Annotated in this window: 64 protein-coding genes (1 of these 64 running past the window's edge); 12 read left to right on the plus strand and 52 right to left on the minus strand. The window is 63.7% G+C overall.

What is annotated here, in order from left to right; translation table 11 throughout:
* Nucleotides 1-173, minus strand: partial view of a DNA polymerase III subunit alpha gene (gene dnaE, locus ACXJ16_RS08340; RefSeq protein ID WP_132469065.1) — the beginning only. Its footprint begins 3,427 nt before the window's first position; 173 of the gene's 3,600 nt are visible here — the first part of the coding sequence; it begins with the start codon at nt 171-173; the stop codon falls past the left edge of the window.
* A 743-nt stretch (nt 174-916) separates the two neighbouring features.
* Here dnaE and ACXJ16_RS08345 point away from each other — a divergent pair.
* Complete coding sequence (locus tag ACXJ16_RS08345; protein WP_463920387.1) at nt 917-1,150, plus strand: RcnB family protein; 234 nt, start codon at nt 917-919, stop codon at nt 1,148-1,150.
* 24 nt (nt 1,151-1,174) lie between these two features.
* On the opposite strand, the gene ACXJ16_RS08350 is transcribed toward ACXJ16_RS08345, so the two are convergent.
* The 4 genes from ACXJ16_RS08350 to ACXJ16_RS08365 all read right to left on the minus strand — a co-directional run bounded on the left by ACXJ16_RS08350 (nt 1,175) and on the right by ACXJ16_RS08365 (nt 3,925).
* Nucleotides 1,175-1,672, minus strand: a complete 498-nt coding sequence (locus ACXJ16_RS08350) for a glutathione peroxidase (RefSeq protein ID WP_463921776.1) — start codon at nt 1,670-1,672, stop codon at nt 1,175-1,177.
* Entirely contained in the window at nt 1,656-1,940 is a 285-nt protein-coding gene (locus ACXJ16_RS08355) for a hypothetical protein (protein ID WP_185997811.1), read from the minus strand. Before ACXJ16_RS08355 ends, ACXJ16_RS08350 begins: the two co-directional genes overlap by 17 nt.
* A gap of 76 nt (nt 1,941-2,016) precedes the next feature.
* A complete protein-coding gene (locus ACXJ16_RS08360; RefSeq protein ID WP_132469064.1) occupies nt 2,017-2,691 on the minus strand; it encodes an ABC transporter ATP-binding protein in 675 nt (224 codons plus the stop codon).
* Complete coding sequence (locus ACXJ16_RS08365; protein WP_463920390.1) at nt 2,684-3,925, minus strand: lipoprotein-releasing ABC transporter permease subunit; 1,242 nt, start codon at nt 3,923-3,925, stop codon at nt 2,684-2,686. Before ACXJ16_RS08365 ends, ACXJ16_RS08360 begins: the two co-directional genes overlap by 8 nt.
* A 283-nt stretch (nt 3,926-4,208) precedes the next feature.
* Here ACXJ16_RS08365 and purF point away from each other — a divergent pair, with 283 nt between their 5' ends.
* From purF to ACXJ16_RS08380, 3 genes are all read left to right on the plus strand, one after another.
* Entirely contained in the window at nt 4,209-5,657 is a 1,449-nt protein-coding gene (gene purF / locus ACXJ16_RS08370; RefSeq protein WP_054439850.1) for an amidophosphoribosyltransferase, read from the plus strand.
* Nucleotides 5,654-6,385, plus strand: a complete 732-nt coding sequence (locus tag ACXJ16_RS08375) for an SDR family NAD(P)-dependent oxidoreductase (RefSeq protein ID WP_132469063.1) — start codon at nt 5,654-5,656, stop codon at nt 6,383-6,385. Before purF ends, ACXJ16_RS08375 begins: the two co-directional genes overlap by 4 nt.
* A gap of 80 nt (nt 6,386-6,465) precedes the next feature.
* Nucleotides 6,466-6,804: a PilZ domain-containing protein gene (locus ACXJ16_RS08380; RefSeq protein ID WP_054439852.1), complete on the plus strand. Its 339-nt coding sequence runs from the start codon at nt 6,466-6,468 to the stop codon at nt 6,802-6,804.
* Nucleotides 6,805-6,962: 158 nt separating this feature from the next.
* Here ACXJ16_RS08380 and ACXJ16_RS08385 read toward each other — a convergent pair whose 3' ends face one another.
* The 3 genes from ACXJ16_RS08385 to ACXJ16_RS08395 form a co-directional block, all read right to left on the minus strand.
* Complete coding sequence (locus ACXJ16_RS08385) at nt 6,963-7,355, minus strand: hypothetical protein (protein WP_324697813.1); 393 nt, start codon at nt 7,353-7,355, stop codon at nt 6,963-6,965.
* A gap of 143 nt (nt 7,356-7,498) precedes the next feature.
* A complete protein-coding gene (locus ACXJ16_RS08390) occupies nt 7,499-8,806 on the minus strand; it encodes a cyclopropane-fatty-acyl-phospholipid synthase family protein (protein ID WP_324698651.1) in 1,308 nt (435 codons plus the stop codon).
* Nucleotides 8,807-8,858: 52 nt separating this feature from the next.
* Nucleotides 8,859-10,235, minus strand: a complete 1,377-nt coding sequence (locus ACXJ16_RS08395; protein WP_463921777.1) for a cryptochrome/photolyase family protein — start codon at nt 10,233-10,235, stop codon at nt 8,859-8,861.
* 41 nt (nt 10,236-10,276) lie between these two features.
* On the opposite strand from ACXJ16_RS08395, the gene ACXJ16_RS08400 reads away from it, so the two are divergent.
* Nucleotides 10,277-11,005 carry a phosphatase PAP2 family protein gene (locus ACXJ16_RS08400; RefSeq protein ID WP_454796832.1) on the plus strand — a complete coding sequence of 243 codons (729 nt, stop codon included), beginning with the start codon at nt 10,277-10,279 and terminating at the stop codon, nt 11,003-11,005.
* On the opposite strand, the gene ACXJ16_RS08405 is transcribed toward ACXJ16_RS08400, so the two are convergent.
* The 3 genes from ACXJ16_RS08405 to ACXJ16_RS08415 are packed head-to-tail and all read right to left on the minus strand — an operon-like array spanning nt 10,974 to nt 14,974.
* A complete protein-coding gene (locus ACXJ16_RS08405; protein ID WP_463921778.1) occupies nt 10,974-11,918 on the minus strand; it encodes a metal-dependent hydrolase in 945 nt (314 codons plus the stop codon). The genes ACXJ16_RS08400 and ACXJ16_RS08405 overlap by 32 nt on opposite strands.
* 24 nt (nt 11,919-11,942) lie before the next feature.
* Entirely contained in the window at nt 11,943-12,956 is a 1,014-nt protein-coding gene (locus tag ACXJ16_RS08410; protein WP_324698648.1) for a 2-oxoacid:ferredoxin oxidoreductase subunit beta, read from the minus strand.
* 23 nt (nt 12,957-12,979) lie between these two features.
* Nucleotides 12,980-14,974, minus strand: a complete 1,995-nt coding sequence (locus tag ACXJ16_RS08415; protein ID WP_443478148.1) for a 2-oxoacid:acceptor oxidoreductase subunit alpha — start codon at nt 14,972-14,974, stop codon at nt 12,980-12,982.
* Nucleotides 14,975-15,243: 269 nt separating this feature from the next.
* On the opposite strand from ACXJ16_RS08415, the gene ACXJ16_RS08420 reads away from it, so the two are divergent.
* Nucleotides 15,244-15,726 carry an RNA pyrophosphohydrolase gene (locus tag ACXJ16_RS08420; RefSeq protein WP_292635707.1) on the plus strand — a complete coding sequence of 161 codons (483 nt, stop codon included), beginning with the start codon at nt 15,244-15,246 and terminating at the stop codon, nt 15,724-15,726.
* Nucleotides 15,727-15,769: 43 nt separating this feature from the next.
* Here ACXJ16_RS08420 and ACXJ16_RS08425 read toward each other — a convergent pair whose 3' ends face one another.
* The 4 genes from ACXJ16_RS08425 to ACXJ16_RS08440 form a co-directional block, all read right to left on the minus strand.
* Complete coding sequence (locus tag ACXJ16_RS08425; protein ID WP_185997817.1) at nt 15,770-16,312, minus strand: tetratricopeptide repeat protein; 543 nt, start codon at nt 16,310-16,312, stop codon at nt 15,770-15,772.
* A gap of 13 nt (nt 16,313-16,325) precedes the next feature.
* Nucleotides 16,326-17,498, minus strand: a complete 1,173-nt coding sequence (locus tag ACXJ16_RS08430; protein ID WP_463920394.1) for an RsmB/NOP family class I SAM-dependent RNA methyltransferase — start codon at nt 17,496-17,498, stop codon at nt 16,326-16,328.
* 37 nt (nt 17,499-17,535) lie between these two features.
* Nucleotides 17,536-18,993 carry an IMP dehydrogenase gene (gene guaB / locus ACXJ16_RS08435; RefSeq protein WP_185997818.1) on the minus strand — a complete coding sequence of 486 codons (1,458 nt, stop codon included), beginning with the start codon at nt 18,991-18,993 and terminating at the stop codon, nt 17,536-17,538.
* Between the two features lie 76 nt (nt 18,994-19,069).
* Nucleotides 19,070-20,617 carry a M28 family peptidase gene (locus ACXJ16_RS08440; RefSeq protein WP_463920396.1) on the minus strand — a complete coding sequence of 516 codons (1,548 nt, stop codon included), beginning with the start codon at nt 20,615-20,617 and terminating at the stop codon, nt 19,070-19,072.
* Between the two features lie 186 nt (nt 20,618-20,803).
* Here ACXJ16_RS08440 and ypfJ point away from each other — a divergent pair, with 186 nt between their 5' ends.
* Nucleotides 20,804-21,667, plus strand: coding sequence for a KPN_02809 family neutral zinc metallopeptidase (gene ypfJ / locus ACXJ16_RS08445; RefSeq protein WP_185997819.1), 864 nt, complete (start codon nt 20,804-20,806; stop codon nt 21,665-21,667).
* Nucleotides 21,668-21,747: 80 nt separating this feature from the next.
* The gene (locus tag ACXJ16_RS08450; RefSeq protein WP_132469058.1) at nt 21,748-22,398 is read left to right on the plus strand and encodes a hypothetical protein; all 651 of its coding nucleotides are present in this window, start codon (nt 21,748-21,750) and stop codon (nt 22,396-22,398) included.
* A 6-nt stretch (nt 22,399-22,404) separates the two neighbouring features.
* Here the strand turns inward: ACXJ16_RS08450 and ACXJ16_RS08455 are convergent, their stop codons facing one another.
* The 6 genes from ACXJ16_RS08455 to sdhC form a co-directional block, all read right to left on the minus strand.
* Nucleotides 22,405-24,114 (minus strand): M56 family metallopeptidase, encoded by a 1,710-nt coding sequence (locus ACXJ16_RS08455; protein ID WP_463920399.1) that lies wholly within the window; start codon nt 24,112-24,114, stop codon nt 22,405-22,407.
* Complete coding sequence (locus ACXJ16_RS08460) at nt 24,111-24,521, minus strand: BlaI/MecI/CopY family transcriptional regulator (RefSeq protein WP_054440364.1); 411 nt, start codon at nt 24,519-24,521, stop codon at nt 24,111-24,113. The genes ACXJ16_RS08455 and ACXJ16_RS08460 overlap by 4 nt, the downstream gene beginning before the upstream one ends.
* A gap of 57 nt (nt 24,522-24,578) precedes the next feature.
* Complete coding sequence (locus ACXJ16_RS08465; RefSeq protein WP_054440361.1) at nt 24,579-25,175, minus strand: HdeD family acid-resistance protein; 597 nt, start codon at nt 25,173-25,175, stop codon at nt 24,579-24,581.
* Nucleotides 25,176-25,325: 150 nt separating this feature from the next.
* Nucleotides 25,326-27,146 (minus strand): succinate dehydrogenase flavoprotein subunit, encoded by a 1,821-nt coding sequence (gene sdhA, locus ACXJ16_RS08470; RefSeq protein ID WP_054440358.1) that lies wholly within the window; start codon nt 27,144-27,146, stop codon nt 25,326-25,328.
* The gene (gene sdhD / locus ACXJ16_RS08475; RefSeq protein ID WP_054440356.1) at nt 27,146-27,529 is read right to left on the minus strand and encodes a succinate dehydrogenase, hydrophobic membrane anchor protein; all 384 of its coding nucleotides are present in this window, start codon (nt 27,527-27,529) and stop codon (nt 27,146-27,148) included. The genes sdhA and sdhD overlap by 1 nt, the downstream gene beginning before the upstream one ends.
* 12 nt (nt 27,530-27,541) lie before the next feature.
* Nucleotides 27,542-27,937, minus strand: coding sequence for a succinate dehydrogenase, cytochrome b556 subunit (sdhC, locus tag ACXJ16_RS08480; protein WP_132469057.1), 396 nt, complete (start codon nt 27,935-27,937; stop codon nt 27,542-27,544).
* 235 nt (nt 27,938-28,172) lie between these two features.
* Here sdhC and bla point away from each other — a divergent pair, with 235 nt between their 5' ends.
* From bla to sciP, 3 genes are all read left to right on the plus strand, one after another.
* Nucleotides 28,173-29,102 (plus strand): subclass B3 metallo-beta-lactamase, encoded by a 930-nt coding sequence (bla, locus tag ACXJ16_RS08485; RefSeq protein WP_324698639.1) that lies wholly within the window; start codon nt 28,173-28,175, stop codon nt 29,100-29,102.
* Nucleotides 29,099-30,001 (plus strand): 50S ribosomal protein L11 methyltransferase, encoded by a 903-nt coding sequence (locus ACXJ16_RS08490; RefSeq protein ID WP_185997823.1) that lies wholly within the window; start codon nt 29,099-29,101, stop codon nt 29,999-30,001. The genes bla and ACXJ16_RS08490 overlap by 4 nt, the downstream gene beginning before the upstream one ends.
* A gap of 272 nt (nt 30,002-30,273) precedes the next feature.
* Nucleotides 30,274-30,576, plus strand: coding sequence for a CtrA inhibitor SciP (gene sciP / locus ACXJ16_RS08495; protein ID WP_082370497.1), 303 nt, complete (start codon nt 30,274-30,276; stop codon nt 30,574-30,576).
* Between the two features lie 65 nt (nt 30,577-30,641).
* Here the strand turns inward: sciP and ligA are convergent, their stop codons facing one another.
* Both ligA and ACXJ16_RS08505 read right to left on the minus strand, forming a co-directional pair.
* On the minus strand, nt 30,642-32,813 hold the full coding sequence (ligA, locus tag ACXJ16_RS08500; RefSeq protein ID WP_324698635.1) for an NAD-dependent DNA ligase LigA: 2,172 nt from the start codon (nt 32,811-32,813) through the stop codon (nt 30,642-30,644).
* 48 nt (nt 32,814-32,861) lie between these two features.
* Nucleotides 32,862-34,184, minus strand: a complete 1,323-nt coding sequence (locus tag ACXJ16_RS08505) for a cytochrome P450 (RefSeq protein WP_054440348.1) — start codon at nt 34,182-34,184, stop codon at nt 32,862-32,864.
* A gap of 138 nt (nt 34,185-34,322) precedes the next feature.
* Between ACXJ16_RS08505 and ACXJ16_RS08510 the strand changes: the two genes are divergently transcribed.
* The gene (locus ACXJ16_RS08510) at nt 34,323-34,952 is read left to right on the plus strand and encodes a trimeric intracellular cation channel family protein (protein ID WP_054440401.1); all 630 of its coding nucleotides are present in this window, start codon (nt 34,323-34,325) and stop codon (nt 34,950-34,952) included.
* Between the two features lie 6 nt (nt 34,953-34,958).
* Here ACXJ16_RS08510 and ACXJ16_RS08515 read toward each other — a convergent pair whose 3' ends face one another.
* The 29 genes from ACXJ16_RS08515 to rplC form a co-directional block, all read right to left on the minus strand.
* Nucleotides 34,959-37,118: a prolyl oligopeptidase family serine peptidase gene (locus tag ACXJ16_RS08515; protein ID WP_185997825.1), complete on the minus strand. Its 2,160-nt coding sequence runs from the start codon at nt 37,116-37,118 to the stop codon at nt 34,959-34,961.
* Between the two features lie 103 nt (nt 37,119-37,221).
* Nucleotides 37,222-37,644, minus strand: a complete 423-nt coding sequence (gene rplQ, locus ACXJ16_RS08520) for a 50S ribosomal protein L17 (RefSeq protein WP_054440398.1) — start codon at nt 37,642-37,644, stop codon at nt 37,222-37,224.
* Nucleotides 37,645-37,789: 145 nt separating this feature from the next.
* A complete protein-coding gene (locus ACXJ16_RS08525; protein WP_324698630.1) occupies nt 37,790-38,197 on the minus strand; it encodes a diacylglycerol kinase family protein in 408 nt (135 codons plus the stop codon).
* A 131-nt stretch (nt 38,198-38,328) separates the two neighbouring features.
* Nucleotides 38,329-39,396 carry a DNA-directed RNA polymerase subunit alpha gene (locus tag ACXJ16_RS08530; RefSeq protein WP_054440344.1) on the minus strand — a complete coding sequence of 356 codons (1,068 nt, stop codon included), beginning with the start codon at nt 39,394-39,396 and terminating at the stop codon, nt 38,329-38,331.
* Nucleotides 39,397-39,502: 106 nt separating this feature from the next.
* Nucleotides 39,503-39,892: a 30S ribosomal protein S11 gene (gene rpsK / locus ACXJ16_RS08535; RefSeq protein WP_007011846.1), complete on the minus strand. Its 390-nt coding sequence runs from the start codon at nt 39,890-39,892 to the stop codon at nt 39,503-39,505.
* A gap of 66 nt (nt 39,893-39,958) precedes the next feature.
* The gene (gene rpsM / locus ACXJ16_RS08540; protein WP_021233423.1) at nt 39,959-40,327 is read right to left on the minus strand and encodes a 30S ribosomal protein S13; all 369 of its coding nucleotides are present in this window, start codon (nt 40,325-40,327) and stop codon (nt 39,959-39,961) included.
* A gap of 382 nt (nt 40,328-40,709) precedes the next feature.
* The gene (locus ACXJ16_RS08545) at nt 40,710-41,357 is read right to left on the minus strand and encodes an adenylate kinase (protein ID WP_054440342.1); all 648 of its coding nucleotides are present in this window, start codon (nt 41,355-41,357) and stop codon (nt 40,710-40,712) included.
* A gap of 34 nt (nt 41,358-41,391) precedes the next feature.
* On the minus strand, nt 41,392-42,759 hold the full coding sequence (gene secY / locus ACXJ16_RS08550; RefSeq protein WP_463920404.1) for a preprotein translocase subunit SecY: 1,368 nt from the start codon (nt 42,757-42,759) through the stop codon (nt 41,392-41,394).
* A 202-nt stretch (nt 42,760-42,961) separates the two neighbouring features.
* Nucleotides 42,962-43,441 (minus strand): 50S ribosomal protein L15, encoded by a 480-nt coding sequence (gene rplO / locus ACXJ16_RS08555; RefSeq protein WP_054440338.1) that lies wholly within the window; start codon nt 43,439-43,441, stop codon nt 42,962-42,964.
* Between the two features lie 99 nt (nt 43,442-43,540).
* Entirely contained in the window at nt 43,541-44,809 is a 1,269-nt protein-coding gene (locus ACXJ16_RS08560) for an ankyrin repeat domain-containing protein (RefSeq protein ID WP_463920407.1), read from the minus strand.
* A gap of 197 nt (nt 44,810-45,006) precedes the next feature.
* On the minus strand, nt 45,007-45,183 hold the full coding sequence (rpmD, locus tag ACXJ16_RS08565) for a 50S ribosomal protein L30 (RefSeq protein ID WP_054440396.1): 177 nt from the start codon (nt 45,181-45,183) through the stop codon (nt 45,007-45,009).
* A gap of 5 nt (nt 45,184-45,188) precedes the next feature.
* Nucleotides 45,189-45,902: a 30S ribosomal protein S5 gene (rpsE, locus tag ACXJ16_RS08570; protein WP_132469054.1), complete on the minus strand. Its 714-nt coding sequence runs from the start codon at nt 45,900-45,902 to the stop codon at nt 45,189-45,191.
* Nucleotides 45,903-45,904: 2 nt separating this feature from the next.
* Nucleotides 45,905-46,243 (minus strand): 50S ribosomal protein L18, encoded by a 339-nt coding sequence (rplR, locus tag ACXJ16_RS08575; RefSeq protein ID WP_054440334.1) that lies wholly within the window; start codon nt 46,241-46,243, stop codon nt 45,905-45,907.
* Entirely contained in the window at nt 46,243-46,776 is a 534-nt protein-coding gene (gene rplF / locus ACXJ16_RS08580; protein ID WP_463920410.1) for a 50S ribosomal protein L6, read from the minus strand. The genes rplR and rplF overlap by 1 nt, the downstream gene beginning before the upstream one ends.
* The gene (gene rpsH, locus ACXJ16_RS08585) at nt 46,776-47,171 is read right to left on the minus strand and encodes a 30S ribosomal protein S8 (protein WP_054440330.1); all 396 of its coding nucleotides are present in this window, start codon (nt 47,169-47,171) and stop codon (nt 46,776-46,778) included. Before rpsH ends, rplF begins: the two co-directional genes overlap by 1 nt.
* Nucleotides 47,172-47,183: 12 nt before the next feature.
* A complete protein-coding gene (gene rpsN, locus ACXJ16_RS08590) occupies nt 47,184-47,489 on the minus strand; it encodes a 30S ribosomal protein S14 (protein ID WP_054440327.1) in 306 nt (101 codons plus the stop codon).
* Between the two features lie 29 nt (nt 47,490-47,518).
* Complete coding sequence (gene rplE / locus ACXJ16_RS08595) at nt 47,519-48,097, minus strand: 50S ribosomal protein L5 (protein WP_054440325.1); 579 nt, start codon at nt 48,095-48,097, stop codon at nt 47,519-47,521.
* Complete coding sequence (gene rplX, locus ACXJ16_RS08600) at nt 48,090-48,407, minus strand: 50S ribosomal protein L24 (protein WP_054440323.1); 318 nt, start codon at nt 48,405-48,407, stop codon at nt 48,090-48,092. Before rplX ends, rplE begins: the two co-directional genes overlap by 8 nt.
* Nucleotides 48,407-48,775, minus strand: a complete 369-nt coding sequence (gene rplN / locus ACXJ16_RS08605) for a 50S ribosomal protein L14 (RefSeq protein ID WP_054440322.1) — start codon at nt 48,773-48,775, stop codon at nt 48,407-48,409. Before rplN ends, rplX begins: the two co-directional genes overlap by 1 nt.
* 162 nt (nt 48,776-48,937) lie before the next feature.
* Nucleotides 48,938-49,207 carry a 30S ribosomal protein S17 gene (gene rpsQ / locus ACXJ16_RS08610; RefSeq protein ID WP_054440320.1) on the minus strand — a complete coding sequence of 90 codons (270 nt, stop codon included), beginning with the start codon at nt 49,205-49,207 and terminating at the stop codon, nt 48,938-48,940.
* Between the two features lie 11 nt (nt 49,208-49,218).
* A complete protein-coding gene (rpmC, locus tag ACXJ16_RS08615) occupies nt 49,219-49,419 on the minus strand; it encodes a 50S ribosomal protein L29 (RefSeq protein WP_054440318.1) in 201 nt (66 codons plus the stop codon).
* Nucleotides 49,420-49,431: 12 nt separating this feature from the next.
* A complete protein-coding gene (gene rplP / locus ACXJ16_RS08620) occupies nt 49,432-49,866 on the minus strand; it encodes a 50S ribosomal protein L16 (protein ID WP_021233439.1) in 435 nt (144 codons plus the stop codon).
* Between the two features lie 22 nt (nt 49,867-49,888).
* Nucleotides 49,889-50,584 carry a 30S ribosomal protein S3 gene (rpsC, locus tag ACXJ16_RS08625; protein ID WP_054440316.1) on the minus strand — a complete coding sequence of 232 codons (696 nt, stop codon included), beginning with the start codon at nt 50,582-50,584 and terminating at the stop codon, nt 49,889-49,891.
* 3 nt (nt 50,585-50,587) lie between these two features.
* On the minus strand, nt 50,588-50,965 hold the full coding sequence (gene rplV / locus ACXJ16_RS08630) for a 50S ribosomal protein L22 (RefSeq protein WP_054440314.1): 378 nt from the start codon (nt 50,963-50,965) through the stop codon (nt 50,588-50,590).
* Nucleotides 50,965-51,243: a 30S ribosomal protein S19 gene (gene rpsS, locus ACXJ16_RS08635; protein ID WP_054440312.1), complete on the minus strand. Its 279-nt coding sequence runs from the start codon at nt 51,241-51,243 to the stop codon at nt 50,965-50,967. The genes rplV and rpsS overlap by 1 nt, the downstream gene beginning before the upstream one ends.
* A 6-nt stretch (nt 51,244-51,249) precedes the next feature.
* Entirely contained in the window at nt 51,250-52,086 is an 837-nt protein-coding gene (gene rplB, locus ACXJ16_RS08640) for a 50S ribosomal protein L2 (protein ID WP_054440310.1), read from the minus strand.
* 4 nt (nt 52,087-52,090) lie between these two features.
* A complete protein-coding gene (locus ACXJ16_RS08645; RefSeq protein ID WP_054440308.1) occupies nt 52,091-52,402 on the minus strand; it encodes a 50S ribosomal protein L23 in 312 nt (103 codons plus the stop codon).
* Nucleotides 52,395-53,021 carry a 50S ribosomal protein L4 gene (rplD, locus tag ACXJ16_RS08650; protein ID WP_054440306.1) on the minus strand — a complete coding sequence of 209 codons (627 nt, stop codon included), beginning with the start codon at nt 53,019-53,021 and terminating at the stop codon, nt 52,395-52,397. The genes ACXJ16_RS08645 and rplD overlap by 8 nt, the downstream gene beginning before the upstream one ends.
* A 2-nt stretch (nt 53,022-53,023) precedes the next feature.
* Nucleotides 53,024-53,779 carry a 50S ribosomal protein L3 gene (gene rplC / locus ACXJ16_RS08655; protein WP_054440304.1) on the minus strand — a complete coding sequence of 252 codons (756 nt, stop codon included), beginning with the start codon at nt 53,777-53,779 and terminating at the stop codon, nt 53,024-53,026.
* Nucleotides 53,780-53,837 lie beyond the last annotated feature (58 nt).

A 53,837-nucleotide genomic window follows, 5' to 3' on the forward strand; every position in this document is an offset into this window, starting at 1 on the left:
TTGCACGCCTGCGCATAAGTCGGCGCGCCGTAGAGGCCGTTGCGATCGCAGATGGCGGCGGCAGGAAACTTGCGCTCCTTGGCGAGCTTGGCGGCTGCCTTGGGATCGATCGCACCGTCCAGCATCGTGAAACTCGAGAAGATGCGGAGCGGAACGAAAGGTGCATGAGCCATCGGCGGAATTTAGGCATTGCCCCACCCCTCAATCAAGGCGGGGCTGGGGATAAGCCGGGGGATAGGAGCAGGCGATATGCGGCCCCGCAGGCACCGACAGGGGAACCGGAGTGAACGGAAGCGCCCATGTCGCTGATCTCACACGCAGCCGAGGCGCGGGCATCGACTGGCGCCAGGCCGGATTACCTTGAAAGCAGCGGGAAATCGCGCCATGCTCGATCCGTTCCTGTCCTCACCGGCTCTTCCGCCGGTTACTGCAAGAACCCGATAATTCATGCACAACCCACGCCGATCCGGCGTAATTTGTCGTTGCCCCGTTCACGGGCGGCACTGGAGACGTGTGAATGAAATTCGCCTACCTTGCCCTCGTCCCGTTGCTGCTGGCTCCGGAAAGCCTGCTTCCCACGGAATTTGCCGCCATGGCGCAACAGAGCCGGCCCGGCGGATCTCATGGGCAGGGCGCAAAGCCGCCCGGCGGCGGTTCGCACGGCCCGGGAACAAGACCGCCCGGCGCGGGATCGAACCGCCCGACGAATCCGGGATCGGGAAGCAACAGGCCTCAGCCGCAGCCACCCCGGCCGGGCGGGAACCACGTTCAGCCCTCTCGTCCCGGCGGAGGCAACCAGACGAGGCCGCCCTCGCAACCCGGCGGTAATCGGCCAGATCGCCCCGGGAACTACCGCCCGCCGGCCATCAAGCACCCCCATAGACCGGGTGCCGGCCGCCCCAACACGTTTCGGCCCATGCATGCGCCGGGATATCGTTATCCACGCGGCTACGGCTACCGGCGGTGGTCGATCCACATGATCCTGCCGGCGATCTTCCTGTCCTCGACCTATCTGTTCCAGGATTATGCCATGATCGGCGTCGGGCCGCCGCCCCCCGGCTACTACTGGGTGCGCTACGGCCCTGACCTGTTGCTGGTGGATCGCCGGACCCGACAGGTCGTGGACGTTATCTATAGCGCATTCTATTGAGGCAAGCGGTCGAGGCGCTGCCGACTACAGCAGCGCCTCGATATCCTTTTCCAGTGATTCCGGCTTGTCGGTGGGGGAATAGCGGCGCACGACCTTGCCGTCGCGCCCGATCAGGAACTTCGTGAAGTTCCATTTCACCGACTTGCTGCCGAGCAGCCCCGGCGCCTCGGCCTTGAGCCATTTCCAAAGCGGCGAGGCATCATCACCATTGACGGCCACCTTGCCCATAAGGGGAAATGAGAGGCCAAAGTTGATATCGCAGAATTCCGCGATTTCTTCAGCCGAGCCCGGCTCCTGAGAGCCGAACTGGTTGCAGGGAAATGCGATCACCTCGAACCCGCTCTCGCGGTACTTTTTCCAGAGCGTTTCAAGGCCCGCATACTGCGGCGTGAACCCGCACTTGCTGGCCGTGTTTACGACGAGCAGCACCTTGCCGAACTTTTCAGCAAGACTGACCGCCTCGCCATTCGGCAATATCGCTTCAAAATCCGCGATCGTTCGAGGATCAGCCGGTGATGCCATGTGGGAAGTCCGTCCTTCGATAGAGACGGCGAATGTCCCCGATTTCCAATAGCCTGTCACCATCCTTCTGGACGGCATAGCCAGCCTGATCCGCTTCAGGCAGATGCATGACATAACGGATCAGGTTTGCCACCGTATCCCGGCGGATACCCTTGAATACGTTGAACAAACCGCCACCGTCGGCCGTCTTGTGCAATTCGGCACCGTCGTTCCAGCCCGGGCTCTCGCCGGCAGGAATGCCTTGGATGGTAGTAGGAAAGTCGCTCATACAACGCTCCTTTCGCGCGCTTTTTGCCTCTGGTGGTAAAACGCGCCGAAAGCCTGCGATGTTCCCTGTCAGAATGTCAGGTCAGCACGCCTTCGTGAAGTCTTACCACGCGGTCCATCGCCGCCGCGAGACGCTCGTTGTGAGTAGCCACAAGCGCCGCACTGCCCTGCCCGCGCACCAGTTCCAGGAACTGCGCAAAGACCTTGTCCGCCGTTTTCTCGTCAAGATTGCCGGTCGGCTCGTCGGCCAGCACCAGCCGCGGGCGGTTGGCAAGCGCACGGGCAACGGCCACGCGCTGCTGCTCCCCGCCCGAAAGCTTGCTTGGCCGGTGTTCGAGCCGCTGGCCCAGCCCAAGCGCGGCAAGCAGTTCGGTGGCCCGCTGCTCGCACTCTTCCCGCGATTTTCCGGTAATGAGCTGCGGCAGCACCACATTCTCGATCGCATTGAAATCGGGCAGCAGGTGGTGGAACTGGTAGACGAACCCGATATGGTCCCGCCGCACGGCCGCGCGGCGGTCCTTGCCGAGCTTGGACGCGTCGATCCCCGCAATCTCGATGCGGCCGCCGAAACCGCCCTCGAGAAGGCCGATGGCCTGAAGCATGGTCGACTTGCCCGAACCCGAAGGGCCGAGCAGCGCCACGATCTCGCCGGGCTGAACGGTCAGGTCGACACCGCGCAGCACGTCGATGCGGACGCCGCCTTGCTCGAAACTGCGGGTCAGGTTGTCGAGACGGACTACGGGATCATTCATAACGCAGCACCTGCACGGGATCGGTGCTCGCCGCCTTGAAGGCCGGATAGAGCGTGGCAAGGAAGCTGAAGATCAGCGCCATCACACAGATCACCACGATTTCGAAAGGATCGGGACGCGAAGGCAGTTCGGTGAGGAACCGGATCGACGGATCCCAGAGGTTCTGTCCGGTCAATATCTCGACCAGATGGACGATGGGCTGGCGAAAATACAGGAACACGAAGCCCACCAGCACGCCCGCCACGGTTCCCAGCGCCCCGATGCAGAAGCCGGTCGTCACGAAGACTTTCAGCAACGAGCGCCGTGTCGCGCCCATGGTGCGCAGGATCGCGATGTCGCGGGTCTTGGCGCGCACCAGCATGATGAGCGACGACAGGATATTGAACACTGCCACCAGCACGATGATGGAAAGCACCACGAACATCGCCACCCGCTCCACGGCAAGCGCCTCGAAGAGCGATGCGTTGATCGTCTTCCAGTCCGTGACGATGGCGCGGCCCGCCAGCTTCCGGCTCAGCGGGGCGAGGATTTCGCCGACCTTGTCGGGGTTGGTGGTCGTCACCTCGATCATGCCGATGGTGTCGCCGGTGAGCATGAGCGTCTGCGCGTCCTGCATCGGCATGACCACATAGGCTTTATCATAGTCATAGACGCCGATCTCGAAGATCGCCGCCACACGATATGCGATTTGCCGCGGAACCGTGCCGAACGGCGTCGAGCGCCCGAGCGGGTTGATGATCGTGATCGTATCGCCGATCTGCGCGCCAAGGTTCTGCGCCAGTTGCGAGCCGATGGCGACATTGTCGCTCCCGGTCTTCAACTCGGAGAGATTGCCGGACTGCACCTTGTCCCGCAGCCGGCCGAGATCCTCGTTCGTATTGCCGCGCACGAGGATACCCTCGACCCGGCCGTTGAACGTCGTCATCAGCGGCTGTTCGATCAGCGGCGAGGCCTGAACGACACCTGGAGTGGCCCTAACGTCCCTGAGAACGCCCTGCCAGTCATCCAGACGGCTGCCATAGGCCTGAATGATCGCATGACCGTTGAGGCCGACGATCTTGTCGAAAAGCTCGGCGCGAAAGCCGTTCATCACGCTCATGACGATGACCAGCGCGGCCACGCCGAGCATGACTGCTGCCAGGCTGATGCCGGCGACCAGAGCAATGAAGCGCTCGCCCTTGCCGGGCAGCATGTAGCGCTTGGCGATGGTCCATTCGAAAGGGGATAGGATCAAGCGACGGTCCGTCTGTGATCGGGCAGATGGCCCGGCATTAAGCATATGTCTGAAAGCTGGCAAGCTGATCGGCGAATGCCGGTGACGCTGCGATGAACGGATCCGGCATTCCGGCAGAAACGAACGCTGGCCGATTCGGCTCCCTGCCCGCCGTCATTATGCAGTCACGAAAAGCGCGCAACGCCGCCACCTTGGCCATATCCTGTCGAGGGCCTTGCATTTGAAGCCAACACGCTCCAAATGCGCGGGCGATTTTGGCGCGCCAGCAGCCCGGACGACATCCATGAACATGACACATCCCTTTCGAGACGCCGATGGGGACAAGCTGCGCGAAGAGTGCGGCGTTTTCGGCGTAATCGGTTCCAAGGACGCAGCGAACATCGCTGCGGCCGGGCTCCATTCCCTGCAGCACCGCGGCCAGGAGGCCGTGGGCATAACCAGCTTCAGCGGGGCGGAATTCCATTCCCACCGCGGGCTTGGGCACGTCGCCCAGGTCTTCTCCCAGCGCGAGCTGGATACCCTGCCCGGCACCATGGCTTCCGGCCATGTCCGCTATGCGACGACCGGGGGGTCGGGCCTGCGCAACGTGCAGCCGCTCTTCGCGGACCTCGCCGCCGGCGGATTCTCCATTGCGCATAACGGCAACATTTCCAACGCGATGACGCTGAAGCGCGATCTCGTGTCGAAGGGTTCGATCTTCCAGTCGACCTCCGACACCGAGGTCATCATTCACCTCGTCGCGACCAGCCGCTACCCCACCCTGCTCGACCGTTTCGTTGACGCGCTGCGCATGGTGGAAGGCGCCTATTCGCTGATCTGCATGACCGCAGAGGGCATGATTGCCTGCCGCGATCCGCTGGGCATCCGCCCGCTGGTCATGGGCCGTATCGGCGACGCCACCGTCTTCGCTTCGGAAACCGTGGCCTTCGACGTGATCGGCGCCGAGTTCATCCGCTCGATCGAGCCGGGCGAACTGGTCCAGGTCGATCACAAGGGCACGATCTCCAGCCACCGCCCCTTCGGCAATCCGGCTCCGCGCCCCTGCATCTTCGAGCACGTCTATTTCAGCCGACCCGATTCGGTGATGGACGGCCGCTCGGTCTATCAGGTGCGCAAGCAGATCGGCATGGAACTGGCCAAGGAAGCGCCGGCCCCGGCCGACGTCGTGATCCCGGTTCCCGACAGCGGCGTGCCTGCCGCGATCGGCTATGCCCAGCAATCGGGCATTCCCTTCGAACTGGGGATCATCCGCTCGCACTATGTCGGCCGCACCTTCATCCAGCCGGGTGACGCGGCCCGCCATGCGGACGTGAAGCGCAAGCACAACGCCAACCGCGCCATCGTCGAAGGCAAGAAGATCATCCTGATCGACGATTCGATCGTGCGCGGCACCACCTCGATGAAGATCGTGGAAATGATGCGCGACGCAGGCGCCGCCGAAGTGCACATGCGCATCGCCAGCCCGCCGACCGAGCATTCGTGCTTCTACGGCGTGGATACGCCGGAGCGTTCGAAGCTGCTGGCCGCCAACATGGACATCCAGGCCATGGCGGACTTCATCAAGGCCGACAGCCTCGCATTCGTCTCGATCGACGGTCTCTACCGCGCGGTGGGTGAGGAAAAGCGCAACAAGAAGCGCCCGCAGTTCTGTGACGCCTGCTTCTCGGGCGAATACCCCACCAAGCTGACGGACTTCGCCGACCGGTTCGCCGGGGAGCTCAACGCAGCGTGAGCGACGGTACCGGCGGAAAGCCTTTCGAAGGTCAGGTCGCGCTTGTCACCGGCTCCAGCCGGGGGATCGGCGCGGCCACCGCGCTCGCCCTGGCCGAAGCCGGTGCGCATGTCCTGCTGACAGGCCGTGACACCAAGGCGCTCGAGGCCATCGAGGACCAGATCTTCGAGGCCGGCGGCTCGGCCACGATCGCGCCGGTGGACCTCGTCGAATCGGACGGGATCGCCCGCCTTGCAACGGCGGTCTCGCAGCGCTGGGGCAAGCTCGACATTCTCGTCGTCAATGCCGCGGTCCTGCCCGAGCTGACGAGCGTGGCCGATATCGACCAGCGCGCCTTCAACAAGGCGCTCACCACCAACGTGCTCGCCACGCAGGCGCTGATCGCCAACTTCGATCCGCTCCTGCGCCTGAGCAGCGACGCCCGCGTCATCGGCATGACATCCACGGTCGCGACCGCGCCGCGCGCCTTCTGGGGCGCCTATGCCGCGACCAAGGCCGCTTTCGAGGTCCTGCTGGACTGCTATGCGGACGAAACCCGCAATATCGCGAAGCTGCGTGTCGCCGTGGTCAATCCCGGCGCCACCCGCACCGCCATGCGCGCCCGCGCCTACCCCGGCGAGGCACCGGCTTCGGTGAAGCCGCCGGAAGTCGTTGCGGAACGGGTGGTTTCGCTGCTTGGCGAACCCTTCGAAACCGGCCACCGCGAAACCGTTGCCGCCGCGAATTAACCGCGCGGTAACCCTTTCCTGATTTCCTGCCCTTGAACGGCGCACCTCCTGCGCCATTCAAGGGTACGGGTCTCGGGAACATGACGACGAAATCCCCGCAGGACATTTACGAACTGGCCGCGCAGGAAGATCGCAGTGCCATTCGCCAGCGCATCTCCATTCCTGCCGGCTTCCGCGCATCCGGAACCAAAGGCTACCAGACGGCGGTCCGCGACCTTTCGCTTTCCGGGTTCTCGGCCACGGCGATCAGCCGTATCCATGCCGGTACCTATTGCTGGCTGACGCTGCCGGGCATGGAGGCCTTGCCTGCCCGCGTGATCTGGTGGGAAGACGGTCTGGTCGGCTGCGCCTTCGAGCAATTGCTCAACCCCATCATCCTCGAAACCGTGATGAACCGCTGGCGCGGTAGCGGATACTGACCGGCGATAGCCCTGCCCGCGATCCAGCAGGCGGACGGCACCTGGAGACTTTTCACGCAGCCCAGGCGGCGTAAACGAATTCGAGGACCCACAGCGGCGGCTATCTGGAAAATTTGTCTGAAACCCGCCATTCCGGACACGCCCCATGGCGGTCTTTCTTACTGTGCTGAGACGGAAACAAAAGCGGACGCGGCAACGCGATCTTTGTCACTCGTCACTGCCTCAAGTAGCGGCTTTAAGTGATAGAGAAGAAGATCACGACGAGGATGATTTGCAGGGACCACTTCGCCTAATATTCCGAGGAGACTGCGGAAACCAATCAATTTGGCGAAAACTTGGTAAGGTCGATCAGATGCGTAGGGGGCTCGGCGAAGATAATGCGCAGCAAGCCGTCGTGCATCTCCCTTTGAAAAGGAGGCATGGCCAATCAGCGTCAAAGCTTCACCCCAGTTCTCACTTTCACAGGGATAACGGGTAAGCAGCCAATCGACAGCTTCAGGTGATTGCATACTACGAAGTTGGACCGCTAAATCGCGCAAGCTGTTATCCATCGTGCTCTTCTGACTGTGTCTGCTTGCTACCCTTATTCTGCAAAAGCTGACTGTCGCCAACCCACCCTTGCCTGCCGTTCAGCCAGTTTACGTGTCTACCCCATAGCGAAAGTCGATTCAGGCTGGGAATTCGTCCAGGCGGCCTAGGTTGCAGTCTTCACCAGCGTCACTTGCGCCACGTCGATGCCGCCGCCCATGAAGCCGCCTTCGCAATACATCAGATAGAACCGCCAGAGCCGGACGAAACGTTCGTCGAATCCCACCGGCAACCGCCCCTCTTCTACCGCTGCGTCGAAATTACGACGCCATTCGTAAAGCGTGCGGGCATAGTCGAGCCCGAAGCCCTGCCGGTCTTCCCACGCCAGCCCCCGTTCCTCGGCCAGGCGGCGGAATTCCGGTTCGTGGATCAGCAGGCCGCCCGGAAAGATGAAGGTCTGGATGAAGTCCGCGCTTCGGGCATAAGCCTCGAAGAGATCGTCCCGAATGACGATGTACTGGATCGCCGCCCTGCCGCCGGGTTTCAGGTTTCGGGCCACGCAGTCCAGGAAATCGGGCCAGAACCGGCGCCCGACCGCCTCGACCATCTCGACCGAGGCAATCGCGTCATACCTGCCCGCAACGTCCCGGTAATCCTGCTTGCGAAAGTCCACCCGGCCGCCGCTTGCCTCGATCCTGCCGCTCCAACGCTGGCGCGCGTAAGCGAGCTGCTCTTCGGAAAGGCTGATGGCATCGACATGGGCACCCTCGGTTTCGGCCAGGAAGGCGGAAAGCGTGCCCCAGCCGCAGCCGATTTCCAGCGCCCGGCCGCCCGCCGGCAATGCCAGCCGGTGGGCAATCGCGCCGATCTTGTTGGACTGCGCCATGTCGAGTTCGCTGACGAACTGGCTCAGCGCATTCGGGCCGCTTCCCGGCTTCGGGTAGATGCCGCTCGAATAGAGCATCGTTTCGCCCAGCCACTGCTCGTAGAAGTCGTTGCCGAGGTCGTAATGGGCGTGGATGTTGCGCAGTGCGCCCGCGCGGGTGTTGCGGTGGAGCCAGTGCACGAAGCGCGCCGCCGCGCGCCACGGGCCATGGGCGCGTCCCACGTCGCCGAGGCTGGTGGCATTGTCCATGAAAAGCGCGAAGATCGGCACCGGGTCCGCGCTGTCCCACTCACCCGCCTCCCAGGCCTGGTACCAGCCGACCGAACCTGCCGTGGCGAGGCGCAGCAAGGCGCGCCAGCTCCGGATTTCCACGGCGGCCTCGAATCCCGGGGCCCGGCCGCCGAGCAGACGCGTTTCGCCGCCGGGAAGCGTGGCCTCGATGGCCCCGCGCTCCAGCCCCCGGTCGATCCGGTCCAGCACTTTGTCCACCCCGCCCGACCAGAGCCTGGCCAGCCATTGAGGACCGACACCGATGGACCGGCCGCCCTCGACCAGTTCCTCACCCCTGCCTGGCGCATGTGCGTTCATGCTGCCGATATTATCCGGAAAATGGCCACGGGCAATTGCTTAGGTCGTGCCATCAATTGCCTTTCGAACGGGCCCATGCGGCCAACGCACGCTCCCGTCCGTCGCGGTGCTCGACCAGCTTTGCGGGATAGCCTGCCGGGCGCCGGCCGGCGGGCGGATCGTGGATATCCTGATCGGACAGGTCCTTGAGTTCCGGTACCCATTCCCGAATGTAGGCCGCCGCGTCGAACTTCTCCGACTGCGAGAGGGGCGCCATGATCCGCACGAACATCTGCGCGTCGACGCCGGACCCTGCGGACCACTGCCAGTTCACCGCATTGGACCCGTAATCGGCGTCCACCAGCGTATCCCAGAACCACTGCTCGCCTTCGCGCCAGTCGATCAGGAGGTGCTTGATGAGGAAGCTGGCCGCGATCATCCGGACGCGGTTGTGCATCCAGCCGGTGTGCCAGAGCTGCCGCATTCCGGCATCGACGATGGGATAGCCGGTCCTGCCCCGCTGCCATGCGCGAAGGTCCGATTCGGCCCCCTTGCCGGTGCGCCAGTGCAAGTGGGCGAAGTCCTCCTTCGCCGGGCGACTGCCATATTCGGGCAGTTGCAGGATCACGTTCTGCGCATAGTCGCGCCAGCCCAGTTCGCCGAGAAAGGTTTCCACGGAACCGCCCGCTCCGGCGACCGCGTGCCACACCTGCCCCGGCGAGATCTCGCCGAAATGGAGGTGCGGGGAAAGGAAGGAGGTGCCTTCGATCGAGGGAAGGTTGCGCTGCGCCTCGTAAGCCGCGGCTTCCTCCCGGAAGGCATCCAGCCGCTTGTGCGCACCGTGCTCTCCCGGCTCCCACATGTCCCGCATGCCGCCCGCCCAATCGGGCTTCGCCGGCAGCAGGTTCCAGTCCGCCAGACGGTCCGACGCGGGCCATTCGTCCGGCGCTTCGAGCCGATGCGGACGGGGATGCGGCTCCACCGGCGGCAGGCGTTCGTGCAGCGCCCGCCAGAACGGCGTGTAGATCTTGTAAGGCCGCCCGGAACCGTTCGTCACCGCGCCGGGCGGCACCAGATAATTGCCGTGGTGGAGATGGAGGTCGATCGCCTTGGCTACCGCCTTTTCGGCATTGCGCCACCAGGGCTCGTAATGGTGCAGCGCGTGAACTGCGGTGGCGCCGGTTTCCCGCGCGATTTCGGCCAGCACATCCTCGCTGCGCCCCTTGCGCAGGACAAGGCGCGATCCCTTTTCACGCAGGGCTGCATCAAGGCTTTCCAGCGAGTGATGCAGCCACCAGCGCGAAGCCGCTCCCATCCGGCGATGCCTGGGGGTCTCGTCATCGAGAACGTAGACCGGGATAACGGCCCCTTGGCTGGCGGCTTCGGCGATGGCAGGCTGGTCCGAGAGGCGCAGGTCGCGCCGCAGCCAGACGATGACGGGGGATTTCATGGAGCCGGAACGCGTATCACTCATGGGCGTTCCCTAGGCCAATGACCCTGTCTTCCGAAAGAACGATCGCTCCGCGTCACCGGATCGACCCGCGCAAGGCGCTGATCGCGGCGCTTGCCTGCTGGTCCGCCTTTGCCCTGTTCGCCTGGGCCGTGCCGACCGGCCGAACCGCGCAGTTCGACCGGATCGGCCTGCTGTTCTGGCGCGCCGAGGACCTGAGGCCGCTCGGCCCCACATGGCTGCTGGAATGGGTTCGCGACCTGACCGCGATGGGCGGCTTTCTCCAGCTCAAGCTCTACACGATCTGCGCGGTCGTCGCCCTGTTCTGGCTGCGCTGCCGCCGCGAGGCGGTGCTGCTGGCGCTGACGGTGCTGAGCGCCAGCCTCGTCAACATCGGGTTCAAGGCACTGTTCGGCCGCCCGCGCCCCGAAATCCTGCTTCGTCTCACCGAAGCGGGCGGCGCCAGCTTCCCGAGCGGGCACAGCTTCAACGCCGCCTCCACCTACATCGCCCTGGCTCTCGCCTTCGCAGCGCTGAGCCCCCGTGCAAGCGTTCGCCATACGCTGGTTGCCGCGGCCATGGCGCTCAGCCTTGCCGTTGCATGGAGCCGCGTCTGGCTGGGCGTCCACTGGCCGAGCGACGTCATGGCGGGCTGGCTGGGCGGAGCGGGCTGGTCGTTCCTTGCCAGCGCCCTGCTCTACCGTCCCGCGCAGACCATGGTTCACGCCGCGGATGAGTTCACCGACCCGGACAACCGGGACCGTCCGTAGGAACTTCTGCCGAGGCGGAGAAACTGTTCTCGAAACGCGGCCCCTCGAAACGCGCGTCGCGGAAGGTCACGCGGGCGGTGCAGCCCCGTCGCTCGATCCCGGCCATCGGCAGGTTCGACCATGCCAGAAACCGCGCGACCTCGAGATTCGCCGCGGCGGCGCGGCGAACCAGCGGATCGGCCATGTTGTCCGGCCGCAACGGTTCGCGCGAAATCAGGCCGTCCGCCTTGCGCAACAGGTCGTATCTGCCTTTCCCGATCATGCCGCCCTCCCGCCAGATCACCTCGCGGCGCCAGAAAGCCAGCGGCTCCGGCCCGGCGAAGATCCGATCCGCCCTGACACCAGGCGCCTCATAGGCCAGCCGGGCGATGCCGATGTTCGCGGCGATATAGGCCAGGACGACCAGCAGCGCGGCAATCGCGGGCACGGCGCTGCCGGATCGCCTTCTGCGCCAGATGCCCAGCCCCAGCACGATCCAGACCCACGGGTCGATGATGAACAGCCCGTCGGTATGGAACCACGCCCCGCTCATCGGCGAGAACAACTGGACCGCATAGACGTTCTGGAGGTCCAGCAGGGGATGGGTCAGCGCGCCGAGGTAGCATAGTGTCACCAGCCAGCCGAAGTGCATCCGAGGCCCGCGTGCGAACACCTTGCCGCGCTTCGCCTGCCAGCGGTCGAACAGCCAGAGCAGCGCCGCGAGCAGAGGCGGCATGAGCAGCACGCCGCCGACGAGGCCATGAGTGAAGCCCCGGTGCATCGCCAGCGGTGCCCAGGAAGACCAGCCGAAGAATACGTCGATATCCGGCATGTTCGCCGCCAGCACGCAGGCCGCCAGCCCCTTGCGGCTCCGCCGCATGAGACCGGTCTCCGCCAGCGCCCAGCCGACAAGGCTGTGAGTGATATTGTCCAGAAAACGCGACCTCGAGAACGTGGATCAGGAAACCGTCCAAGTCTGGCCGCGCGCGAGCAATTTGCCAAGGTCTGCGGACTTTCCGGCGATCAGGCCCTCCCGCTCCGCGATCACGGCGCTTTCGAAAGTCGGCGCGGGATCGTCGTAAATCACGCCGAGTGCCATGGGAAACGGTCCGAACGGCATCTCGACCAGCATATGCGCAAGCCCGCGATTCCGGGCATTGTGGACCAGCACCCCCGCTGCCTGCCAGTCACCCCCGGCGACCTCGACGACTTTCAGCGAAAACGTATCGGAATCGAGCGCCAGGCCCTTGCTTTCCTTTGCGAAAAGCAGCGGCTCACCGTCCCGGCACTGGACCTGCATGTCCGCCGAGACCGCCTTGGCCGTGAAGTCGTCGAATCGGTCCTTGTTGTAGACTATGCAATTCTGGAAAATCTCGATGAAGGCCGCGCCCTTGTGGCGATAGGCCGCCTGGAGCACTTCGGGCAGGTCTTTCGAAACGTCGTAACTGCGGGCCACGAAGCGCGCGCCCGAACCAAGCGCGAACGCACAGGGGCTCGCCGGGCGGTCCACCGACCCTGCCGGCGATGTCGGCGAAGGCGTGCCGGTGCGGCTAGTGGGAGAATACTGGCCCTTGGTCAGGCCGTAGATCTCGTTGTTGAACAGCATGATCTGGCAATCGAGATTGCGCCGCAGGATATGCATCGTGTGATTGCCGCCGATCGACATGCCGTCGCCGTCGCCCGTCACCAGCCAGACGTCGAGTTCGGGATTGGCCAGCTTTATCCCGGTCGCCACCGCCGGCGCCCGGCCATGGATGGTGTGGAAGCCGTAGCTCTCGACATAGTAGGGGAACCGGCTCGAACAGCCGATGCCCGAAACGAACACGGTGTTCTTCGGATCGGCGCCCAGCAACGGCAGGGTCCGCTGCACCGCCTTCAGGATCGCATAGTCGCCGCAACCCGGGCACCAGCGCACTTCCTGATCCGTTTCCCAGTCTTTCAGCGTCGTCTCGATCGGGGTCATGTCGTTCATGAGGAAGTCTCCGTCCGAAATGCTCAGGGCTGTTCGATTTCGGGCGCGGGAAGCTGGGTTTCGTTGACCGCCACTTCGCCGCCTTCGTTTCCGGGCACCCCGTCGAAGAACCGGAAGATCGCCGTTTCGAGTTCGGCGATCGCGAAAGGCTGGCCGCTCGTCTTGCCCAGCGATACGGCATCCACGAGGAAGCGGTCGCGCAGCAGCGTCTTGAACTGACCGGTGTTCATTTCCGGCACCAGGATATGCTCGAACCCGGACAGCAGCTCGCCCAGATTTCCGGGCAGCGGCCAGATATGGCGGACATGGGCATGGCTGACGTCGAGCCCCAGCCTGCGGGCGCGCCGGACGGCCTGATGGATCGGCCCGAATGTCGATCCCCAGCCGATCACCAGCAATCTTCCCTTCGCCTCGCCCAGGCAGACTTCCTGCGGCGGAACGGTTTGGGCTATACCGTCGATCCTGGCCTTGCGCGCATCCGTCTGGAGCTGATGCACGTCTGGCGCATAGTCGATGTTCCCGCTGTCCACCGCCTTCTCGATTCCCCCTATGCGGTGCATGAGGCCGGGCGTGCCCGGCCTGATCCAGGGGCGGACGCCGCGTTCGTCCCGCTTGTAGGGCAGCACGCGGTCCCCGCCGTTCCTTTCCTCCAGGAAGCGGACGGGGAACGGCTCGAAGCTGTCGGGATCGGGGACTTTCCAGGGCTCGGACGCATTGCCGATATAGCCGTCCGTCAGCAGGATCACCGGCGTCATGTAGCGGGTGGCGATGCGGCAGGCCTCGATGGCGCATTCGAAGGCATCGGCCGGCGAACGCGCGGCAATCACCGGCAGCGGTGCATCGCCGTTACGGCCGTAGACGGCCTGATAGAGGTCCGATTGCTCGGTCTTGGTCGGCAATCCGGTGGAAGGACCACCGCGCTGGGAGTTGACGATCACCAGCGGCAATTCGGTCATCACCGCCAGACCCATCGCCTCACCCTTCAGCGCGATTCCGGGACCGGAGGACGAGGTTACGCCAAGCTGCCCGGCATAGCTCGCCCCGATGGCAGAGCAGATCGCGGCGATCTCGTCCTCGGCCTGAAACGTGGTGACGCCGAACTCCTTCATCTTCACGAGATGATGCAGGATCGCCGAGGCGGGCGTGATCGGATAGCCGCCGAAGAACATCGGCAGTTCGGCCAGGCGGCAGCCGGTGACCAGCCCCAGCGAGATCGCCTCGGCGCCGGTGATCGTGCGGTAGAGGCCCGGCTCGGCAGGCACGGGATCGATATGCAGCTTGCGAAGCGGCCCGGCGATTTCGGCCGTCTCCCCATAGGCGTGTCCGGCATTGAGGGCGGCGACGTTCGCCTGGGCAAGGACCGGCTCCTTCGCGAACTTCGCCGTAAGCCAGTCCACCAGCGGCTGCCGGTCACGATCGAACATCCACAGCGCGAGGCCAAGCGTCCACATGTTCTTGCAGCGCAGCGCCTCCTTGTTGCCGAGGCCGAAAGGCTTCACCGCTTCGAGCGTCAACGCCGAAATATCGAATGCCAGCACGTCCCATCTGGCGAGACTTCCGTCTTCCAGCGGGTTCTCGGCATACTTCGCCTTTTCGAGATTGCGCCTGCCGAACTCGCCCGTGTCGATGATGACCAGCCCGCCGGTCTTCAGCGCATGGATGTTGGTCTTGAGCGCTGCCGGGTTCATGGCAACGAGCACGTCCGGCGCATCCCCCGCCGTGGTGATCTCGCTCGAGCCGAAATTGATCTGGAATGCCGAGACCCCGAACAGCGTCCCTTGCGGTGCCCGGATTTCGGCGGGGAAATCCGGGAAAGTGGCAAGATCGTTCCCGGCAAGCGCCGTGGAGAGCGTAAACTGCCCCCCGGTCAGCTGCATGCCGTCTCCCGAATCGCCGGCAAAGCGCACGACCACCGCTTCCACGGCCGGTGCATCCGGCGCTCCGCCCGCCGCGCCGGAGAAGATGCCCTTATCCGATGAGCCCGATGAGCCCTTATCCGATGAGATTGTCGCCATCATCGTCCTCTCCCGGGAATGCCGGTCTTGTGCCGACGGCTTGTTTTCCCGTTCGCAAGACTATGCCCGCTCGGTATCGACGCAAAACGGAAAAATGCTCAGGGCGACAAATAGCCCCGCCCCCCAAATCGGTTACCGGGGATGGAAGCATAAATCGCACTGGCAATGCGAGCGCCCTTGGGCCATTCTGGAGTCATGCGATCCGCTCCGGTAATCCTGCCGCCGATTTCCGAATGACGCTTCTCCCAATCACCATGGAATCCCGCTCACCGATGAAAGACTTCGCGTCCCTGCCCTACCGCCCCTGTGTCGGCGTCATGCTCGTCAATTCAGACGGCAAGGTCTTCGTCGGCAAGCGGATCGACACCAAGGAAGGCGACTGGTGGCAGATGCCCCAGGGCGGCGTCGACGAGGGCGAAGACCTGAAGGCCGCGGCTTTTCGCGAGCTTTGGGAGGAAACCGGCGTCACCGAAAAGCACGTCACCATCCTGTCGCACACGCGGGAAGAGCTGCTTTACGACCTGCCGGACGAACTCATCGGCAAGCTGTGGAAGGGCAAGTATCGCGGCCAGCGCCAGACCTGGTATCTGGCACGCTTCGATGGCGCCGATGCCGACATCGACCTCGACGCGCACAAGCCGGCCGAGTTCTGCGAATGGAAGTGGATCGACGCAGAACTGCTTCCAGAGCTGATCGTGCCCTTCAAGAAGCGCGTTTACCGCGCCGTTCTGGAAGAATTCCGGGCACTCATCTGAATTTCCGGCATGCCCGAACCGGGCACGCCGCAATTCCCCAAACTCAGTTTTCCGAAACGGCCGGCTTCGCGGTCACCGATTCGGCGCTGACCATGCGCGTCGACGGCCCACGGGCGATCGCTGCCGCCAGCTTCTCCGTCTCGGCGCAATCCTTGCCGCAGAGCGTCTGGAGGCGGGCGAGATTGCGATTCGCCTTCTCGGTCGCGCCCTTTTCGGCAAGCGCGATCCCCTCTCCGGCGATGGCCGCCACATTGCGCGGGTCAGTGCCAAGCGCGACGCGGTAATAATGCAGGGCCTTGCCCTGGAGCCCCTGCCCGCGAGTAGCGTCCGCCAGGGCGAGAAGAACCGATACATTGCCGGGCTCGACCGTCAGCGCCGCCTCGTAGGCATCGATCGCACCGTTGAGATTACCCGCCTCGGCAGCCGCGCGGCCTTCTCCCATGAGCATTGCCGTGCGCGGGTCGAGAGCCGCGACGGGCGCTGACAGGATGGCGCTGGAAGAAACGGCAACAACAAGGGAAAGAGCAATCGCGGCAGGCGTGTAACGCATCAAAATGTCCTTGGCCGAGGGCTTCGTCCTCATCATGACCGCGACGCTATCACAGGCGTTCAAAACGCGCGACGAAAAAGCCGTCGGTGCCGTCGTGCCACGGAGAGAGGCGCAAACCGGGGCCGCGCGGCGTTCCGGCGGGCAGGTCGGGCATCGCCGCAGACCAGTCCGGATGCCGCTTCAGGAAGCCTTCGGCCTGCTTCGCGCCTTCCTCGTCCAGCAGCGAACAGGTGACGAAAACCAGCCTTCCACCGGGCTTCACGAGCTGCGCCGCAATATCGAGCAGGCGCGACTGGGTGGCGACGTATCGGCCCAGTTGCGCCTCGGTGAGCCGCCAGCGCGCCTCGGGATTGCGGCGCCAGGTCCCGGTTCCGGAACAGGGTGCATCCACCAGCACCGCATCGGCAGCCCCTGCAAAGCGTTGCAGCGCCTGAAGTTCCTTGCCCGGATCGAGCAGAACGGTTTCGATGCCCGTCGCCCCGGCACGCTCCGCGCGAGGCGCTAGGCGCGAGAGGCGTGTCCGGTCGGTATCGCAGGCCACCAGAGCGCCGGAATTGTCCATGGCCGCCGCCAGCGCCAGGGTCTTGCCCCCTGCCCCTGCGCACAAGTCCATGATCGTCTCGCCCGCACGGGCGGCAACCACTTCGCACGTGAGCTGGGAGCCGGTGTCCTGCACCTCGATCGCGCCCTGAACATAGGCTGCGGACTGTTCGATGCGGGTTTCCGGCGGATAGCGCCAGCCGTTGGCGGCCACCGATCGCTCGCCGCCCTCCGGCAAGGCAAGGCTTGCGGCCTTGAGCGTATTGATGCGGATGTCGAGCGGGGCCCGGTCCAGCAAGGCCGCCGCATCTGCCGCGGCGACACCGCTGGCGGCGAAGCGTTCCACCAGCCATTGCGGAGCCAGACCGGCCTCCGCAACGGGTTCTCCCGCCACGATCGTGGCCGGAGAATGGCCCGTACCGTCAAACAGGGCGGCAACTTCCCGGTCTTCCGCAGCCACGCGCAGCATGGCCGCCCGGCCCGTTTCCGGTACTTCGCCGCAGGCCCTGATCGCACGGTAGGCAAGCTCACGAACGGCGCGCCGGTCCTTGCTGCCTGCAAATCGGCGCGTACGGAACCAGTCCCCGATCAGGCGGTCCGCCGGTGCGCCGTTGGCGCGTGCGGCGGCGATCACCTGATCGAGAATCTCGATCGCCGCCTGTACTCGTGCGCCCGGCGTCATCCCCCAGCCCTCGAACCGATGTCGAAACCTGCGGCGATCAGCGCGTCGGGTAGTTCGGCGCCTCGCGGGTGATCGTCACGTCATGGACGTGGCTTTCGCGCAAGCCGGCATTGGTGATACGGACGAACTGGGCGTTCTTGCGCAGGTCCTCGATGGTGGCCGAACCGGTATAGCCCATGGCCGCCTTCACCCCGCCCACGAGCTGGTGAATGACGTCCTTTGCGGGGCCCTTGTAGGCAACCTGGCCTTCGATACCTTCGGGAACCAGCTTCATCTGGTCCTTGATGTCGCCCTGGAAGTAGCGGTCCGCCGAACCGCGGCCCATGGCGCCCACCGAACCCATGCCGCGATACGACTTGTAGGCGCGGCCCTGGTAGAGGAACGTCTCGCCCGGCGCTTCCTCGGTACCGGCAAGCATCGAGCCGACCATGATGGTCGAGGCGCCGGCGGCCAGTGCCTTGGCAGCATCACCCGAAGTGCGCAGGCCGCCATCGGCGATGACCGGGACGCCCGCCTTGTCGGCTTCTTCCGCGGCATCCATGATCGCGGTCAGCTGCGGCACGCCGACACCTGCAACGATGCGCGTGGTGCAGATCGAGCCCGGCCCGATGCCCACCTTCACGCAGTCCGCACCCGCGTCGATCAGCGCGCGCGCCGCTTCGGCGGTGGCGATGTTGCCGGCGATGACCTGTGCCGAATTCGACATCTTCTTCACCCGCTCAACCGCGAGCGCCACGTCCTTGTTGTGGCCGTGTGCCGTGTCGATGACGACAACGTCGCACTCGGCGGCAAGCAGCGCCTCGGTGCGGGCGAAGCCCTTTTCGCCCACGGTCGTCGCAGCGGCGACGCGCAGGCGGCCGGCGGCATCCTTGGTGGCGTCCGGGTAAGTGACAGCCTTCTCGATGTCCTTGACGGTGATCAGGCCGACGCAGCGGAAGTCATTGTCGACCACCAGCAGCTTCTCGATGCGGCGGGCGTGCAGCAGGCGGCGAGCTTCGTCCTGATCCACGCCGACCCGCACCGTGGCGAGGTTCTCATGCGTCATCAGTTCGCGCACGGGCTGCGCCGGGTTGGCTGCAAAGCGCACGTCGCGATTGGTGAGAATGCCGACGAGCTTGCCCGAGTTCTCCACCACGGGAATGCCGCTGATCCGGTTGGCCTGCATGATCGCCTGCGCTTCCCCCAGCGTGGCATCAGGCGAGATCGTGATCGGATTGACGACCATGCCGCTTTCGTAGCGCTTCACGGCGCGCACGGCAGCGCACTGCTCCTCGATCGTGAGGTTGCGGTGAAGCACGCCGATTCCGCCGAGCTGGGCCATGACGATGGCCATGTCGGCCTCGGTCACGGTGTCCATCGCGGACGAGATCACCGGGATGTTTAGCGAGATATCGCGCGTAAGGCGGCTACGGGTATCGGCCTGCGTCGGGACGATGTCGGACTTCGCAGGACGAAGCAGTACGTCGTCGAAAGTAAGTCCGAGCTGGATATCCATGAGCGCCACCATAACCTTGTACCGGGGAGAATCGTGGCGGCCCATGTAATCAAAGGGGGGCGCTAGTGCTAGTACCTCATTTCACCGTCTTGTCGGCGGGCGCGGCACGCGTTGGCGCGGAGCCCGCCGGCACCCGGCGCAGATCGCCGAACCAGCGGCCGAGCGCGGTCAGCATCTTCACGTCCTCCACCGCGCCGCCAAGCTCCAGCGGCTTTGCCATATGGGCCAGGTCGTCGCTCGGCCGGTGATAGTCTCCATCGAAGAAGGCCCGCATGCGGTCGATGTCACCATAGGCCGTGGTAACCATCACCGCCGGAATATCGTGCTGCAACAAGGCCCAGCCGTCCTGGCGGCGCATATATTCGTTGGCGTCGTCATTGGCGCGCAGCTTGACCTTTTCGGCCTTGGCGACCTTGGCGATTTCCGCATCGAGGCCGGTCAGCCCGCGGCCGACGATGGCAAAGGGCGTGCCTTTCGGCGCGATCGCATTGGAATCGATGTTGAATGCCGCCACGATCTGGCCGGGCGGAAGCGGCGGGCTTTCCGCAAAGGCATGCGCGCCCAGCAGGCCAAGTTCCTCGCCGGTGGTCGCCAGGAAATAGACATCGCGATCGAGCTGCTGCCCGCGCGCGAGACGCCGGGCCACCTCGGTCAGCGCCGCGAGGCCGCTGGCATTGTCTATCGCGCCATTGCAGATAAGGTCCTCGGCCGGAGCCTCCCCGCATTCGCCGAAGTGGTCCCAGTGCGCAAGGAACAGCACGGCCCCGGCTTCGGGACGGCGTCCCGGGAGCTTGCCGATCAGGTTATGCGTGCGGATCGTCGTCTCGCGCGTGGTCGCCTCGAAAGACCCGGTCACATCAAGCGCCACCGGCACGAAATCGGGCTTGGCCGCCAGTTGCTCCAGATCGTCGAGCGAGCGTGACGTGCCCTTGAGCAGCGCGGTCATGGCCTCACGGGTGATGAAGGCTTCGAGATCGCCGCCGAGAGAATCGTCAGACAGCGCATAACCCGAACGCTGGCGCCGCGCGGCAACCTGATCGAGGCTGCGATCGCCGTCCAGCACCGTCAGCACGGCGGAAGCGCCAAGCGCGAGAAGGTCGTTCTGGCGTTCGCCATCGGGCGTATCGCCGTCGAGCACCACCGCCACGCGGCCGGCAAGTTCGGTGCGCGTATAGTCCCGCCCGCGCCCCTTGCCGAGGAACAGCAGCGGGACATTGCGCACGAGACTGCGCTTGCCGGAGGTCAGCACCAGAACGCCGTCCGGGGAAACGGTGCTTCGCGCGCCCTTGCGCAGGAACCGCGCCGCGGAAGCGGAAGGTTCGCGCGCGACCAGCGTGACCGGCGCGAACCACTCATGCCCCGGATCGTTGGTGCCCGATACCAGCCCGATATCGAACCATTGCTTGCCGAGATAGCGCAGGGTCTTCGCCTCGCCGTCGGTACCGGGTTCGCGGCCGTCGAAATCGTCGCTCGCAAGCACTTCGATATGGGCGCGCAGCCGGGCGGCCAGTTCCTGATCCGCCCGGGATATCGCCGAAAGCAGCGGATGCCCGCTGACCAGCACCGCGCCGAGCGCCGCCGCGCCAACCGCACGAGCCAGTCCTGCCTTGAATCCCCTGTTCATCGTGTCGATGCCTATACGACGGATTTCGGCAGCCGGTTAGCATTTCCCGCGCACGCACAGAGGCATGACAGCATTTGTGGCCGGATGGCAACGCTGGAACCTCACGCGCCAAAAGCGATTGAACAGGACTTGAGCCTGTGGCTACTCTCAACGGCCCAGGACGGCTGACGGAAAGGATCCTTCGCGATGCGGCTCGATGAGTTCGACCCCGACAATATCCGCGTCAGCCAGGGGGGAAGGAGCTTCCCCGGCGGGCGCGGCGGCAAGATGGGCTGCGGCTCGCTGGTGATCGTGCTGATCGGCGCGCTCGTATTCGGCGTAGATCCCGCGCAGATGCTCGGCACGCTGGAGAACGTACAGCAACAGCAACCCGCGTCCGTCCAGCAGGACGTGCCGCAGGACACCACGGCGACCTGCAAGCAGAACGCCTACTCGCTGGAATCCTGCAATGCGCTCGATTCGCTCAATCGCACCTGGCAGCCCCTGTTCCAGAAGGCCAACATCGCGTTCGAGCAACCGATGCTGCGCTTCTACAACGGCACGGACAGGTCGGGATGCGGCGCGGCGCAAAGCGCGATGGGCCCGTTCTACTGCCCGGCGGATCAGGGCATCTATATCGACACCAGCTTCTATGACGAGCTTGAACGGCAGCTTGGCGCCAAGGGTGACTTTGCACGCTACTACGTGGTCGCTCACGAATATGGCCATCACATCCAGCACCTGCTCGGTATCGACAGTCAGGTCCGGCAGGCCCAGCGCCAGAACCCGCAGCGCGCCAACTCCCTTCAGGTCCGCATGGAGCTACAGGCCGATTGCTATGCCGGCGTCTGGGCGGGCAGGAACAAGGACCGCATCGAGCCGGGCGACATGGAGGAAGGCATGACCGCCGCCAGTGCCATCGGCGACGATACCCTGATGAAGAACGCCGGCCAGCGCGTGAGCCCGGAGAGCTTCACGCACGGCTCCAGCGCCCAGCGCATGGATTGGCTCAAGCGCGGATTGGAAACAGGGAACGAGGACGCCTGCGACACGTTTAACGATATGAAATGATTTGAACCCCAGGCTGGCGCTTTCCCTCCCATCCGCATGGCTGGCGGCGATGCCGCCGGCTGGGCGGACAGGAGGACTCAATGCGCCATTTCATGATCGTTGCGGCTCTGGCGGGTACGCTCGCGGCGACCTCGGCCGAGGCACGCCAGGACAAACCTATCACCAACAAGGAACCGGATGTGGTGGATGTCGCCAAGACGCCGGTGACGGATCTCAACCTCGACAAGACCGAGATTCCGCCCACGCTGATCGCCGCATTGAAAAAGCCTTACGACCTTTCCTCGATGCGCGGCTGCAGGCAGATCAGCGCCGCCGTGACCGAACTAGACCGCATTCTTGGTCCGGATCTGGACTTGCCCCAGGAAGCGCGCGACCGTGTGAGCACCGGGCGTGTGGCGAAATGGGTCGTCAGTTCGTTCATTCCGTTTCGCGGATTGATCCGGGAGATTTCCGGCGCCAACGCCCAGGAACGCGCAGTCCTTGCCGCAATTCAGGCGGGTGTCGCAAGGCGCGGCTTCCTGAAGGGGGTGGGCGCGGAACGCGGCTGCAAGTACCCGGCCTCCCCCGCCACGCCCGCGATCATTCAGGCAAAGGCGCTGGAACGGCATAACAGCGACGAAGAGAAGAGCGATGCCAAGGCCGATCCCAAGCCGGCCGGGAAGGACGGGAAGGCCACTGGGCAGGGCGAGGTGACTTACACCTCGCAGCCCGTGGTCCAGCGGGTGCCCTGATAAGGCCTAGATGCCCTCTTCGTTCAGCGCGGCCCGGCGGGTGTCGGCCATTTCCTTGTCCAACTCCGCAAGTATCTGGCTACGCACCATGCTGTCGAGATTGCGGTTAGCCGCAATTGTTGCCCGCGCCGATGCGATGGCCTTCAATGAAACTTCGGCGGTGTGCTTGGGTGCACCCGTGCAGATCAGCACCGAGGTGGAACGGTTTCCATTCCTTGCGTGGGCGGAAGACCGATGCGTGTCTGCCGGGCAGGTGCTGTCGAGCGTCATGGTGTTGCTGACGTCCCGCTTGCCGCTTTCGTCCGTGCTGACGATTCGAATGGTCTGGATCCGGCCGTCCGACGAGGTGGACTGCTCGACCTTCGGCACACGCCGCATGGCTCTGGCCATGGCGACATCATGATCGGCCCGGGCAAGCGCACGGTCCGCCGCAGCCTGCCATGACGGCGGCGGAGGCGGCGGAGGAGGCGCCGGGGGTGCCGGGGGCACCGGGGGCGCAGAACGCACGGCCTGCGCGGACGGCCAGGGCGCAGCAACAGGGCGCGGCGATGCGGCGGACGGGAGAGGCTCGGCCGCTTCAGAGATTTCCGCCGGTTCAGAAGTCCAGGTGCCATGCTCTACTGCAGAAGCCGCCTGAGGCTCCGCGGGAGCATCGGGTACGACGGGTGCGCGCGGCGCCGCCGGCTCGGCCGCAGGCATTTCAGGTGCAGGCGGAGCCTCGGGCTCTTCCATCGCCGCATAAGTGACCGTGGCGGTGCAGGGCACGGAAACGATCGCAAAAGCGAAAAGACTACGCGCAACCACGCGCCTAGCCGGCGAGACCTCGGCCGAGGCAAGCGCCTTCAGGCGCTGAATGATCGGCTTTTCTCCTGCCAGCGTACCGGCGATCGGCGCCGCCAGCGTCAGCCGCGTTCCTGCAGCGAACGAGGCGATCACGCGGCCGTAACGCGCACGCATCTCGCGGTTGCACCCCGACATGACACGGGCGTCGCAGGCAGCCTCCTGATCCGCACGCAGCGCGCGCCATGCAGCCCAACCCAGCGGGTTGAACCAGTGCAGCGCGAACAGCGGCTGCAACACCATCAGCGCAAGCAGGTCGTTTCCGGCGTGATGTTCGAGTTCGTGCGCAATCGCGAAGTCGGAGCTTTCCGAATCGACCGTCGCCAGAAATCCGCGGGGAAGCGCCACGACCCTGTCCGTCACCCCGAACGCCAGCGGCGCCCCGGCTGCCGGCGTCTCGACAATGCGGATATCGCCTGCCCGCGCCACTTGCCGCGCATCGGCGAGCAGTTCCTGCTTCATCAACCGATAATTGCGAACCCTGAGCGCAAGGAAAATCACCGCTCCGGCCAGCCAGATAGTGATCGCCAGATTGCCCCAGGGTATCTGGGCCAGCACTCCGGGCTCGATAGCGGCAACCGGGACCGAAGCACCCGCATCCGCGACGGGCCCCGCGATTGGTGCCTTAGCATTGGCGAGCGCCGCATCAACGGCAGGAAGTGCATTTGCCGTTGTCTGTTCGACCACGATATCGGGCCTGGTGAAGAGCCCCCGTGGCAGCGCCAGCGGCGGAAGAACAAGCCTCAGGACCGGCAAGGCCCATAGCGCATAGGCAGCGGCAGGACCGAACCAGCGCGATACCGGGCGGCGGACCAGAAGAACCAGCGCCATGAGCGCGCCGGTCATGACGAGCGTATCGGTAAGCCATTCAATCATGACTTCAGCTCCTTCAAGAGCGCTTCGATCTCGGCGATATCATTCTCGGTCAATGCATCCGCTTCGGCAAGATGCGCAAAGAGCGGCGCGGCCCTCCCCCCGAACAGGCGGTCGACCAGCCGCCGGCTTTCAGTGCCGACATAAGCCTCACGGGCGATGCTGGGAGAATAGAGAAAACGCTTGCCGTCGGGTTCGGTCGTCACCGCCTGCTTGGCGACCAGTCGCGAAAGCAGGGTCTTGACGGTCGCCAGGGTCCAGCCGCGCGGTTCGCAGACCTTTGCGCAGACTTCCGCAGCCGTAAGCGGACTGCGGGACCAGAGCGCCTCCATCACCGCATGTTCGGCATCCGAGATACGCTCGGGCGGCTCAGCCGACTGATCCGAATTGACCGACACTCTGGCCTCCATCGTTTACACACGTAATCGACTACGTTTGTAAACATGAACGCCGGATTAACGGGGCGGTCAAGCCTGCGCCGACTTGCGCAGTGTGAGGGCAAGCATGATGAGGAACACGCCGCGCACGACCAGACTGACCATGATGATTATCGCCAGGAAGGCAAGACCGATACCCGGCGAAGAGAACAGCAGGACAAACCCCAGCAGCACATCGAGAACGCCGAGGAACAACCGCCATCCCTTGTCGTGGCGGGCCTTGAGCGCGAAGGCGATCTGAAATCCACCCGAAACGAGAAGCCACGCACCGATAGCCCAGACGAGCGAAAGCGCGCCCGCAACCGGATTGACGAGCGCAAAGACGCCCGCGATCAGCGCCAGCAGCCCCAGCAGGATTTCCACCCAGCGCGCTCGCTGCGAAAGCGATGTCCAGCCGGAGGCAATGGCAGCGATCCCGTAGATAACCAGAACTACGCCGACGAGCAGCCCGGTCGCTACTCCTGCAACAAGCGGGCGGGAAACCACCAGCAAGGCAATGAGCATGAGAAGAACACCGTAAGCCAGCACCCAGCCCCAGGCCTTGCCAGAGGCCTGCTTCAACGAACTGACGAGGGGATCGTTTTCCACGTTCGGTTCGAGCAACGGGTCCATCTCAGTTCGTGTCATGCGCCTGCCTCCTGCGTTGGCGGGGTCTCTGCAAGAAAATGCCCAGAAACCCGATCGGTTGCAACGACACGGGCAATTGTGAACGCAAAAGGGCGGCGCACCGGATGCCGGTACGCCGCCCTTTTCGATTTCAGCTGGCTTGGGAGAAGCTCAGTACACGCGGGCCTTGGGCTTGATGTACTGCACGTCTTCCGTGAGCGTGTATTCGTGGACCGGGCGGTAATCGAGACGGATTTCGCCGCCCTTGCCGCCCCAGCCGTTGAACCAGCCGACGGTGTGCTTCATCCAGTTCGCATCGTCGCGGTTCGGGAAGTCCTCGTGCGCGTGGGCGCCGCGGCTTTCCTTGCGCGCCTGGGCGCCGTGCAGAGTGACCGAAGCCTGCGAGATCAGGTTGTCCAGTTCCAGCGTTTCCACCAGGTCCGAATTCCAGATCAGGCCGCGATCGGTGACCTTGATGTCCTGCATGCGCTCATAGGTCTTGGCGAGCTTGTCCTTGCCTTCGACCATGAGTTCATCGGTGCGGAACACGGCGGCGTGTGCCGACATGGTGCGCTGCATTTCAGTGCGGACTTCCGCCGTCGGCGAACCGCCGTTGGCGTTGCGGAAGTGGTCGAGACGGCCCAGCGCGAGATCGGCCGAATCCTTCGGCAGTTCCGCCTGATTGACGCCCGGCTTGACGATTTCCTTGAGGCGGTGGCCGGTGGCGCGGCCGAAGACCACGAGGTCGATCAGCGAGTTCGAACCCAGACGGTTGGCACCGTGAACCGAGACGCAGGCCGCCTCACCCACCGCGAACAGGCCCGGCACCACGGTGTCCGGATTGCCGTCCGGTCCGATGGTGACGACTTCGCCGTGATAGTTACAGGGAATACCGCCCATGTTGTAGTGAACGGTGGGAACGACCGGCAGCGGCTGACGGGTCAGGTCGACGCCCGCAAAGATCTTGCCGCTTTCGGTGATGCCCGGCAGACGCTCGCCCAGCACCTTGGGATCGATGTGATCGAGGTGCAGGTAGATGTGGTCCTTGTGCGGGCCGACGCCGCGGCCTTCACGGATTTCCAGCGCCATCGAGCGCGAGACGACGTCGCGCGAGGCGAGATCCTTCGCGGAAGGCGCATAGCGCTCCATGAAGCGCTCGCCTTCGGAGTTGGTCAGGTAGCCGCCCTCGCCGCGCGCGCCTTCGGTGATGAGCACGCCCGCACCATAGATGCCGGTGGGGTGGAACTGCACGAATTCCATGTCCTGCAGCGGAAGACCCGCGCGCAGGACCATGCCGCCGCCATCGCCGGTGCAGGTATGGGCCGACGTGGCGGTGTAGTAGCTACGCCCGTAACCGCCCGTCGCCAGCACCACAGCCTGCGAACGGAAGCGGTGGATCGAACCGTCATCCATGCAGAGCGCGATCACGCCCACGCACTTGCCGCCGTCCATGATGAGGTCGATGGCGAAGTATTCGATGAAGAAGTCCGCGTCGTACTTCAGCGACTGCTGATAGAGCGCGTGCAGCATGGCATGACCGGTACGGTCGGCAGCGGCGCAGGTGCGCTGCACCGGCGGGCCTTCGCCCATGTTCTGCATGTGGCCGCCGAACGGGCGCTGGTAGATCGTGCCGTCGGCATTGCGGCTGAAGGGCACGCCGGCGTGCTCCAGTTCGTAGACCGCCGCCGGGGCTTCGCGCACCATGTATTCGATGGCGTCCTGGTCGCCCAGCCAGTCCGACCCCTTGACGGTGTCGTACATGTGCCAGGTCCAGTGGTCCGGCGAGTTGTTGCACAGCGAGGCGGCAATGCCGCCCTGCGCCGCAACGGTGTGCGAGCGGGTCGGGAAGACCTTGGTGATGCACGCGGTGCGAAGGCCGGCTTCGGCCGAGCCCATGGTGGCGCGCAGACCCGAGCCACCGGCGCCGACGACGACGGTGTCATAGGTATGGTCGATAATCTTGTAGGCAGGGCCCGAGGCGTTTTGGGTCATCAATGGGCTCCCAGCGCGAGACGAATGACGCAGAAGACGCCGAAAGCGATGCCGGCGCAGGCGGAAAGGTTCAGCGCCGCAATGCAGGCGAACTTGTTGGCGTGATCGTGGACATAATCCTCGACGACGACCTGAAGCCCGATGCGGGCGTGCCAGAAGGTGGTCACGACGAGCAGGATCATCGCCACGGCGGGAACCGGGCGCACAATCCACTCGACGACGGTTGCATAGCTCAGATCCGGCAGCAGCAGGATCGAGACCACGAGAAACAGCACCGAGAGAAGGTTGCCGATGGCGGTGAAGCGTTGCAGCAGCCAGTGGTGAACACCGGTCTTCGCCGAACCGAGGCCGCGAACGCGGCCGATGGAAGTTCCGTTACCCATATTTCCCGTTCCTCAGCGAAGCAGCAGGATCGCCCAGAAGGCGACGGTGAGGATCACACCCAGGACCGGCGAAAGGATCGACCAGGTCTTGTTGATCGTCAGCTCGAACCCGGCGCCGACGTCGAGGGCGAAGTGGCGAAGGCCGCTCATCATGTGCGTGAAGAAAGCCCAGGAAATGCCGACGAGAACGACATAGCCGATCGGCGTGGTCATCGCCCAGCTGAACGTCTCGTAGGCGGCAGGGCCACCGGCGAGCGCCCCGAGCCACCACAGCAGCACGGCGAGGCCGGCGAATGCCATGCCATCACCGGTCACGCGGTGAAGAATCGAGACGAACATGTGAGGGCCCCAACGCCAGATCTGGAGATGGGGCGAAAGCGGACGGTTCCTGGTGCCGTCTTTGGCCATGGCTCTTTCGAATCCCTTTTGCCTTTGCAGCAGCCCAAGGCTGCCCCTGTCGAGAAGTCCCCTTAGACAAATCGCCGCTTGGCGCAAGTTCCGCGAAGCACATCGCGGATGCATCGCACACAAGCGACTTTTCCGGAGCCTCATCGACAATCGGGCGCAGATGGTACGCGGGACGCCCCGTCCCACTGGCTTTGGCCGCCCCTCCGCACTAAAGCGCCAACCCATGAAGAGACCCATGAGCCGCCTGTCGAACATGCTCGCCCCCGCGTTTCTGCTGGGCGCCTGTTCCACCGCGCCCGGCAGCGCAGCACCTGCAACCGACAGCGCGGAGGCACCCCCATCGAGGCTCGCCGCCGCCTGTGAAGGGCACGATGGCTGGGCAGATGCCGCTCCGCCCGCCCACCTTTACGGCAACACCTGGTATGTCGGCACCTGCGGCATTTCCGCTATTCTCATCACCGGCAAGCAAGGCCACATCCTGATCGACGGCGGCCTTCCCGAAGCGGCGCCGATGGTTCTGGCCAATATCCAGGCGGCCGGATTCAAGGTGAAGGACGTGCGCTGGATTCTCTCCAGCCACGAACACTTCGACCATGCGGGCGCTCTTGCGGAGCTGCGACGCGCGACCGGCGCACGGCTCGCCGCATTGCCTGCCGCCGCCGAAGTGCTCGAAACCGGCAAGGCCAACCCGAACGATCCGCAATTCGGCCAGCTCGACCCATTCCCGGCGGTTCACGTCGACAAGCGCCTCTCGGGCGGGGAAAGCATCACGCTGGGCGACATCACCGTCACCGCCCGCGCCACGCTCGCTCACGCTGCCGGATCGACGAGCTGGACATGGCAGTCATGCGGCAAAGACGGCAAATGCCTGACGATCGCCTATGCGGACAGCGCAAGCGCGATTTCGGCCAAGAGCTACCGCTTTACCGACCACCCCGACCGCATTGCCGATGTCCGGGAAGGGTTGCGCCGAATCGCCGCCCTGCCCTGCGACCTGCTGGTCACGCCGCACCCCGGGGCAAGCGATCTCTTCACACGGCTAGCGGGCAAGTCCCCGCTGGTCGATCCCACCGCCTGCCGTACTTATGCGGCTGCCGCCAATGCCCGCTTCGACCAGCGCCTTTCCGAAGAAGCCGCCGCCGCAGCGAAGGAGACCCGTTCGTGAGCTGGAAGATCACCGCTTATGCCCCGCGCACCGTCATCGAAGGCGCCCTTGTCGCTCACGAGGATGCATTCGACTGGGACCCCGACATCGTCCTTTCGGGCAGCGAGATCGCCGAAGACAAACCGGACGACTGGCAGCTTGAAGCATGGCTGGCCCACAAGCCGCGCAAGGCCGACAAGGACGCCGTCGCCGCCCTGTTCGGCGGCAAGCCGCCAAAGTTCATTGTCGAGGAACTGCCGGAAACCGACTGGCTGGTAACGAGCCAGCAGGGACTCGAACCGATCCGCGCGGGCCGCTTCCACGTCCACACGCCCGAACATCCGGTTTCGGACGATCCCGGCATAACCGATTTCACCATACCCGCCAGCCAGGCTTTCGGCACCGGCCAGCACGCCACGACCGCCGGCTGCCTCGCCATGCTGACGCATATGAAGGCGCAGGGGCTGGTCGTTCGCAACCACGCCGATATCGGGACGGGCACGGGACTGCTGGCCTTCGCAGCGATGTCGCTCTGGCCCCGAGCACTCGCGACCGCGAGCGATATCGATCAGGTCTGCTACGGCGTCGTGGAAGACAATGCCGCCGCGAATGGAGTCAGCCTCGGCGCGCGCGGCGGCGAACTGGCCATGACCATCGCGGACGGCATGGACCACCCCCTGCTGGCAGCGCGCGGCCCCTACGATCTCATCATGGCCAATATCCTCGCCGGCCCGCTGGTTTCCCTTGCGCCGGACTTCGCCAAGTCCCTTGCTCCGGGGGGTAGCCTCGTCCTTGCGGGCCTGCTGGAAACGCAGGAGGCCGCCGTGCGCCGCGCCTGTCGCCGGGCCGGGCTTCGTCTCGCCGCCAGACTGGTAAATGGAGACTGGTCGATCCTGTGGATGCGGGCGCGTCGCCGATAGCGCGCACGCTTCACCGCACGAACAACTCGCCCAGTCGCAACCGCCGTCATCTCCAAGAACAGCAGATGATCGTGGTTAAACCGAACTTAACGCAAGTCAACGAAAGTTAAATCTCCGAGGGAAAAAAGCCTCGGAGATTTACCCATTCATTTCAGGGAATTACCTGACAATTGGTTAACGGCGATTAACCAAGACCGGTTCCGAATAATTAAAGGATTCGGCCAAGAATTAAGGCCAAGGGGGGCTGGTAACAACAGCTCAAGAGGCCAAAAATGCTTCAATCTGAACTAGACAGGCCGAAGGCCGTCGTCGGACCCCTGGGTGAAGCGCTCGACAAGGGCAGCCTTCCGCCACGCAACACGTCTCGCTGGGTAGTTCGCCGTAAGGCGGAAGTCGTAGCTGCGGTCAACGGAGGGCTCCTGACGATCGCCGAGGCTTGCGACCGCTACGGCCTCACTCTCGAGGAACTGGCATCGTGGCAACGCGCCGTCGAGCGTGAAGGAATGGCCGGCCTGCGCGCCACCCGGGTACAGCACTACCGTCACATGCACGAAAGGCAGGGACGAAACTCCTGATAATCCGCTCGCCGGCGTTCACGCCGACGAGCGGCAGGGGCCCTCCCTGGGCGCCCTGCCCTTTCTCAACCGGCGCTGCGCACGATCTCGGCCCACCCGGCTTCATCGATCACTTCGATACCGAGCTCGGCAGCCTTCTTGAGCTTTGAACCGGCACCGGGACCAGCGACCAGCAAGTCCGTCTTTGCCGATATGGACCCGGCCGCCTTGGCGCCAAGACGCTCAGCCTGAGCCTTTGCCTCGTCGCGGCTCATCGTTTCCAGCTTCCCGGTAAATACCACCGTCTTGCCCGCCACGACGCTTTCCACCGTCTCGACGACGTAAGGCGGGGGAGCGACCTCCGAAAGCAGGTCGTCCCAGACCTGACGGTTATGCTCTTCGTGGAAGAAATCGCCCAGCGCCTCCACCACGGCCGGACCGATGCCGTCGATCGACACCAGTTCGGCATAAGCCTCGCTACCCAGCGCCGCAGCCTCCTCGCCTTCCTTGGCGTGGGCCTGTTCGGCCAGCAGCCGCAAGGCCGGCAACGTCTCGAACCGCTTCATCAGGTCGCGCGCCGTGACGGCTCCGACATGGCGGATGCCGAGCCCGAAGAGCAGCCGGGCCGCATCTGGCGCGCGCTTGTTTTCCACTGCGGCCAACAGGTTGTCCACAGACTTGTCCTTCCACCCGTCAAGCGCGAGAATCTCGTCGCGGCGCTTGCGCAGACGGAAGATATCGGCCGGACTTTCGAGCCAGCCCCTGGCGAAGAACTCGTCGATGGTCCGTTCCCCCAGCCCTTCGATGTCGAGGGCTCCCCGGCTGACGAAGTGCTTGAGCCGTTCCGTCCGCTGGGCCGGGCAGATGAGGCCGCCCGTGCAGCGCACATCGACTTCCCCCTCTTCCGCAACCGCCTCGCTACCACATTCCGGGCAGTGATCCGGGAAGTGGAACGTCGCCCTCTCCTCGGCGCGCGTCAGGTTATCCACGACCTGTGGAATCACATCGCCGGCGCGCTGCAGGACCACGCGATCCCCCGGCCGGACGCCAAGACGCGCAATCTCGTCGCGATTGTGCAGAGTGACATTGGTAACGGTCACGCCTCCGACCAGAACCGGCTTGAGCCGCCCGACCGGCGTGAGCTTGCCCGTGCGCCCGACCTGAACGTCGATCGATTCAAGAACGGTTTCGGCGCGCTCTGCCGGAAACTTGTGAGCCATTGCCCAGCGCGGCGCCTTGGCCACGAAACCAAGCCGCTGCTGCCAGTCGAGGCGATCGACCTTGTAGACGACGCCATCGATCTCGAACGGCAAGCCGGGCCGGCCATCGCGAATGACGCGGTAGGCCTCCAGCACTTCCTCAAGCGTATGGCACAGGCGGAATTGCGGGGAGACCGGAAGCCCCCAGGATTCGATCCGGCGGATCACCTCGTGTTGGCTGGCCCCCGGCACATGGCTCGCGGCGCCCCAGCCATGCGCCCAGAAACGCAGCGGGCGCTTCGCGGTGACAGCCGCATCCTTCTGGCGCAGCGAACCGGCTGCGGCATTGCGCGGATTGGCGAACTGACGGACCTTGCCCTCGTCGAACACCTCGCCCCTGGCCTCCGCATGTGCGCGCGCTTCAGCCATCAGGGCCTCGTTCAGCGCCGCGAAGGCTGCCTTCTCCATGTAGACCTCGCCGCGCACCTCGAAGACTTCGGGAACATCCTCTCCCTTCAGTTCCTGCACGACATCGGCGATATGCGCGACATTGGCGGTAACGTCCTCGCCCACCATGCCATCCCCGCGCGTAGCGGCGCGGACCAGCCTGCCTTTCTCATACCGCAGCGAGCAGGAAAGACCGTCGATCTTGTCCTCTGCCGTCATCGCTACCGGCTCCTCCGCCGATAGCGAAAGGAAGCGCCGGACCCGGCCCACGAACTCCGCCACTTCCTCGTCAGTGAAAGCATTGTCGAGGCTCATCATGCGAACTTCGTGCGTCACTTTCGACAGGGGCGAGCCGGCCACTTCGTGCCCGACCTGATTCGATGGACTGTCGGAGCGGGCGAGATGGGGGAACGCCAATTCCAGTTCCGCATTGCGCCGCACCAGGGCGTCATATTCGGCATCCGAAATCTCGGGCGCATCCTCGGCGTGATAGAGGCGGTTGGCGCGCTTTATCTGGCGCGCCAGGCGCATCAGTTCATTGGCCGCTTCGGCTTCTCCGATCGCGGAAGCAATCTCGGGGCCGATCTCGGAGCGGGTCTCAGTGCTGGTCATTGCGCGGTAATAGGCCAGAGCGATGCGGGTTGGAATTCCCCCGACGCGTTAATCCCCTTCGATCGGATCGAATTCGAGGTGCAAAGCCGCCAGCGCGCGCAGGATGTAAGTCGGCTCGTAATCGAAATGCAAAGCCTCGGCGGGGCCATGATGGGCCTCGGACAAACGGATGTTGCCCATGCGGGCGAGCAGCCGCTCGATACTCGTCACCACTTCGCGCCGGGCCAGCGGAGCACCGATGCAGGTATGAGCGCCCCTGCCGAACGCGAGATGCTCCTTGATCCTCGGCCGGTCCATGTCGAACTGCCCCGGTTCCGCGAAGCGCCTGGGGTCCCGGTTGGCGGCCATGTGCGACAGCAGGACGGCGGTGCCAGCCTTGATCTCCACCCCGCCCAGCGTCGTCGTCTTCTGGCACATGCGCCCGCCGCTCTTCACCGAACCGTCGAACCGCAGCACTTCCTCGACGAAATCACCGATCCGAGCCCGGTTTCCACGGAGTTCCTGCTGGATATCGGGCCTCGTCGCGATGATCCGGAAGGCATTGGCAAGAAGCCGATTCGTCGTGTCCTGCCCGGCGCCGAAAAGGAAGGCCGCAAGGCTGGTAAGATCCACCAGCGAAGGCTTCCCGCCGTCGGGATAGCTCGCCGTGGCCAATTCGCTCAGGATATCCTCACGCGCCAGCAGGCCGTGCAAAGGCTTCATCAACGGATGGGCGACGATACGCCGCTGGGCGATCAGCCTGAACAGATCCTTCCCCACCCCCACCAGCGGGTTCTTGAGCATGTCCTCCTCGCTGGCATCCATCGGCACGGGTATCGCTCCCTCAAGCAAGGCCCTGAATTTCGCGCGGCTGCGTTCGGAAAGGCCCAGGAGATCGGAAATGACAAGCGCGCCATAGGGACCGCCGTATTGGCGCACGAGGTCGACCTTTCCGTCCCTGGCGAATTCGTCGATCAGCGATTCCGCCGTGGCGAGCAGCTTCGGCTGCAGATCCTTGAGGCGGCTCGGCGTAAACAGCCGCGCAATGATGGAACGAAGGTCAGCGTGGCGCGCACCGCCCTCGGTCACGATCTGATCGGCAAACGGTATCTGCCGGCGATGCGCCTCCAGCTTCTCCGAGATGTCATCCCCATCGGCTCTGAAAGGCAGGTCGGCAACCGGGCCGGTGACGGCATTGATCGAGGAGAAATGCTCCGTATCCAGCATGATCTGGACAGTCTCATCGTACCCCGTCACCGCCACGGCGTTACGATATGGCAGTCGCACCACCGGGCCTTGCGCGCGCAGGTAATCGAAATAGGCATGTGGATCGTCGACGAGCGAGACGTCGGTATACCAATCGGCGGTTTCGTAGGCTTGTTGATGAGACACCCGTTGCTCTCCCGATTTTATGATCTCCTATGTATCATATATGGATGAGGCGTCATAGCCGGACTGTCCACGCCGCGGCGATGCGATCCCCTCCCCGATTGGCGACAGGCGCGCTATGACAAGGCCATGCCCACGATCATGCCGCCTGACGCGCCCGCCCTGCCCGCAGCGTTCGATATCCTTGGAATCGCCGTCTTCGCGCTGACCGGCGCCCTTTCGGCGGCCCAGTTGCGGCAGACTTTCGTGACCGTCGCATTCTTCGCGCTCATGACCGGGGTGGGCGGCGGCACCTTGCGCGATCTCCTCATCGGAGCGCCGGTCTTCTGGGTTCGCGATCCTTTCGTTGCCCCCGTATGCCTCGCGGTCGCGACCCTCGCCTGGTTCACGCCGGTACGCTGGTGGCAGGGACAATTGCTGGAGTGGGCCGACGCATTGGGCCTTGCTGTCTATTCGGTGTTCGGAACCATCAAGGCCATGGCCTGGGGCGTGCCACCGATTCCGGCGATGGTCATGGGCGTCGCCACCGGCTGCGTCGGCGGCATCGTCCGCGATGTCGTGGCCGGACAGCCTTCGATCCTGATGCGGCCGGAACTATACGTGACAGCCGCAGCCCTGGCAGCAACCGTCGCGGCGGCGGGTATAGCCCTCGGCATCGCCCCTCAACTGACCTGGGCCATAGCCGCAGCGGCGGGATTCGCACTGCGCGGAGCCGCTATCTACTGGTCCCTGGGGCTGCCCGCTCACGAAGGAACGGACAGCGAATCCTGAAGGGGCTCAGTCGGGAATCTTCAATCCCGTCCACCGCGCAACGAACGAGAGGACATCCGCGCCTTCCTCGATCGCCTTGTCGGTCGGCTTGCCGGAGCCATGTCCCGCCCGCGTCTCGATACGGATCAGATGCGGCTTGTCACCCAAGGGCGCGGCCTGAAGCGCCGCCGCATATTTGAAGGAATGCCCCGGAACCACACGATCGTCGGTATCCGCGGTGGTCACGAGAATCGCCGGGTAATCCGTGCCCGCCCGGATGTTGTGATAGGGTGAATAGGCCTTCAATATCCGGAAATCCTCTTCCCGGTCAGGATAGCCATAGTCGTCCACCCAATAGCGACCGGCAGTGAAGCGGTCGAAGCGCAGCATGTCCATGACGCCGACCTGCGGCACCCCGGCCGCGAAAAGATCGGGCCGCTGGTTCAGCACGGCCCCCACAAGAAGCCCGCCGTTGGACCCGCCCTGGATCGCAAGGCCATCCTTTGAAGCGATCCCTTCGGCCTTGAGATACTCTCCGGCGGCGATGAAGTCGTCGAACACGTTCTGCTTGTTGGCACGGCGCCCGGCATCGTGCCAGGCGCGTCCATACTCGCCGCCGCCGCGCAGGTTCGCCATGGCAAAGGCGCCTCCGGCCTGGACCCAGGCCATGCGACTGGCCGAGAAACCCGGTGTCAGGGAAATGTCGAAACCACCATAGCCATAGAGCAGCGTCGGCACGGCCTTGCCCGACCGCACCACATCCTTGCGCCGCACGAGGAACATCGGCACCCGCGTGCCGTCCCTCGACGTATAGAAGCGCTGCTCGACCACGACGTCCGAAGGGTCGAAATCCATCACCGGCTCCGCGAAGGGCTCGGACATGCCGGTATCGAGGTTCATCCGGAAGATCGCTGCCGGACGGTTGAAGCTCGTGAAGGAGTAGAAGGTCTCGGGGTCTCCGGGCTTGCCCCGGAACCCGGAAGCCGTCCCGATACCGTTGAGCGCAAGCGCACGGCCGGGCTTGCCGTCAAGCCCGACGATCTCGGCATGGCTCGCCGCGTCACGCATATAGTTGAGAACGAGTTGCTGGCCGACGATACCGGCCCGCTCCAGAATGTCCTCGCGCTGCGGGACGACTTCCGCGAAGGCCGGAGCCTTCGCCCCGAGATCGATACTGATGAGCCGGTAGCGCGGTGCACTTTCGTTAGTAACGAACCAGAGCTTCTGTCCGGCCCCTTCGACAAGCCGCCAGTCGTCCTTAAACCCCGTAACCACGGGCTTCGCGTCCCACCCCGCCTTCTTGCGCTTCGACAGGTCGATCACATGCACATCGTAGCGCGAATCCGTACCGATATGCGAGGTGATGACAGCAAGCCGCCCGTCCTGCGTCACTTCGGCGGCGTGGCCGTAATCCGGATGGTCCGGCGTGGAGTAGACCAGTTCGTCGGCGCTCTGCGGCGTACCGAGCCGGTGGAAATAGATCGCCTGGTTGTAGTTCAGGCTCTGGAACGCAGCCCCTTCCTCGGGCGCCGGGAATCGCGAGTAGAGGAAGCCTTCCTCCCCGATCCACGCCAGCGCGCTGAACTTGACCCAGCGCAGTTCGTCATCCAGCGCCTTGCCCGTGGTTACATCCAGCACGTGAAGCACACGCCAGTCACTCCCGCCGTCCTGCACACTATAGAGCAGATAGCGACCTTCGTGAGAGGGCTCCCACGCATCCAGTGCCGTGGCACCGTCCTTCGCCCAGGCATTGGGATCAAGCAGCATCCGAGGCGCGCCGTGCAGTCCGTCGCGCACGAAAAGCTGCGACTGGTTTTGAAGCCCGGTGTTTCGGGTATAGAAGTACCGCTTGCCAGCCTTGATCGGCAAACCGAACCGCTCGAAGTTCATCAACGAACTGATCCGCTGCTTGAACCAACTACGCTGCGGCAGTCCTTCAAGGTACGCTTCGGTGAAGGTCGATTCCTTCTCGACCCAGGCGGCGACTTCCGGATCGTGCCGCACATCGTTTTCGAGCCAGCGGTACGGGTCCGCGATGCGCTCGCCGAACAGGGTTTCAACGAGATCGTCGCGGCGTGTTTCGGGATAAGTCATCGGAACCATCGTCTGCGCTGAAACAGGTACCACCGCAAGGCTGGAAGCGGTGGAAAGAAACACGGCCCCAAGCAGGCCCGACAGACGATACATCACGTTCTCCCGAAACAAAAAGAAAGGCGGCCGCGAGGTATTCCCGCGACCGCCCTGCAATCTCTTTGCCGGCTCCTCTACGAAGCCGACTGCCGAAAGGCGATCAGGCCTCGGCGTATTCCTCGGTGTCGGTGGTCACCGGGCCCGAGTCCTTGCCCTTTTCCGAAACGTCGCGGTCGACGAGTTCGATGATCGCAATCGGGGCGGCGTCCGAAGCGCGGATGCCTGCCTTGATGATGCGGGTGTAGCCACCGTTGCGGCCGGCATAACGCTCGGCCAGAACTTCGAAGAGCTTCTTTTCCTGCGCTTCGTCCATCAGGCGAGCGTGCGCCAGACGACGATTCGAAAGGCCGCCATGCTTCGCGAGCGTGATCAGCTTTTCGAGGTAAGGACGCAGTTCCTTCGCCTTCGGCGTGGTGGTCTGGATCTGCTCGTGCTTGATGAGAGCGGCGGCCATGTTGCGCAGAAGGGCGGCGCGGTGGCCCGAGGTGCGCTGCAGCTTGCGCTGACCATGCTTATGACGCATTTCATATACTCCGTTCGTCAGGCAGCCGTTCAAGGTACTGCCTGCCGGGCGATGTGGTTCGGCCATCGCCCAAAGCCGGTTCACTTACGTGTGAGTGGCGCCCTCAACCCGAAAACGGCGATGGAGTCAAGCCGGAACGGGCCTACTACTGCTGGACAAGCACCCATAACGGCGGACCCAGCGTCAGCACACCAATCAGCGCTGCCGCCAGAGAGGCGATTAGAACAGCCCCGGCCGCAATATCCTTGATCCGGCCTATGACAAGGTCGAACCCCGGTTCGATCCGGTCGCAAAGCTCCTCGATCGCCGTATTGAACGCCTCGGCGAGCCACACCATGGCCATCGCCAGGACGAGCCACCGCCAGTCGTTCATCGAAACTCGCAGCCAGATGCCTGCCGCCACGACGCTCAGCGAAGCGGCGAGGTGTATCCGCGCGTTATGCTCGCCATGAACAAGCCTACGCAGTCCGCGCCACGCATAGATGACACTCCTGAAGCGTGCGCCAAGACTGAAGCGAGTCCGCGCCGATAGCACGTCGGAAGGTTCGATCATGCCAGCACGCTAAACAGCCGCACGCAAATCGGCCAGACCCGATTGCACCTGCTGCCCAGAGAGCAGTTCCCCAAAGAAAAAGGCCCCGCATTCCTGCGGAGCCCTCTTCAATTCGGTATCGAAGTAACCGATCAGCCGAGCAGTTCCTGCTCCAGCTTCTTGGCCATTTCTTCGATGTTCTCGGGCGGCCAGCCCGGAATGTCCATGCCGAGGCGCAGACCCATCGAGGAAAGAACTTCCTTGATCTCGTTGAGCGACTTGCGGCCGAAGTTCGGCGTACGCAGCATCTCGGCTTCGGTCTTCTGGACCAGATCGCCGATATAGATGATGTTGTCGTTCTTGAGGCAGTTGGCCGAACGTACCGACAGTTCCAGTTCGTCCACCTTCTTGAGAAGGTAGCGGTTGAGCTGATTGGTATCGCTCTCTTCCGAGGCAGCAGCGCCGCCAGCAGCCATGCCGATCATCGGCGAGGCGCCAACCGGAGCGATGTCCTCGAAGTGGACGAACAGCGCAAGCTGGTCCTGGAGGATGCGCGCAGCATAAGCCACGGCGTCTTCCGGGGTCACGGTACCGTCCGTTTCCACCGTCAGATTGAGCTTGTCGTAGTCAAGCTCCTGACCGATGCGGGCGTTGTCCACCTTGTAGCTGACCTGACGCACCGGCGAGTAGAGCGAATCGACCGGAATAAGTCCGATCGGTGCGTCCACGGGACGGTTCGACACGGCGGGGACGTAGCCCTTGCCGGTGTCGGCGGTCAGTTCCATGTTGAGCGTGGCACCCTCGTCGAGGTGGCAGATCACGAGGTCCTTGTTCATGACCTCGATGTCACCCGAGACGGCGATGTCGCCCGCCTTGACCGCTGCCGGTCCGGTAGCCGACAGTTGGAGACGCTTCGGGCCTTCGCCCTGCATCTTGAGCGCGATCTGCTTGACGTTGAGGACGATGTCCGTGACGTCCTCGCGCACACCGGCCAGCGACGAGAATTCGTGCAGCACGTTCTCGATCTTGATCGAGGTGATCGCAGCACCCTGCAGCGAGGAGAGCAGCACGCGACGCAACGCATTGCCGAGCGTCAGGCCGAAACCGCGCTCGAGAGGTTCGGCGACGAAGGTCGCCTTCAGCTTGGGGTCGGGTCCCGGCTTGATCTCAAGGCTGTTCGGCTTCTTGAGTTCCTGCCAGTTCTTGATGTTGACAGTCATGGACTTCCCCTGGGAGTGATGGCGGTTACGCCCCGGAGCCTGGTGGAAAGGCTCGGGACGTTCCGAAGCCCGGACGACGACCGGTTCGTCGTCCGGATTAGCTCGATCAGACGCGGCGACGCTTGGAAGGACGCACGCCATTGTGCGGGATCGGCGTCACGTCGCGGATCGAGGTAATGGTGAAGCCGACCGCCTGGAGGGCGCGCAGGGCGCTCTCACGGCCCGAACCCGGGCCCTTGACTTCGACTTCGAGAGTGCGGACGCCGTGTTCGGCGGCCTTCTTGCCGGCGTCGTCAGCGGCGACCTGCGCGGCGTACGGCGTCGACTTGCGGCTACCCTTGAAGCCCATCATGCCTGCCGAGGACCAGCTGATCGCATTGCCCTGGGCGTCGGTGATGGTCACCATGGTGTTGTTGAAGCTGGCGTTCACATGCGCGATGCCGCTGGTGATGTTCTTGCGCTCGCGGCGCTTAATGCGCTGGGGTTCGCGTGCCATGTTCGTGTATCCTGTCGAAAAATCGCTGGGGGAAACCGGATGGGCCGATTGCTCGGCCCGAACGGCTTACTTCTTCTTGCCGGCGATCGGCTTGGCCTTGCCCTTGCGGGTGCGCGCATTGGTATGCGTGCGCTGGCCACGAACCGGCAGACCCTTGCGGTGACGCAGGCCACGGTAGCAGGCGAGGTCCATCAGGCGCTTGATGTTCATCGCGGTTTCGCGACGAAGGTCACCTTCAACCGTGTGATCGGCGTCGATGGTTTCGCGGATCTGCAGGACTTCGGCGTCCGACAGGTCCTGAACGCGGCGGCTGTGATCGATGCCGAGCTTGTCGGCGATCTCGAGAGCCTTGGTACGACCGATACCATGGATGTAGGTGAGCGCGATGATAACGCGCTTGTTGGTGGGGATGTTTACCCCGGCAATACGAGCCACTTAAATCTCCATGCTCCACAGGAGCGCCCTAGGGACGACCCCCATCTCAACGCTTTTCACCCGAAAGGCGTAAATGACAAAAGGTCCGGTTGGCGGCACGCTTGTTGCCAACGCCCCCGGACTTGCCGAAACCTTTGAGTGAAGGGCGCGCATAGGACGATTCGAAAGGCGTGTCAACGCCCGCGAACCGTGCCGCTCGATCACCGGCCCCGTGTGGGCGGCGAGAGCAGACCTTGCGCCAACTGTTTACCGCATCCGCGTACGGTAGTCAAAGAAAGCGAAAATCGCCGCGCAGGAAGCCCCACGCGGCGCATCGTCACGGCAGCGCCACCGGCACGCATACCGCAAACGAGAACGGCCGGACTTTCGCCCGGCCGCATCATCAGGATTTCAGGACCGCTTCGATGGCTGCGGTGACATCGTCCATGTCAGCCATGCCATCGACTCTGGCAACGATTCCCTGCGCCTCATAAATCGGCAGGATCGGCGCAGTTTTCGCACGGTACTCTGCCAGACGAGTCCTAACGGTCTCGGCATTGTCGTCAGGACGGCGCTTGAATTCCGTCCCACCGCACTTGTCGCAGACCCCGGGAACCTTGGGTTGCTCGAACTTGTCGTGATAGCCCTTCCCGCAACTGGCGCAGGAAAAACGGCCGGTGATCCGCTCGACAAGCGCCTCTTCGTCGACTTCAAGTTCGATCACGTGATCGAGCTTGCGACCACGTGCGGCCAGGATTCCGTCAAGCGATTCGGCCTGAGCCGCCGTGCGCGGATAACCGTCGAAAATCGCACCGGCACCGGACCCCATGGCGTCCAGTTCGTCTCCGATCAGAGCTGAGACGATCTCGTCCGAAACGAGCTCGCCACGCTCCATCACTGCCTTGGCTTCCAGCCCGGTAGGCGTACCAGCCTTCACCGCAGCGCGGAGCATGTCGCCAGTCGAAAGCTGGCGCATGCCATGCCGCTCGACCAGACGCTGCGCCTGGGTGCCCTTGCCCGCCCCCGGCGGGCCCAACAGGATGATATTCACGCCTTACCCCTCATTTGTCCCTGGCGAGCGCCGATCAGCGCAGTCTGCCTTTCAGTTTCGCCTTCTTGATCAGGTCGCCATACTGGTGTGCCAGCAGGTGCGACTGGATCTGCGTGATCGTGTCGACGGTCACGTTGACGACGATCAGCAAGCTCGTTCCACCCATGAAGAGCAACGGCAGACCGGTCATCGAGAGGAAGTACTCCGGAACGGTGCAGACGATGGTCAGGTAGATCGCTCCGATCACGGTGATGCGGGTCAGCACGTAATCGAGATAATTCGCGGTGTTCTTGCCCGGGCGAATGCCGGGAATGAAGCCACCGTTCTTCTTCAGGTTGTCAGCGGTTTCCTCGGGATTGAAGACGACCGCAGTGTAGAAGAAGCAGAAGAACACGATGCCCGCTGCGTAAAGCAGCATGTAGAGCGGCTTGCCGTGACCGAGGTACTGGTTCAGCGAGACGACGATCTTGCCCCAGGTCGATTCCGGGTTCAGCGATTTACCCGCGAACTGAGTGATGGTCAGCGGCAGCAGCAGCAGCGAACTGGCGAAGATCGGCGGAATCACGCCCGCGGTGTTGATCTTCAACGGCAGATGGCTGCGATCGGCCTGCATCATCCCGCGCTGTGTCGCCCGCTTCGGATACTGGATCAACAGACGGCGCTGCGCACGTTCCATGAAGCAGATCATCAGGATCATGGCGACGATCAGCACGATCAGCGCAATGATGAGGATCGAGCCCGTGTCGCCCGCACTGTAGGCCTGACCGACGTTCGTTGCGAACGTCGGCATCTGGGCGACGATGCCCGCCATGATGATGAGCGAAACACCATTGCCGATGCCGCGCGAGGTGATCTGCTCACCAAGCCACAGCAGGAACATCGTGCCCCCGACGAGCGAAATCACGGCACCGATGCGGAACACCAGGCCAGGATCGACGACGGCCTGAAGCCCGTTCGAAGCGCCGTACGCCTCAAGGCTGACCGCGAGGAACCAGCCCTGGATCGCGCAAAGGAGAACTGCGCCATACCGGGTGTACTGGTTAAGCTTCTTGCGGCCGGCTTCGCCTTCCTTCTTCAGCGCCACCAGTGCGGGGTGGAGCGATGCGGCGAGCTGCACGACGATCGACGCCGTGATGTAAGGCATCACGCCGAGCGCAATGAGGCTCATTCGCGAAAGCGAACCGCCCGAGAAAGTGTTGAACAGGTCGAGAATGCCGCCCTGCGTCTTGCTGTAGAGCTGCGAGAGAATCAGCGGGTTCACGCCGGGAAGCGGAACGAAGCTCAGGAAGCGGAAGACGATCAGCGCACCGATGGTGAACCAGATTCGGTTCTTTAGCTCGGTGGCTTTCGAGAAGTTGGCCAGGCTCAGAGTGCTGGCGATATTGTCGGCGCGGGAAGCCATGACGATTTGTAAAGCCTCGATAGTCGGTTCGGGTCTGCCTTAGCGACTGCATGAAGGCTTGTCGAACCCCGGTTCTGGTCCGCTCATATAGACATTCGCGCCGGCTCTGGAAGACCTGTCGCCGAAAGGCAGTCTGAATGAAGAGAGGGCGAAGCGCATCGCGCCCGCCCTCCCCCTATGAGCATATCGCGGTTGCGATGGCTCAGGCTTCGGCGGCTTCCTTGGCAGGAAGAATCACCGAACCACCAGCCTTCTGGACCGCTTCCACGGCACCCTTCGAAGCACCGGCAACGTTGAACTCGACCTTGGTGGTCAGTTCGCCCTTGCCCAGCAGGCGGACGCCGTCCTTGCCACCACGAGCCAGGCCAGCGGCCTGGAGAACCGCGTGATCAACGGTGCCCGAGATGTCCAGCTTACCGGCGTCGATCGCCTTCTGGATCATGCCGAGGTTCACTTCCGCGTAATCCTTGGCGAACTTCTTGTTGCTGAAGCCGCGCTTCGGAAGGCGCATGTGAAGCGGCATCTGACCGCCTTCGAAGCCGTTGATCGAAACGCCCGAGCGTGCCTTGGCACCCTTCTGACCACGACCAGCGGTCTTGCCCTTGCCCGAGCCGATGCCACGGCCGACGCGGATGCGACGGTGACGGGCGCCGGCGTTGTCGCGGATGTCATTCAATTTCATAGTCTGCACTCGCTTTCGCTTTTAGTCGCGCTAATGGGAAGGCGCGGCCCATAAGCGAACCGCGGCGCAATGTCACCCCCGAATCCGGAACTGCGGCTCTTAACTGCCTCGGAGGCGGATCATGAGCTTCCCGTTTCCGGGGATCGAACGGCCTTCAGCGTCTCGTGCGGGCTTCCATTTGAACACCTCGGCACCAAGCCGGCAAATATCCGCGTCGAACTCTGGTGAAACAGTTTTCGGTTCGAAAGAACAAGAGGTTACGCGCCCGCCAGCGTTAACGGTGAACTTCAATTCATGACGAGTGAGCTCGTCCTTATTGAAGATCGTGCCGTAACGATCGCCCAATTTCGCCAGTTCGGCGTTGAACTGCGCCTTGTTTCCATCGGGCAAGGCCGGCTCTTCCGCGAGACCGGCATAATCGGCCTCAGGCACAAGCGCCTTCATCTTCAGGACCATCTGCAGCCAGCCCTGAGCTCGCGCAATCTGCATCGGCGAATCGCGGTCCATCAGCGCCTGACACTGCGCGCCCGAAGGGCTCGCCTGCCGTGAGAGCAGGAAACGAGCGGCTCCGTCACGATGATAGGCAATTGCCCAGGCAAGCGGCGTCATTCCGAACAGATCTGGGGAATCGATGGTCTGCGGCGCATCCAGCGCATCACCTGTCGGGTCGGCCGAAGGTTCCTCGTCAAGCATCCGCCGCAAAGCCGCAACATTGCCGCGGCGCGCTGCATCGGCGAGCGTGGCGTTTTCTGGCAACGGGCCGAGCTTTGCGTAACCATAAGCGCGCTCTGGCCCCTTCGCGACGTTAGGCTCCTGCGCTGCAGCCCCCTTCTTCACAGCCAGGACGGGAACGGACCGGCACACGTCTCGATATGGATACGCCGGATTAGCGATCAGCGCTTCATTGAAAGTCCGTGCAAATGTCGCGAGCCGATCTTCGGTCTCACCGCTCGGCGCCTCACTGGGCGCAGGCGTCGGCAGCGAATCTTCACCGAAGTAGGTCACGACACGCGCCATCCGGGGAGATAGTCCTCCCCGTAGCACGCATTGAGCACCGAACTGGCTGGTGTCGATGCCGCCAAGCGTCACCGCAGCGACAAGCCGGAAATCTCCGGCCGCCGCAGCCTTGCGCGCCTCGGCAACCGGATCGGCCTGTCCGGATGCGAGAAGCGTCTTGAGCGCCTTGTCGGCCTCGCGATCACGCTCCAGCGTAGCGGGATCGGCGAGCGGATCGTTACAGGCCGGCTCGGCAGCCGGACTCTCCTGAACATAGGTTTCACCGTTATCGGGCGGCTCGCTGCCTTCACATCCCGAAAGAGCGAGAACGGCCAGAGACAGTGACGTGGCCGCGATGGTCCTGCGAAGCAAAGTATCCCCCGGGGAAATCCAGATCTCCGCGCTTAACACAAGTGGCACCAAAGGTGGAGGAACCGACACGGCTACGCACGGATTATGCGCAGCATCGATAAGACGCGGGATAAGGGAATGTAAAGCTCGACCGAAACGAGAAAGGCCCCGACGTTTCCGCCAGGGCCCTTCCGGTTATCGTGCCTGATACAGGCTGATCAGTCGATCACCACAACCATGTGTGGCAGCTTCGCGATCGCACCACGGACTTCCGGGGTGTCTTCGCGTTCGACGACCTTGTGCATCTTGCCCAGGCCAAGACCGATGAGGATCTTCTTCTGGCTTTCGGGGCGACGGATCGGCGAACCGATCTGCTTGATCTTGATCTTTGCCATGAGCCTTACTCCACGATGGCTTCGGCAGCGGCCTCGGCCTCTGCTTCGCTGACGCCACCGCGACCAAGCAGGTCGGCGACCTTCTTGCCACGACGCTGGGCAACCGACTTCGGCGAAGTCTGGTTGACGAGCGCGTCGAAGGTGGCGCGGATCATGTTGTACGGGTTCGAGGTGCCCACCGACTTGGTGACGACGTCAGCGACGCCCAGGCTCTCGAACACGGCGCGCATCGGGCCACCGGCGATGATGCCGGTACCGGCCGGAGCCGAACGCACGTTCACCTTGCCGGCGCCGAAGTGGCCCTTGCCGTCGTGGTGAAGAGTGCGGCCTTCCTTGAGCGCCACGCGGACCATCTTCTTCTTGGCAGAAGCAGTGGCCTTCGTGATCGCCTCGGGAACTTCGCGAGCCTTGGCGTGGCCGAAGCCGACACGGCCCTTGCCGTCGCCTACGACGACCAGCGCAGCGAAGCCGAAGCGCTTACCGCCCTTGACCGTCTTCGAGACGCGGTTGATGTGGACGAGCTTCTCAATAAGCTCCTCGCCCTGTTCCTCGTCGTTGTTGCGGCCACCGCGACGGTCATCGCGACGGCCACGGCCACCACGCTCACCGCGTTCACCGCGACCACGACCGCGCCCGCGACCCTCACGGGTCTCCTGCGCTTCGCCGCCCTGCGGCTGCTCAGCGGCGATCGGCGCTTCGTTGATGTTTTCGTCAGCCATGATCAGAACTCCAGCCCGCCTTCACGGGCGGCATCGGCCAGCGCCTTGACGCGGCCATGGAAGAGGAAACCGCCACGGTCGAACACGACCGAAGTGATACCCGCCTTCTTGGCGGCCTCGGCGAGTTCCTTGCCCACGCGGATCGCGGCGTCCTTGTCGGTGCCCTTGGCGCCAAGCGTGTTGGCGGCGGCCACCGTACGGCCCTGCGCATCGTCGATGATCTGCGCATAGATGTGACGGCCGGTGCGGTGCACCGACAGACGAGGACGGCCGCCCGAACGAGCCTTCAGTGCGGTACGAACGCGACGAGCGCGGCGATCGAAAAGAGACAGCTTGGCCATTACTTCTTCTTCCCTTCCTTGCGGAAGATGAACTCGCCACGGTACTTGATACCCTTGCCCTTGTAAGGCTCGGGCTTGCGCCAGCGACGGATCTCGGCCGCAACCTGGCCGACCTTCTGCTTGTCGATACCGGAAATCTCGACCGTGGTGTTATCCGGGGTCTTGATTTCGATGCCCTCGGGGACAGCGACGTCAACGTCGTGCGAGAAGCCAAGCTGAAGCTTGAGCGTCTTGCCCTGCGAATTCGCACGGTAACCAACGCCCTTGATCTCAAGAACCTTAATGTAACCGTTGGTGACGCCCTCGATGAGGTTGGCCACCAGCGTACGCTGCATGCCCCAGTGGCTGCGGGCAGCCTTGGTCTGGTTGGCGGGCTGAACGGCAATCGAACCTTCCTCGACCGAGTAGGTCACGAGGTCCGACAGACCCAGCGTCAGGGTGCCCTTCGGGCCCTTGACGGTCAGGATGCCGTTATCGATGGCGGCAGTGACCCCGCCAGGGATCACAACCGGCTTTTTGCCGATGCGGCTCATTAGAACACCTCCGCCAGCACTTCGCCGCCGACGTTGGCAGCGCGCGCTTCGGCATCCGAAAGCACGCCGCGCGGCGTCGAGACGATGGTGATGCCGAGGCCATTGCGAACAACCGGGAGTTCCTTCGAACCCGAGTAGACGCGGCGGCCAGGCTTGGAGACGCGAGCGATGTGCTTGATAGCAGGCTCGCCTTCGAAATACTTCAGCTCGATGCGCAGCTGCGGATGAGCGCCGGTAGCGTCATCGCTGTAGCCACGGATGTAGCCTTCGCGCTGGAGAACTTCCAGAACGCGCGCACGAAGCTTGGATGCGGGCGAAAGAACGGTGTCCTTCTTCGCCTGCTGCCCGTTGCGGATGCGGGTGAGCATATCACCCAGGGGATCGGTCATAGCCATTGCTTCGTACCCTTACCAGCTCGACTTGGTCACGCCGGGGATCATGCCCTTGTTGGCAAGATCACGCAGCTCGATGCGGCAGAGACCAAACTTGCGGTAGTAACCGCGCGGACGGCCGGTGGTCGCGCAACGATTGCGAACCCGGGTCGGGTTGCCGTTACGCGGGATTTCGGCCAGCTTCAGACGGGCGATGAGACGCTCGGTTTCGTCGAGCGATTCATCATCGGCAACCGCCTTAAGGCGCGCGTACTTGCCTGCATACTTCTTAACGAGCTGCTTGCGGCGCTCGTTCTTGTTCACGGAACTCAGTTTCGCCATGGACTTAAGCTCTCTTCCTCAGCGGCGGCTCACGCCGCTTCCTTCTGTTCCGACTCTTCAGCCGGGAACGGGAAACCGAACAGACGGAGCAGCTCGCGCGCTTCCTCGTCGGTCTTTGCGGTGGTGGTGACGATGATGTCCATGCCACGCACCTTCTCGATCTTGTCGTAGCTGATCTCCGGGAAGATGATCTGCTCCTTAAGACCCATCGCGTAGTTGCCCCGGCCGTCGAAAGACTTCGGGTTCAGACCACGGAAATCGCGAATGCGGGGCATTGCGATCGTGATGAGGCGATCGAGGAATTCGTACATGCGTTCGCGGCGCAGGGTAACCTTGCAACCGATCGGCATGCCTTCGCGCAGCTTGAACTGTGCGATCGACTTGCGGGCCTTGGTGATCACCGGCTTCTGACCAGCGATGGCTTCCATTTCCGCAGCGGCAGTCTGGACCTTCTTCTTGTCCTGGCTGGCCTCGCCCACACCCATGTTGAGCGTGATCTTTTCGATCTTGGGCACTTCCATTGCGTTCTTGTAACCGAACTTCTCGGTCATCGCCTTGACGACGGCGTCGTCATAGCGGGTGCGCATGCGCGGAGTGTAATCAGCCATCGATGGTCTCCCCGGACTTCACGGCCACGCGGACCTTCTTGCCGTCCTTGGTTTCGAAGCGAACGCGCGTCGGCTTGCCGTCCTTGTCGGCGACCGCGATCTTGCTGATCGCCATCGGGGCCGGAATGCGCTCGATGCCACCCTGCGGGTTCTGCTGGGTCGGCTTGCGGTGACGGGTTGCGACGTTCACGCCTTCAACCACGACCTTGCCGTCCTTCGGGAGAACCTGAAGCACGGTGCCGGTGCGGCCCTTGTCCTTGCCGGACAGGACGACGACGGCGTCACCCTTCTTGATCTTCGAAGCAGCCATTACAGCACCTCCGGAGCGAGCGAGATGATCTTCATGAAGCCCTTGCCGCGCAGCTCGCGAACGACGGGGCCAAAGATACGAGTGCCGATCGGCTCCTCGTTCTTGTTGATGAGCACCGCCGCGTTGCTGTCGAAGCGGATAACGCTGCCGTCTGCACGGCGCACGTCCTTGCGGGTACGCACGATCACCGCACGGTGAACGTCACCCTTCTTCACGCGGGCGCGGGGCTGCGCCTCCTTTACCGACACCACAATGATGTCGCCAACGCCTGCGAAACGACGCTTCGAGCCACCCAGCACCTTGATGCACTGGACGCGCTTGGCGCCGCTGTTGTCCGCGACGTCGAGATTGGATTGCATCTGGATCATCGATCCGGGTCCTTCTCAACTGGCTTGCCGGAACCAGTCCGGCAGTTCCTAAAAAGACAGGCCCACTAGGGGCCCGAGTCGCCTTGACGGGCGAAGTGCGGGCCTTTGCCGCATTCTCCCGTCCAGGTCAACACTCTGCTTTCGGCCTGGAGGCCGAGGTCCTTAGACCTCTGCTTCCAGTGCCGTGCCCTTGCTCGCCTGAAGACGGTCAAGAACCTTCCAGGTCTTGGTCTTCGAGTAGGGCTTCGTCTCCTCGATGCGGACACGTTCGCCGGTCTTGAAGGCGTTGTCCTCATCGTGAGCATGGTACTTCTTCGAGCGGCGGATGATCTTCCCGTAGAGGGGGTGCTTCACCTTGCGCTCGACCAGTACGGTAACGGTCTTGTCGGTCTTGTCGGAAACCACGGTCCCGATCAGAATACGCTTGGGCATCGTGTGTCTCCTCAGGCCTGCGCCGCGCGCTCGGCCTGGAGCGTCTTGATGCGCGCGATGTCACGGCGGACTTCACGCACCCGCGCCGGGGCTTCGAGCTGGTTGGTCGCGGCCTGGAACCGCAGGTTGAACTGTTCGCGCTTAAGGTCGGCGAGGTCAGCGGTCAGCTGATCGTCGGTCTTGGCACGAAAGTCTTCGATCTTGTTTGCCATGATTCGACTTCCTTACTCGCCGCCAAGGTGCGAAGTGTCGCCGAGGCGAGCCACGACCTTGGTCTTGATCGGCAGCTTCATCGCAGCGCGGCTGAAAGCCTCGGCTGCGAGCGGGCCAGCGACGCCGTCCAGTTCGAACAGGATACGGCCGGGCTTGACGCGGGCCGCCCAGTATTCGACCGAACCCTTGCCCTTACCCTGACGGACTTCAGCAGGCTTCTTCGAAACCGGCACGTCGGGGAAGACGCGGATCCAGAGACGACCCTGGCGCTTGATGTGACGCGTGATCGCGCGGCGAGCCGCTTCGATCTGGCGGGCGGTGATCCGCTCGGGCTCGAGGGCCTTGAGGCCGTACGAACCGAAGTTCAGGTCGGTGCCGCCCTTGGCATCACCCTTGATCCGGCCCTTGAAAGCCTTGCGGAACTTGGTCTTTTTCGGTTGCAGCATGGTGCTTACTCTACCTCAAGCCTCAGCGCGCCGGACGGACGCCGGAGGTCTGAGCCTCCATCATCAGACGATCCTGCGCCATCGGGTCATGGCCAAGGATTTCACCCTTGAAGATCCAGACCTTGATGCCGATGATACCGTAGGCGGTCAGAGCCTCGGCTTCGGCATAGTCGATGTTCGCACGCAGCGTGTGCAGCGGAACGCGGCCTTCGCGATACCATTCCACGCGAGCGATTTCGGCGCCCCCGAGACGGCCACCGCAGGTGATCTTGATGCCTTCGGCACCAAGACGAAGGGCCGACTGAACGGCGCGCTTCATCGCACGGCGGAACGCAACACGGCGGACCAGCTGGTCGGCAATGCCCTGAGCGACGAGCTTCGAATCGATTTCCGGCTTGCGGATTTCGACGATGTTCAGCTTCACTTCGCTCGAAGTCATGGCCGAGAGCTGCTTGCGCAGCTTCTCGATGTCCGCACCCTTCTTGCCGATGATCACACCGGGACGGGCTGCGTAGATCGAGATGCGGCACAGCTTGGCCGGACGCTCGATGACCACCTTGGAGATCGCTGCCTGCGGCAGGGTCGACATGATGGACTTGCGGATCTTGAGGTCTTCCTCAAGAAGCTTGCCGTAGTCCCGGCCTTCCGCAAACCAGCGGCTGTCCCAGGTACGGTTGATCTGCAGACGCAGACCGATCGGATTGCTCTTGTGACCCATGGATCAGGCCTCCTCGACTTCGCGAACGACGATCCGCAGGCGTGAGAACGGCTTGAGGATCCGGGTGGACTTGCCGCGACCGCGCGCGTGGAAGCGCTTCATCGTGATCGACTTGCCAACCGATGCCTCGGCGATGACGAGAGCGTCAACGTCGAGGTTATGGTTGTTTTCCGCATTGGCGATCGCCGAAGCGAGGATCTTGCGGGCGTCCTGGGCCATGGCCTTCTTGGAGAAGGCCAGGATGTTCATCGCGTCCTCGGCCTTGCGGCCACGGATGAGAGCGGCGACGAGGTTGAGCTTCTGGGCGGAACCACGAATGGTGGTGCCAACCGCAAGAGCTTCCTTCTCGCCAACGCGGCGGGGTGCTGCCTGCTTGCTCATTAGCGCTTGCCCTTCTTGTCGGCGGCGTGGCCGGGGAACGTGCGCGTGGGCGCGAATTCACCGAGCTTGTGGCCGACCATGTCCTCGTTGACCGAGACAGGGATGAACTTGTGCCCGTTGTAGACCGAGAAGGTCAGACCAACGAACTGCGGGAGAATGGTGGAGCGACGCGACCAGGTCTTGATCGGACCAGCGCGGTTGCCGGCATCCTGCGCGACCTCGGCCTTCTTGAGAAGGTACAGGTCGACGAAGGGGCCTTTCCAGACGGAACGTGCCATCGTGTCTTACCTCTTCTTCTTGGCGTGGCGCGAACGGATGATCATCTTGTCCGTCTGCTTGTTGTTGCGAGTGCGAGCACCCTTGGTCGGCTTGCCCCACGGAGTGACCGGATGACGGCCGCCCGAGGTACGGCCTTCACCACCGCCGTGCGGGTGGTCGACCGGGTTCTTGGCAACACCGCGGGTCAGCGGGCGACGGCCCAGCCAACGGCCGCGACCAGCCTTGGCAAGGGTCTGGTTGGCGTTGTCGGGGTTCGACACGGCGCCAACGGTGCCCATGCAATCGCCACGCAGGTAGCGCTGCTCGCCCGAGTTCAGACGAACGATGACCATGCCGCGATCGCGACCGACGACCTGCACATAGGTGCCTGCCGAACGTGCGATCTGGCCGCCCTTGCCGGGCTTCATCTCGACGTTGTGGCAGATCGTGCCGACCGGCATCTGCGACAGAAGCATGGCATTGCCGGGCTTCACGTCGGTCTTCTCGCCGGCGACGACGACGTCGCCAACGGCCAGACGCTGAGGCGCGATGATGTAGGTCAGCTCACCGTCGGCGTACTTGACCAGCGCGATGAAAGCAGTGCGGTTGGGATCGTATTCGATCCGCTCCACGGTTGCTTCCATGTCCCACTTGCGACGCTTGAAGTCGATGAAGCGGTACTTCTGCTTGTGACCGCCGGCGATGCCACGCGAAGTGACATGGCCCTTGTTGTTGCGGCCACCGGTCTTGCTCTTGCCTTCGGTCAGCGCCTTGAGGGGCTTGCCCTTCCAGAGCGACGACTTGTCGACGAGGACCAGGCCGCGGCGGGCGGGGCTGGTCGGGTTGTAATGCTTCAGTGCCATCGGATCAGCCCCGTACGCCTTCGGTGATGTCGATCGACTGGCCTTCGGCCAGCGTGACAATCGCCTTCTTCACGTCGCTGCGGCGGTATTCCCTACCGCGCCAGCGCTTGGTCTTGCCCTTCTGGACCAGGGTGTTCACGCCAGTCACCTTGACGTCGAACAGCGCCTCAACGGCGGCCTTGATCTGGGGCTTGGTTGCCGCGTCGGCCACCTTGAAGACAACCGCGTTCTGCTCGGAGAGCAGGGTCGACTTCTCGGTGATGTGCGGCGAGAGGATCACGTCGTAATGACGGATGTCCACGTTGCTCTTAGCCATTGAAACGCGCCTCCAGCTTCTCGACAGCGGCGCGCGTCAGCACCAGCGTATCATGCTTCAGGATGTCGTAGACATTGGCGCCGACAGCCGGAAGCACGTTGACGCCGATGATGTTGCGGGCAGCCAGGGCGAAGCCCTCGTTTACCTGCTCACCGTCCATGACGAGAACCTTCTTGCCGAAGTTCGCCTTGGCGAGCTGACCGGCGAGCGCCTTGGTCTTGGCATCGGAAACGTCGAGCGAGTCGACGATCACGAGACCCTTCTGAGCCTTGGCCGAAAGGGCCATCTTCAGACCGAGAGCGCGGATCTTCTTGTTCAGCGAGACGTTGAACTCGCGGCGACGAGCACCGTGAGCCTTACCACCGCCGATGAACACCGGAGCCGCACGATCGCCGTGACGGGCAGTACCGCCGCCCTTCTGGCGACCGAACTTCTTGCCGGTACGCGCGACTTCCGAGCGCTCGCGGGTCGCACGGGCGATGCCGCGGCGATTTTCGAGCTGCCAGGTGACGACGCGGTGCAGGATGTCCGCGCGCGGCTCGAGGCCGAACACGTCGTCCGAAAGCTCGATGTCGGCGTTAGCGGCCGAACCGTCGATATTGAGGACCTGAACCTTCATGATTAGCCCTCCTGGCCTTCGGTCGCTTCGGGAGCCGCCACGTCAGCAGGGGTCTCGGCAGCGGCCGTATCATTGGTGTTGGCAGCCAGCTTGAGGCCGGCGGGGTACGGAGCCTCGCCGTGACGGTCGACCTTGACGGCGTCCGAAACGGTGAGCCAGGCGTTCTTCGAACCCGGGACCGAGCCCTTGACGAAGATCAGGCCACGCTCGTCGTCCACGCGGACGACTTCGAGGTTCTGCTGGGTGCGCTGACGGTCGCCCATGTGGCCGGCCATCTTCTTGTTCTTGAACACCTTGCCCGGATCCTGACGGTTACCCGTCGAACCGTGCGCACGGTGCGAGATCGACACACCGTGGGTGGCGCGCATACCGCCGAAGCCCCAGCGCTTCATAGCGCCCTGGAAGCCCTTGCCCTGGGTGTGGCCGGCAACGTCGACCAGCTGGCCAGGCACGAAGTGCGAGGCAGCGATCGTCGAACCGACTTCGAGGAGGGCATCGTCGGCAACGCGGAATTCCGCGACGCGCATCTTGAGCGAAACTTCAGCCTTGGCGAAGTGCTCACGCTGCGGCTTGGCAACGTTCTTCTGCTTTGCTTCGCCCGCACCGAGCTGAACCGCGACGTAGCCGTCACGATCAGCAGTACGAACCGAAACCACCTGACAGTCTTCAAGTGCCAGGACAGTGACGGGCACGTGGCGACCGTCCTCCTGGAACAGGCGGGTCATCCCGACTTTCTTGGCGATCACGCCTGTACGCATGACCTTTCTCCTTACAGAGGCGTACGCAGGACCATCCCCCGTACGCGTGTCCAACCCT

It is taken from the genome of Novosphingobium sp. TK71 (genome assembly GCF_055361505.1).

Bases quoted from the DNA above. Each gene is read 5' to 3' on its own strand.
- ACXJ16_RS08345 (WP_463920387.1), top strand. From the start codon at position 917: ATGCATGCGCCGGGATATCGTTATCCACGCGGCTACGGCTACCGGCGG.
- ACXJ16_RS08350 (WP_463921776.1), bottom strand. From the start codon at position 1,672: ATGGCATCACCGGCTGATCCTCGAACGATCGCGGATTTTGAAGCGATA.
- ACXJ16_RS08355 (WP_185997811.1), bottom strand. From the start codon at position 1,940: ATGAGCGACTTTCCTACTACCATCCAAGGCATTCCTGCCGGCGAGAGC.
- ACXJ16_RS08360 (WP_132469064.1), bottom strand. From the start codon at position 2,691: ATGAATGATCCCGTAGTCCGTCTCGACAACCTGACCCGCAGTTTCGAG.
- purF (WP_054439850.1), top strand. From the start codon at position 4,209: ATGAACATGACACATCCCTTTCGAGACGCCGATGGGGACAAGCTGCGC.
- ACXJ16_RS08380 (WP_054439852.1), top strand. From the start codon at position 6,466: ATGACGACGAAATCCCCGCAGGACATTTACGAACTGGCCGCGCAGGAA.
- ACXJ16_RS08385 (WP_324697813.1), bottom strand. From the start codon at position 7,355: ATGGATAACAGCTTGCGCGATTTAGCGGTCCAACTTCGTAGTATGCAA.
- ACXJ16_RS08390 (WP_324698651.1), bottom strand. From the start codon at position 8,806: ATGAACGCACATGCGCCAGGCAGGGGTGAGGAACTGGTCGAGGGCGGC.
- ACXJ16_RS08395 (WP_463921777.1), bottom strand. From the start codon at position 10,235: ATGAAATCCCCCGTCATCGTCTGGCTGCGGCGCGACCTGCGCCTCTCG.
- ACXJ16_RS08400 (WP_454796832.1), top strand. From the start codon at position 10,277: ATGACCCTGTCTTCCGAAAGAACGATCGCTCCGCGTCACCGGATCGAC.
- ACXJ16_RS08410 (WP_324698648.1), bottom strand. From the start codon at position 12,956: ATGAACGACATGACCCCGATCGAGACGACGCTGAAAGACTGGGAAACG.
- ACXJ16_RS08415 (WP_443478148.1), bottom strand. From the start codon at position 14,974: ATGATGGCGACAATCTCATCGGATAAGGGCTCATCGGGCTCATCGGAT.
- ACXJ16_RS08420 (WP_292635707.1), top strand. From the start codon at position 15,244: ATGAAAGACTTCGCGTCCCTGCCCTACCGCCCCTGTGTCGGCGTCATG.
- ACXJ16_RS08425 (WP_185997817.1), bottom strand. From the start codon at position 16,312: ATGATGAGGACGAAGCCCTCGGCCAAGGACATTTTGATGCGTTACACG.
- ACXJ16_RS08430 (WP_463920394.1), bottom strand. From the start codon at position 17,498: ATGACGCCGGGCGCACGAGTACAGGCGGCGATCGAGATTCTCGATCAG.
- guaB (WP_185997818.1), bottom strand. From the start codon at position 18,993: ATGGATATCCAGCTCGGACTTACTTTCGACGACGTACTGCTTCGTCCT.
- ACXJ16_RS08440 (WP_463920396.1), bottom strand. From the start codon at position 20,617: ATGAACAGGGGATTCAAGGCAGGACTGGCTCGTGCGGTTGGCGCGGCG.
- ypfJ (WP_185997819.1), top strand. From the start codon at position 20,804: ATGCGGCTCGATGAGTTCGACCCCGACAATATCCGCGTCAGCCAGGGG.
- ACXJ16_RS08450 (WP_132469058.1), top strand. From the start codon at position 21,748: ATGCGCCATTTCATGATCGTTGCGGCTCTGGCGGGTACGCTCGCGGCG.
- ACXJ16_RS08455 (WP_463920399.1), bottom strand. From the start codon at position 24,114: ATGATTGAATGGCTTACCGATACGCTCGTCATGACCGGCGCGCTCATG.
- ACXJ16_RS08460 (WP_054440364.1), bottom strand. From the start codon at position 24,521: ATGGAGGCCAGAGTGTCGGTCAATTCGGATCAGTCGGCTGAGCCGCCC.
- ACXJ16_RS08465 (WP_054440361.1), bottom strand. From the start codon at position 25,175: ATGACACGAACTGAGATGGACCCGTTGCTCGAACCGAACGTGGAAAAC.
- sdhA (WP_054440358.1), bottom strand. From the start codon at position 27,146: ATGACCCAAAACGCCTCGGGCCCTGCCTACAAGATTATCGACCATACC.
- sdhD (WP_054440356.1), bottom strand. From the start codon at position 27,529: ATGGGTAACGGAACTTCCATCGGCCGCGTTCGCGGCCTCGGTTCGGCG.
- sdhC (WP_132469057.1), bottom strand. From the start codon at position 27,937: ATGGCCAAAGACGGCACCAGGAACCGTCCGCTTTCGCCCCATCTCCAG.
- bla (WP_324698639.1), top strand. From the start codon at position 28,173: ATGAGCCGCCTGTCGAACATGCTCGCCCCCGCGTTTCTGCTGGGCGCC.
- sciP (WP_082370497.1), top strand. From the start codon at position 30,274: ATGCTTCAATCTGAACTAGACAGGCCGAAGGCCGTCGTCGGACCCCTG.
- ligA (WP_324698635.1), bottom strand. From the start codon at position 32,813: ATGACCAGCACTGAGACCCGCTCCGAGATCGGCCCCGAGATTGCTTCC.
- ACXJ16_RS08510 (WP_054440401.1), top strand. From the start codon at position 34,323: ATGCCGCCTGACGCGCCCGCCCTGCCCGCAGCGTTCGATATCCTTGGA.
- ACXJ16_RS08515 (WP_185997825.1), bottom strand. From the start codon at position 37,118: ATGTATCGTCTGTCGGGCCTGCTTGGGGCCGTGTTTCTTTCCACCGCT.
- rplQ (WP_054440398.1), bottom strand. From the start codon at position 37,644: ATGCGTCATAAGCATGGTCAGCGCAAGCTGCAGCGCACCTCGGGCCAC.
- ACXJ16_RS08525 (WP_324698630.1), bottom strand. From the start codon at position 38,197: ATGATCGAACCTTCCGACGTGCTATCGGCGCGGACTCGCTTCAGTCTT.
- ACXJ16_RS08530 (WP_054440344.1), bottom strand. From the start codon at position 39,396: ATGACTGTCAACATCAAGAACTGGCAGGAACTCAAGAAGCCGAACAGC.
- rpsK (WP_007011846.1), bottom strand. From the start codon at position 39,892: ATGGCACGCGAACCCCAGCGCATTAAGCGCCGCGAGCGCAAGAACATC.
- secY (WP_463920404.1), bottom strand. From the start codon at position 42,759: ATGGCTTCCCGCGCCGACAATATCGCCAGCACTCTGAGCCTGGCCAAC.
- rplO (WP_054440338.1), bottom strand. From the start codon at position 43,441: ATGAAATTGAATGACATCCGCGACAACGCCGGCGCCCGTCACCGTCGC.
- rpmD (WP_054440396.1), bottom strand. From the start codon at position 45,183: ATGGCAAAGATCAAGATCAAGCAGATCGGTTCGCCGATCCGTCGCCCC.
- rpsE (WP_132469054.1), bottom strand. From the start codon at position 45,902: ATGGCTGACGAAAACATCAACGAAGCGCCGATCGCCGCTGAGCAGCCG.
- rplR (WP_054440334.1), bottom strand. From the start codon at position 46,243: ATGGCCAAGCTGTCTCTTTTCGATCGCCGCGCTCGTCGCGTTCGTACC.
- rplF (WP_463920410.1), bottom strand. From the start codon at position 46,776: ATGAGCCGCATCGGCAAAAAGCCGGTTGTGATCCCTGGCGGGGTCACT.
- rpsH (WP_054440330.1), bottom strand. From the start codon at position 47,171: ATGGCTATGACCGATCCCCTGGGTGATATGCTCACCCGCATCCGCAAC.
- rpsN (WP_054440327.1), bottom strand. From the start codon at position 47,489: ATGGCGAAACTGAGTTCCGTGAACAAGAACGAGCGCCGCAAGCAGCTC.
- rplE (WP_054440325.1), bottom strand. From the start codon at position 48,097: ATGGCTGATTACACTCCGCGCATGCGCACCCGCTATGACGACGCCGTC.
- rplX (WP_054440323.1), bottom strand. From the start codon at position 48,407: ATGGCTGCTTCGAAGATCAAGAAGGGTGACGCCGTCGTCGTCCTGTCC.
- rplN (WP_054440322.1), bottom strand. From the start codon at position 48,775: ATGATCCAGATGCAATCCAATCTCGACGTCGCGGACAACAGCGGCGCC.
- rpsQ (WP_054440320.1), bottom strand. From the start codon at position 49,207: ATGCCCAAGCGTATTCTGATCGGGACCGTGGTTTCCGACAAGACCGAC.
- rpmC (WP_054440318.1), bottom strand. From the start codon at position 49,419: ATGGCAAACAAGATCGAAGACTTTCGTGCCAAGACCGACGATCAGCTG.
- rplP (WP_021233439.1), bottom strand. From the start codon at position 49,866: ATGCTGCAACCGAAAAAGACCAAGTTCCGCAAGGCTTTCAAGGGCCGG.
- rpsC (WP_054440316.1), bottom strand. From the start codon at position 50,584: ATGGGTCACAAGAGCAATCCGATCGGTCTGCGTCTGCAGATCAACCGT.
- rplV (WP_054440314.1), bottom strand. From the start codon at position 50,965: ATGAGCAAGCAGGCAGCACCCCGCCGCGTTGGCGAGAAGGAAGCTCTT.
- rpsS (WP_054440312.1), bottom strand. From the start codon at position 51,243: ATGGCACGTTCCGTCTGGAAAGGCCCCTTCGTCGACCTGTACCTTCTC.
- rplB (WP_054440310.1), bottom strand. From the start codon at position 52,086: ATGGCACTGAAGCATTACAACCCGACCAGCCCCGCCCGCCGCGGCCTG.
- ACXJ16_RS08645 (WP_054440308.1), bottom strand. From the start codon at position 52,402: ATGGCTAAGAGCAACGTGGACATCCGTCATTACGACGTGATCCTCTCG.
- rplD (WP_054440306.1), bottom strand. From the start codon at position 53,021: ATGAAGGTTCAGGTCCTCAATATCGACGGTTCGGCCGCTAACGCCGAC.
- rplC (WP_054440304.1), bottom strand. From the start codon at position 53,779: ATGCGTACAGGCGTGATCGCCAAGAAAGTCGGGATGACCCGCCTGTTC.